The following is a 57,671-nucleotide window of genomic DNA, read 5'->3' as shown; positions in this document are numbered from 1 at the left end:
CCTCCGGGTCGGTCGGCAGGTTCCTCCGGCCCCGGGTGCTCGGGACGGACGGTGCCCGTCCGCGGACCGTTCTCCGCTGCCCGCCCATCGTGCTCACCGTCTTCCCTTCCTGGGCCCGGTCGGCGGGTCCTCGTCCCTGACGGGCATGATCGCGATGCACTCGGCGTCGATCCTGTCGGCGACCTCCGTCAGCGCTTCGACCAGGGCCTGGACCGTCTCCGGTTCGAGGCCGGAGTCCTCGGCCTCGGCCGAGTGCAGCCAATGGGACGCGAGGCGCCGCAGCAGGCCGGTCACCTCGTCGGCCGGGAGCATGAGGGGGCCGCCGGGGACGTGGACGAGGGACACCGACGCGTTCATGGGGATCCTGCCTCCGCGGGTACGGGACGGCCGTCAGGCCGTCGTGTCCGCGGAGCCGGCCTCTTCGGAGGCGTCGGCGCGGACGATGACGACGGGACAGGACGCGTGGACGGCGCACTGCTGGCTGACCGAGCCGAGGAGCAGGCTCGCGAAGCCGCCCCGGCCCCGGCTGCCGACGACGAGCAGCTCGGCGTCGGCCGACGCCTCGATGAGCACCTTGGCGGGGTTGCCCCGGACCACGTGCTGCTCGAGGGGCGGTACCTCGCCGCTCCGGGAGAGCACGGCGCCGAGCTCCTCGGTCAGCGCTTCCACGGCCTGCTTCTCGTCGAAGGCGGCGTCCACGGGCGGCGCGGACCATCCGGTCGCGCCGGGCACGTCGTAGACCCCGACCACCTCCAGGGTCGCCCCGGTCTGCCCCGCCTGCCGGACGGCCCACCGCAGCGCCGCGTACGACGCCGGGGAGCCGTCGACGCCCACGACCACGCGGGGGGTGTCATCGCTGAGGTTCATGATCGTGCCCCTTCTCGCTCACGTTCCCGGCCGGGGCCGAGGGAGCTGGACGGGTCGCGACGGGGGCCGGGCCCCAGAGAGCCGGACGGACGGGTCCCCGGCCCCCGTCTCCTACCCCGTCCCCTACCCGCCGCCGCGTCCCGTACGCGTGGAGGCCGACTCGCGCGGGTGCCGTTGCGCGTGAGTGCCGACCGGGCGGGTAGACGCGGGCCGAAGAGGGGTGGGCCGGCACGGCGACGTGCCGGAGGAGAGGTGTGTCAGCGGAAGGACGTACGGCCATGCTGTTCCTGCTGGGTCTGCTGCTTCTCGGGGCGACCGGCGCCTTCATCGGGCTGCTGATCGCGGAGAACACCGGAGGCCCCGACCACGCCGTCATACTCCTGGACAACCGGATCGCCACCCTGGACGGCCTCGCGATCTTCCTCGCCGGCATGGCGCTGGCCGTGATCGTGGGACTCGCCTGCGCCATGATGGCCGCGGGTGCCGCGCGTGCCCGGCGCCGCCGGGCACTCGTCCGCGGCGCGGCCGCGCCCGCGGGGCAGCGCTACCGCGAGCGGGGCGGCGAGTACGAGGAGCCGGCCGCGGCGCCGACGCCTCAGGACGAGGACGCCGCGGCCGCCCCGGGGCGGCATCCGCGCCGTCACCACTTCCGTTTCGGGCACTGACGGACCGCGGAGGAGGCTCCGGTGGACACGGCCCAGGCGATCGCCCGGCTGCTGCGCGAGCACGGGCAGACCTTCGCCGACGAGGCCGGGATCGCCCTGCGCGACAAGCCCGCCCCGCTGTACCAGCTCCTCGTCCTCACGGTCCTGTGCTCGGTCCGGATCAGGGCCGCCACCGCCACCGCCGCCGCCCGCGAACTGTTCGCGGCCGGGCTGAGGACCCCCGCCGCCATGGCCGGCTCCCGTTGGCAGGAGCGCGTGGACGCGCTGGGGCGGGCGCACTACGTCCGGTACGACGAGAGCACCGCGACCGCGCTCGGCGACGGCGCGACGCTGCTCCTCGACCGCTACGACGGCGATCTGCGGCGCCTGCGCGAGCAGGCCTCCGGCGACCGCGAGGAGCTGCGCCGGCTGCTGCGGGAGGTACCCCGGATCGGCCCGGTGGGCGCGGACGTCTTCTGCCGCGAGGCGCAGGCCGTCTGGCCGGAGCTGCGCCCGTACTTCGACGAACGCTCCCGCACGAGCGCCGCCGCCCTCGGTCTGCCCCACACCCCGGCCGGGCTCGCCCGGCACGTTCCCCCGAAGGACCTGGCCCGCCTGGCGGCCGCCCTCGTAAGGGCGAGCCTGTCCGGCGGGACGACGCGGGAGCCTCGCGCCGCGTGAGGGCCCGCCCGCCGTACGGACGGGCCCGGCACCACGAGATGACCGGAAAGGACCCCGCCATGACCGCCCCGCCCCTCACCCCGCTCGACCCCAGCAGCGACCTCTCCCAGGTCTTCGAGCTCGCTCAGCAGCTGCGGGTGGACTCCGTGCGCGCCAGTACGGCCGTGGGGTCCGGGCACCCCACCTCCAGTCTGTCCGCGGCCGATCTGATGGCGGTCCTGATGACCCGCCATCTCCGCTACGACTGGCAGGCGCCCGGCAACCCGGACAACGACCACCTGGTGTTCTCCAAGGGGCACGCGTCGCCGCTGCTGTACGCGATGTTCAAGGCCGCCGGGGCGATCGGCGACGACGAGCTGATGACCACGTACCGCCGCTTCGGCCACCGCCTCCAGGGCCATCCCACCCCCGAGCTGCCCTGGGTGGACGTGGCGACCGGCTCGCTCGGCCAGGGCATCGGCTACGCCGTGGGGATCGCGCTCGCGGTCCGGGACCTGGAGCGGCGGTCCTCCCGGGTGTGGGTGCTGTGCGGTGACAGCGAGACGGCCGAGGGCTCCGTGTGGGAGGCCCTCGACAAGGCGGGGCACCACCGGCTCGCCAACCTCACCGTGCTGCTCGACGTGAACCGCCTCGGGCAGAGCGGCCCCACCGAGCTGGAGTGGGACACCGGCGCGTACGCCCGCCGGGTGGAGGCGTTCGGGTGCCGGGCGGTCGTGGTCGACGGCCACGACCTCGAAGCGATCGACCGGGCCCTGACCGAGGCCGCCGCCGGTCTCGGCCCCACCGTCGTCGTCGCCAGGACCGTGAAGGGCCGGGGCGTGGCGGAGGTGGCCGACAAGGGCGGCTGGCACGGCAAGGCGCTGCCCGAGGACCTGGCCGGACGCGCCGTCGCCGAACTCGGCGGCGTGCGCGACCTGCGGGTGCGCGGCCCCCGCCCGCCCGCCGGCCCTCCCGCGCGCCCCGGCGCCGGGCAGGCCGCGCCGGTCGAGCTGCCGCGCTACGAGGTGGGCGACGAGGTGGCCACCCGGGTCGCCTTCGGTGCCGCCCTGGCCGCCCTCGGTGCCCGTCCCGAGGTCGTCGCCCTGGACGCCGAGGTCGGCAACTCGACCCACGCCGAGGAGTTCGGGAAGGCCCACCCGGAGCGGTACTTCCAGACGTACATCGCCGAGCAGCAGATGATCGCGGAGGCGGTCGGCATGGCGGTGCGCGGCTTCCGCCCGTACGCCACGACCTTCGCCGCCTTCCTCACCCGCGCCCACGACTTCGTCCGGATGGCCGCCGTCTCGCGGATCACGATGGCCCTGTGCGGGACGCACAGCGGAGTCGAGATCGGCGCGGACGGCCCCTCGCAGATGGGTGTCGAGGACCTCGCCATGATGCGGGCCGTCCTCGGCTCCACCGTGCTGTACCCGAGCGACGCGACCTCCGCGGCCGCCCTGACCGCGGCCATGGCCGACCTGGACGGCATCTCGTACCTGCGCACCACCCGCGGGGCCTACCCGGTCCTCTACGCCGGGGACGAGACCTTCCCGGTGGGCGGGTCGAAGACCCTGCGCCGCACCCCGGACGACCGGGTCACGCTCATCGGCGCCGGTGTCACCCTGCACGAGTGCCTGGCTGCCGCCGAGGACCTGGCTTCCGAGGGCGTACGGGCCCGGGTCGTCGACCTGTACTCGGTGAAGCCCGTCGACGCCGGGACCCTCGCCCGCGCGGCCCGGGAGACCGGCGCCCTCGTCGTCGTCGAGGACCACCATCCCGAGGGCGGCCTCGGGGAGGCCGTCCTGTCGGCGCTCGCCGGGGGCGACGCCCACCCCGCCTTCGCCCATCTCGCCGTCAGGGAGCTGCCCGGCTCCGGCACGACCGAGGAGCTCCTCGACGCGTGCGGCATCTCCCGCACCCACATCGCCCGGGCCGCCCGGGCCCTCGTCGCGCCGTAGCAGGCGTGGGCAGGCGTCGGGCACCGCTGTCCGAAAGTACCCTCTTCCGATGATTTCCGTCGGTTGGCGCGGCTCTGCGTGTTATCGCGTCCACGCGGTCCGCCGTACGCGACCATGACGGACGCCGAAACCCGTCACGATGAGCGGAAGAAGGACCCACGTGCCCGGCAGCGACAGCGAGAACCCGGCGATCCCCTCACCCACCCCCACCGAGACCCGGCCCAAGACCAACGCGGACTGGTGGCCCAACCAGCTGGACCTGCAGGTCCTCCACCAGCACTCGCCCCTCTCCGACCCGATGGGCGAGGACTTCGACTACGCGAAGGAGTTCGCGGGCCTCGACGTCGACGCCCTGAAGCGGGACGTCTTCGAGGTGATGACGAACTCCCAGGACTGGTGGCCCGCCGACTACGGCCACTACGGTCCCCTCTTCATCCGGATGAGCTGGCACGCCGCGGGGACGTACCGCATCGCGGACGGCCGGGGCGGTGGCGGCGCGGGCGCCCAGCGTTTCGCCCCGCTCAACAGCTGGCCGGACAACGCGAGCCTCGACAAGGCGCGCCGGCTGCTTTGGCCGGTCAAGCAGAAGTACGGGCGGAAGATCTCCTGGGCCGACCTGCTGGTCTTCGCGGGCAACTGCGCCATGGAGTCGATGGGGTTCAAGACGTTCGGGTTCGGCTTCGGGCGCCCGGACGTCTGGGAACCCGAGGAGATCTTCTGGGGCCCCGAGGACACCTGGCTGGGGGACGAGCGCTACAGCGGCGACCGTGAGCTCACCGGCCCCTTCGGGGCCGTGCAGATGGGCCTGATCTACGTCAACCCGGAGGGCCCCAACGGCACCCCGGATCCGGTCGCCGCCGCCCGGGACATCCGGGAGACGTTCGCGCGCATGGCGATGAACGACGAGGAGACGGTCGCGCTCATCGTCGGCGGCCACACGTTCGGCAAGTGTCACGGCGCCGTCGACCCGGAGTACGTCGGACCGGAGCCCGAGGCCGCCCCCATGGAGCAGCAGGCCCTCGGCTGGCGGAACACGTACGGCAGCGGCAAGGGCGCCGACGCGCTCACCAGCGGCCTCGAAGGCGCGTGGACCAACGAGCCGACGAAGTGGGACAACGGCTACCTGGACAACCTGTTCCGGTACGAGTGGGAGCTGACGACGAGCCCCGCCGGCGCCCAGCAGTGGACCCCGAAGGACGCGGCGGCGAAGGACACGGTGCCCGACGCGCACGATCCGTCGAAGCGGCACGCCCCGATGATGCTGACGACGGACCTCTCGCTGCGCCTCGACCCGGTCTACGCGCCGATCGCGAAGCGCTTCCACGAGAACCCGGACGAACTCGCTGACGCCTTCGCCAGGGCCTGGTACAAGCTGCTGCACCGCGACATGGGCCCCCTCTCGCGCTACCTCGGGCCGTGGATCCCCGAGCCGCAGCTCTGGCAGGACCCCGTCCCCGCGGTCGACCACCCGCTGGTCGGGGAGGCGGACATCGCCGCGCTCAAGGCCAGGATCGTCGACTCGGGCCTCTCCCTCTCCCAGCTGGTCACCACCGCCTGGGCGTCGGCGGCGTGCTTCCGCGGCACCGACAAGCGCGGCGGCGCCAACGGGGCACGGATCCGGCTCGCGCCGCAGAAGGACTGGGAGGTCAACGACCTGCCCGAGGTGGCGCAGGTGGTCGAGACCCTCGGCGGGATCCGCGAGGACTTCGAGGGCTCGGGCGGCGGGGCGAAGATCTCGCTCGCGGACCTGATCGTCCTCGGCGGGTGCGCGGCCGTCGAGCGGGCCGCGAAGAACGCCGGGTACGACATCGCGGTCCCGTTCACGCCGGGGCGCACGGACGCCTCGCAGGAGCAGACCGACGTGGAGTCGTTCTCGGTGCTCGAACCCCGGGCGGACGGGTTCCGCAACTACCTCCGGGCGGGCGAGAAGCTGTCGCCGGAGACCCTGCTCCTCGACCGCGCCAGCCTGCTGACGCTGACCGCGCCCGAGATGACGGTGCTCGTCGGCGGTATGCGGGTGCTCGGCACCGGGTTCGGAGGGTCGCCGCACGGGGCCTTCACCGACCGGCCGGAGTCGCTGACCAACGACTTCTTCGTCCAGCTCCTCGACATGGGCACGGAGTGGAAGGCGTCGACGTCCGACGAGAACGTCTTCGAGGGCCGCGACCGCGCCACGGGCGAGGTGCGGTGGACCGCCACCCCCGTCGACCTCGTCTTCGGTTCGCACTCCCAGCTGCGGGCGATCGCGGAGGTGTACGCGTCCGCGGACGCGGGAGAGAAGTTCGCGCGCGACTTCGCGGCGGCGTGGGACAAGGTGATGAACCTCGACCGGTTCGACCTGCGCTGAGCCCGCCACACCCGCCCGGCCGGCTCGTCGGGCCGGCCGGGCGGGTGCGTACGGCGGGGGGGCGGACGTCAGGTCGTGAGCAGCCGGTTGAAGAACGAGCGGTACTGACGCAGGGCGGTACGCAGGCTTCCGTGTCGGCGTCCTCGCCTTCGCTCCACCGGCCTTCGAGGTCCTTCTTGCGTCGCCGAAGGCGGCGGCGAGAAGGAAACCTCGACGCGGGTCACGCCTCCCTGGCCTCGCAGCCCGAGGCCGTCGTCGACCTGATCGAGCAGGCCGCGAACGCGACCGCGGGCTGACCGGGTGCCCTCCTTCACCTCACCGACGTCGCCGCCGCACTCCCTCGCGGCGACGTCGGCGGGGACGTCGGCCCCGCCTGTCGGGTGCGACGTCGGCGGGACACGGGCCCCGCCTGTCGGGTGATGTTCGCGCGGGTCGACGGCACCCCGGCCGCCACGCGCGCGCCCCGGGCCAATACTCCGGCCATGAGACCACCCCGCTCCACGCCCGGGGCGCGCCCGGCCACGTCCCGGTCGCGCCGCGCCACGGTCACCGCCGTCGCCGCGCTCCTCGCCCTCAGCGCCCCGGCCGCGGCGGCCGGCGCCCCGACGACCGACGCCCGCCACCACCGGCCCTGCACCGCTTCCCGGCTGCCCGACCGCGGCCCCGCGCGCGACATCCTGCGCATCGCCGAGCAGGCGAAGGCGGACATGGGCCTCAAGTCCGTGATCCTGCGGGTCTCCGCCGACGGACGCGAGGTCGTCACCACCGCGCTCGGCGAGTCGATGACGGGCGTACCGGCCACCCCGGCCATGCACTTCCGCAACGGCAACATCGCGATCAGCTACATGGGCACGGCACTCCTGCGGCTGGTCGACCAGGGCAAGGTCGGCCTCGACGACCCCGTCGCGCCCTGGCTGCCCGGCCTCAAGGACGGCGACCGGATCACGCTGCGCATGCTGGCCGCCTCCACGACCGGTCTCGTCGACTACGTCCGCCTGCCCGCGTTCCAGCAGGCCGTCGGCGCGGACCCCTTCCGCCAGTGGACGGCCGACGAACTCGTGAAGCTGTCGACCAGCCAGGAGCGGTGGTACGAGCCGGGCACCAACTGGAGCTACTCGCACGCCAACTTCCTCCTCCTGGGCGCCGCCCTGGAGAAGATCACCGGAACCCGTCTGGACGTCCTGCTGCAGCGTCAGATCCTGGGCCCGCTCGGACTGCGCGAGACCCGCAACAGCTTCACCCCGGACATCCCCGAGCCGGTCCTGCACGCCTTCTCCAGCGACCGGGGGACGTACGAGGAGTCCACCTTCTGGAACCCCTCGTGGACCACCGCGCCCGGCGCGGTGGAGACCACCGACATCTGTGACCTGGAGCGCTCGGCGGCCGGCATCGGCTCGGGCCGGCTGCTCTCCCGGGCGTCCTACGAGGAGCTCCTGAACCCGGGAACGGTCGGCCTGGGCCACGCCACCGACAAGTGCCCGCCCACGGTCTGCCTCACCCAGACCGAAGCGACCCACGACGGGATGGGCGTGCTCGTCCTGGGCGACTGGGTCGCCCAGCACCCGTTGTTCTTCGGCTACTCCGCGTCCCAGGCGTACCTGCCGTCCGAGCGCCTGTCCATCGCGGTCTCGACCACGAACGGGCCCGACGCCCAGGACAGCCACTCGGCGCATGTGATCGCCCAGCGCATCGCCGCCGCCCTGACCCCGGACCACCCCATTCCCGAATTCGGCTGACCCCGCATCAGACCGCCGCCGAGGACCCGTCCGGGGTGTGCTGAGCCGGAGTGCGCTCGACCTGAGTGCGCCCGGCCGCTCCGGCGGCCTCGGCGGCGGTGTACGAGGAGGCGAAGGTGAAGGCGCGCGGGGAGGGCCCGTCGGCGCGCAGCTCCGCGAGCCGTTCCAGGGCCTCGGCGACGGTCGGGACGTGTCCGGCGGGGACCCACCACAGCACGAGGTGCGCCTCCACGTGCCGCCGGAACCACTCGCGGCGCCTCCGCATCATCTCCAGGTGCCCGCTGCGGTAGGCGAAGTCCCACAGCGCCTCCTGGGACTCCCACACCGACAGGTTGACGATGACGTCCTCCCCCGCCGGCCGCAGGCCGGTCGCATCGGCCTCGCCCTCCTCCACGAGCCGCCACACGAAGCCGGGCGCGCCGTCGGCGGCGGTGTTGACCGGGTCGAGCATCTCGACGAACGGCGCCACGCGCGGGTCGTCCATGGGGTACCGGAGGGTGGCGATGTTGAGCTGGGCGAGGTGGGCGGGGGCGGCATGCGTGGATGCGGTCATGGCCTCATCCCAGCACGCCCCGCTTTTCTATGTCAATGCTCGTTGTTTTTAGAAGCCTCGACCACCACGCAGCACTCCCCCGGTCGGGCGTCCATGCGCGCGCGTACCGGACCGTCCGTACCGAGCAGCCCTTCCAGGAGTGCGAGATTCATGCCGCAGACGAGCGGCGGAAAGCTTTCGGCGACAGCGTGGAAGGGGCAGTTGCGCATGCGGACGACGTCCGCGACAGCCCCCTCGGCGCGTTCCATGTACGGCTCGTAGCCGCGGGCGGCCAGCATCTCCACGGCCTCTTCGAGCCCGCCGCAGACTCCTGCCGCATCTCGCAGGACCTCACCCCGGCGGCGCGCCGCCGCGCAGAGCCCGGCATCGAGCCCGGCCTGCTCGGCGGCCTCGGCGAGGAGCTCGGCGGCCGTGCGGTAGTCGCGGGCGGGCAGCGAGACCGAGCGCTCGCCCCGCGCCCGCATGTAGACCTTGGCGGGGCGGCCCGCGCCCGGCCCCGATCGCCCGGTGAGCCGCCGGCTGCCGCTCTCCAGGAGTCCGGCCTCGGTCAGCTTGTCCAGATGGTGCGCGGCGAGCGTGCGCGCCACCCCGACCCCTTCGGCGGCCTCGTTGCGGCCGACCTCCCGGCCTTGCGCCACCACGTACTCGTACAGACGGCGGCGCACCGGATCCTGCAGCACCGCGATCGCGTCGATGTCCTTCACCAGGCCATTCTAGGAACAACGCGCATAGGAGATAGAAAGTACGCCCCTCAGGGCTGGGACCTGATCACCGCGACGCAGCACAGCGCCGCCAGGGCCAGACTAGCCGCCGCCGGCCCCGCGAAGCCCTCGAAGGCGGTGGCGGGCAGGACGCTGTCGGTCGGCGGGACGGCGCCCTCGGGGTCGAAGACCATCGTGAGGTGCCGGCCGGGCCGGGTGTCGGCGCCACAGGTGCGCCAGGCCTCGGTCCGTACGGGGGTGCCGTCGAGCAGCTGGACCGAGCAGGAGTTCTTGACGTAGTCGCGCCCCTCGTAGCGGTGGACGTGGACCTCGGTGACCACCACCGTACGGCTCACGCCGCGCGCCGCGAGGACGGCGTCCGCGGCGTGACCCGGTATCCACCAGGCGAGGAACCCGCCGAACAGCGCGACGGCGCCCACCAGGGCGCGTCCCGCGTTCGTGGCGAAGAGGTACCCGGCGGAGGCCAGGGCCACCACGATGCCGACGACCGTCCCGATCGTGGCGTAGCCGGTCGACACCCCGGTCACCGCGGCGCCCGCGATGAGGCCGGCGGTCAGCAGGCCCACGACGGCGCCCTCCACCACCAGCCTGCCGGGCGGCCGCCCGGAGAAGTTCGCCGGGCCCCACAGGAACGCCCCGTCGTAGGACATGCTGCTCCGTTCGTAGTTCGGAACTGTGCGATGTGCGATGTGCCAAGTGCCGTGTGCCGTGTGCGGAAGGGGTGCCGCCCGGGGTGCGGGCGCCGGGCGTGCCGGTACCCGCACCCCGGGCGGCTGGAATCATGTCACCATCCGCTCTCCCCGTAGACCGTGGTGAAGCTGGTGCCGGCGCCTCCATCGAAGACGGTCACCAAGGTGACGCCGGCGCCGACGGTGTACACGGGATCACCACTGCTGTTGCGCACGAACGGGTCGCTCCAGTCCGTGGGGAAGGACCATTCGTCCTCGGAGTTCACGGCCACGCTGCCCAGGACGTGCACCCCGAGCAGCGGACCCGCCGCCACGTCGGCGCCGGCGCCGGAGCCCGCGAGCTGGTTGAAGCTGTCCGCGTTGCTCCAGACGACGTCGAGGCTGGCGGAGGCTCCGCTGCCGACCGACGGACCGTGGCTCTCGGTGAAGCCGATGTCGTAGTCGCCGTTGCTGGTCTGGACGACCATGAAGCAGCCCTGCTCGGCGTAGCCCGTGTACATCGCGCCGCCGATTCCGGCACAGATGCCCGTGCTGCCGCCGTCGCGGCCGCCCTGTGTGAAGCCGGTCAGCAGCGTGTGGGCCATGCCGCCGAGGAAGTTCTCCCACGCCGGGATCGGCTTGGGCTGCGGCGCCGGGGGCGCCGCCGGCTCGTCCGTGGACGGGGTGTCGTCCGTGGTCAGCTGCCAGCCGTTGCCCCACTCGCCGGGTCCGGACGGGGTCTCCTCCGTCTCCTGGTTCATCCGCGGGCAGGTGAAGCTGTTGTAGCCCATGCAGTCCGGCTCGTGGCCGTCGAGCTCCACCCGGCCGACCGGGTTGCCGCCGGTGAAGGCGTACCGGTTGCCGGTCACCGGGTCGGCGCCGAGCTTCATGTCGGCGAGGGCGCCGTTGTACATGTCCCGGGTGGTGAAGCGGTTGAGCTCGGGCCGGTAGTCGCGGAAGCCCATGTCGTACGTGCCCGAGGAGACGTCCCACCGCTTGGCGTTGTAGCGGTACGGGTTGAACGCGTCCTTGGCCGGGTCGTCCGGGTCGGGCTTGTCGCGGCCGGTGAACTCGCCCGCCTCGTCCTTGCCGTACGCCGTGTACCCGTACGTCGCCGAGGTGTCGCCGGCCGTCGTGGTGACGGTCTCGACGTCGCCGCGCGTGTTGTAGCCGTACACGCCCAGTTCCTCGGTGCCTCCGGGGTTCCGGAGCTGGGACAGCCGCTCGCCCCACGGCGAGTACTGGTACGAGGCGGTGACCGCGCCGGCGACCTCCTCGCTCAGCACGTCGGACGACAGGCCCAGGTAGTTGAACGTGGTGGTCTTGCCTCCGCCGGTCTTGCCGACCGTCCGGTCGAACGGGTCGAAGGCGTACTGCGTGACGGACTGGCCGCCGCCGCTGGTGAGCCTGGACGTCTCGACCACGTGGTCGAAGCCGTCGTAGGTGTTCCGCTCCACGACCTTGCCGCCGCCGGTGACCGTGGTCAGCCGCCCGAAGGCGTCGTAGTCGTAGCTCGCCATCGCACCGGAGACCGTCGCCGACTGCAGGCGGTCACGGTCGTAGCCGAAGGTGGACGACACGCCCTTGACCGTCTGCGCGACGACGTTGGCGTTGTCGTCGTGGACGTAGGTCTCGGTGGAGGCGGACGTCCCGGTCTTGGTGACCTTCGCGATGCGGTCCACGGGGTCGTAGGTGTAGGAGGCGGCGACGTCGATGTACGTGGACGTCGCGTCCGCGCTCATCTTCCGGCCGGTGTCCAGGGCCGGGTTGCCGTTGGCGTCGTAGCTCAGGGTGTGCTGGGAGACGAGCGTGCCGTTCGCCTTCTTCTCGGTGCGGCTCTTCACGGCCCCGTCGAGGAAGTAGGCGAGGTCGACGGTGTTCGCGTTGGCCTTGGTCTCCTTCAGTTTCTGGCCGCGCGCGGTGTAGGTGTACGAGCTGACCTTCGGGGACGCGTCGGTCGCGGACGTGCCGACCGACACCGACGCGACGAGGTCGCGCAGGTCGTAGGTGTAGCGGGAGAACTGGTCGGGGTGCGTGACCGTCTCCTGCAGGCCGTTGGCGTCGTAGGTGAAGGAGGTTGCCTTCTTCTCCTGGCCGCCCGCCGACTCGGTGACCTTCTGCACCTGGTTGAGACCCGTGTAGGCGACCGTGTACGCGTCGATGCGGGCGCCGGAGGACGTGTCGCCGATCGAGGTCAGATTGGCGTTGGCGTCGTAGCCGTACGTGAAGTCGTTCTTCTCGGTGTCGGTCTCGCCCGTGCTGTTCCGGACGAGCTTGACGCCGTCGGCGAGGACCACGCCTCCGCTGTTCTGGAACAGCTGGAGCTTCGCGGCGCCGCTCTGGGTGAAGGAGTACGAGCCGAGCGGGACCCAGGTGCCGTCACCGGTGCTCTGGTTGATCACCTTGTCCGTGGTGCCGGCCGCGTGGGAGACCGTGTACTTCGCGGTCGTGGCGGCCCCGGTCGCCTTGGGGTACTTCACGTACGCGGTGTAGGTGCCGTCCTTCGGGATGTTCAGGGTCCAGGTGAAGGCGTCCGTGCCCGTACCGGCGGCGTGGACCTGGTGGTCGTAGCCCTGCTGTCCGACGCCGCTCGCCTTCGTCCACGTCCCGGTGGAGGAGGTGTTCTGCGTGTCGGAGTTGTCGACGAGCACCACCGCGCTGCCGACGGGCACGCCGTCGTCCGAACGGGACTTCAGCTTGCCGTCGGGGAAGTACGACCACGTCATCGTGCGGTTCGACGAACCGCCCGCCGAGGTGAGGGTACGCGCGGTCTGCTTGCCCAGTTCGTTGTAGTCGTAGCTGGTGACGATGGACCACGGATCGGTGGACGACTCGACCCAGCCGTTGTCGAAGTACGTGTAGGTGGTGTCGTTGCGGACGGTCTGACCCTCGGACGGCGGTGCCGACACGGTCTTCACCCGGCCGACCTCGTCGTACGTCGTCTCCGTCCAGACCTTCTTGTTGTACCGGGCGTCCGCCGGGTCGTACGGCTGGATCTGCCGCTTCGCCCGGTTCAGCGCGTCGTACGTGGTCTCCACGGTGAAGTCGTCCGCGGCCGCCGTGTCGACGCCCCGGGGGCTCACCACCTTGGTGGCGTTGCCGACCTGGTCGTACTCGTACGTGGTCCTGCGGAACGTGGTCCCCTCGTACGGGACCTTGACCTCCTTCTTCTTCCCGCGCTCGTCGTAGACGACGGTCGTGGTGTTGTTCTCGGCGTCCGTGGTGGAGACGACCAGGCTGTCCTTGTCGTAGGTCTTCCTGGTGGTCTTGCCGGCGGCGTCCGTGACCGACGTCACCCGGTGGTCCAGGTCGTACACGGTCTTGGTGGTGAAGTCCGTGGTGTCGGCGGTGGCGTTCTTCTTCGGGTCCACCACCGTGACCAGGTTGCCGACGTTGTCGTACTCGTAGGACAGCTTGTGACCTGCGGCGTTGACGACGGACGTCAGCTGGTGGACGGCGTCGTACGTCCGGGTCGTGCGGTAGTCGGACGGATCGCCCGCGGTGAGCGTTCCCTTGGGCTCGGTGGTCGAGGTGAGGTTGCCCGCCTTGTCGTACGTGTAGCTCGTCCGGCGCTCGTCCGAGGTGGTGGTGTCCTTGGGCGCCGTCGCCGAGACGACCTGGTCGACGGCGTCGTAGACGGCCGTGGAGACGGCTCCGTTGGGCGCCGTCGACGTGACGATGTTGTCGTTGGCGTCGTAGACCGGGGCGGGTGTGGTGATCAGGCTGCCCTGGTCCTGCTTCTTGGGCACGGTCTTGGTCATCGGGCGGCCGTACACGTCGTACGTCTGTGTGGTCTTCTTGCCCAGCGCGTCGGTGACCTCGCGGACCTGGCCGCGCTCGTCGTAGACGAACCACGACGGGTTGTTCAGGGCATCCGTGATCTTCGTCGGGTAACCGGTGGGCCCGAAGGCGGTGTTGACGGTCGGATTGCCGTTGGCGTCGGTCGCCTTGGTGAGCTGACCGTAGGCGTCGTACTCGTACGAGGTGGTGTAGTCACCCGCCGTCGCGGTGGCGACGCCCTTGGGGTCGGTGACCGTCTTCAGGTTGCCGAAGGCGTCATAGCCGAACTGCCACTTCCGGCCCTCGGCCGAGGTCTTGGTGGCCAGGTCGGCGGAGTAGCCGTCGGCGCGGGTCCGGTACGTGTACTGGGTGGAGTTCGCCGGATAGGTGCCCGGGGCGCACTCGCTCTGGGCCGGCACACCCGCCTTGTTGTTCTCCGCGTCGCGCTGCCAGAGCGGGTAGCCCGTCCTCTGGTCGTAGCAGTAGGCGGTCTTGGCGCCGTTGTTCTCCTCCATGTACGTGACGTTGTTGTCCGCGTCCCAACCCAGCTTGGTGGTCTCGGACTTGGCGTTGACGCTCTGCACCGGTCGGCCGAAGTCGTCGGTGACATAGTCCGTGGCACGGGACTCGGCGTCGGTCACCTTGGTGTCGGTGAACTTGTTGTTGGCGGCGTCCGCCGCGTACGTGAAGCCCGTGGCGCCCTGGAGACGGTCGGTGATCGTCTTCGTCCACCAGTGGTACTTCGGGTCGTCGCCGGTCTGCGGGGCGTAGTAGGCCATGGCGGTGGCGTTGCCGCGCGGGTCGGTGATCTTGACGAGCTTGACGTTCTTGTTGCCCTGGGTGGCGTCGTACTCGAAGCCGAAGACCTTGGGCTGGGTGGAGCCGGCCCCGTCGGTGATCCTGGTGAGCAGACCCTTGTCGGAGTACTCGAAGGCGACCTTGCGGCCCGAGATGTCGGTCATCGACTTGACGTGGTCGATGATCTTCGGGTTGCTGCTGTCGGCCTTGGAGTAGTACTCGATCGTCAGCGACTGCCGAGCGGCGGGGTCGGTGACGTACTTGAGGAACTTGGTCGGCTTGTTGTTCGACTTCCTCTCCTCGTAGGTGTACGTCTGCGTGTTGCCGTTCTTGTCCACGACCGACGTCATGTAGCCGTCGCAGCCGAACACGAACCGGGTCCCGTCGGGACGGGTCATCGTCCACGCGTCCGGAACCGGGTCCTTCAGCGGCGTGCAGTCCAGGCCGGGCTTGGCGGCAAGCTTGTAGTGGACACCGGCCGGCGCCTTCCACGAGCTCGTGGCCGAGTCCCAGCGGAACACGTGGGTCGTGCCGTCGCCGTCGGGAAGACGGATCTCCGTCGGATTCGGCTTCGGGTGGAACTCCAGCGGCGCGCCGAGCCGGATCGGGCCGGCGACCTGGAAGGACCAGCCGTAACCCGAGACCGTGTCGGAGGTGTCGAGGCTGTTGTACGCGAACCGGGCGAAGGTGTTGACGCCGCGGCCGGGGTTGGTGAACGCGTTGTACGACCAGACGCTGTTGCCGGACGACAGGTTGTTCATCACGGTCGAGCCGGCACCGGTGTTCTTGCCCGTGTAGGAGTAGAACTTCTCCATGCCGAGCTGGTTGGACGTCGGATCCTCCACCGCCACGTTCTGGGCGAGGCCCGGGATGCCGGAGCTGCCGGAGACCCAGGCACCGGTCGTCTTGTTGTAGACGTCCCAGGTCAGGACGTAGTCCGTGCGCTTGTTGCCGTTGTCCGAGTTGATCGGCGTCTTCACCGTGGCCTGGAGGTCCACGCTGTCACCCGGCACGACCGTGCCGGACAGCGGCGTCTGGACCTGGTTGCCGCCGTTCGTGACGTCCGTACCGTCCGGCAGGGTCCATCGGTAGGACAGGACGTGATCCGTCGCCGTCCAGTTCGCGGCCGTGGTGTTGGTGAGGGTGAAGTCGACCGTGTAGTCGGTGTTCGGAGTCATGCGCGCGGGGGTCTGCGGCGCGTAGTACGTCGACTCGGTTGTGGAGTCGATGTACGTGACCACGATCCTCGGCGCGAGGCGCGGCTCGGTGCCTTCGGAGGACAGGAACAGGGTGCGTTCCTGTGAGGCGGCCTCGTCGGCCATCTTGATGGCGACGCCCTTCTGGGACGCCGGGGTGGTCACCCAGGACTGGGCGAGCGAGGTGACGTTCCAGTCGTGACGGGCGGGGTCGTTGGTCATCGCCCCGACATCGGACACGGAAGCACCCACGTCACCGCCCTGAGCGGTCCAGTTCGTGGCGGCGTCCGCCTTCACCCAGGTCGCCGACTCGTCGAAGTCACGCGTCAGCGGCCGCAGTTCATAGAGCGCACCGGTGGTGTCCTGGGCGGTCTGCGTGGACCACAGGCGGACGTTCGCGTCGAGGACGCGGGCGGTGGCGGGAATGCCGAGGGCCGGGAACTTCAGCACCGCGCGCGTGTCGCCATAGGTCGACGAATTGTTGCCGACCGACAGCCAGTTCTTCGGACCCGCGTCGTCGATCGTGTCGTGAGCCGTCGTGGGCTGCGCCGAGGAGACCGTGGTGTCCTGAGTCGCGGCGTACACCTTCGTCGTGCGGCCGGCCTTGGGCAGGCGTACGAGCTGGGTGGGCGCGGCGACGACCTGGCCGTCCTTCGTCTTGACCGCGACCATGTAGTAGTAGGCGCGGCCGTACGGGTCGGGGTCATCCGCCTTCGTGGGCGTCGCGGAGGTGTCCGTGAACGACGTCGTGCCCGGCGCGACGGGCGCGACGAGGGTGGCGGCGGAGGGGGTGAAGGTCTGGCTGACGGAGCGGTGGACCTGGTACTCGACGAGGTCGTCACCGGTCCCGACCGGGTCCTTGTCCTGGTACGTGGACCAGTTCAGCTCCGCGCCGGTGTCGTGGATCGTGGTCGGGGCGGAGAGGTCGACGCCCTGACGGCCGAACGTGAGAACAAGGCGCGGGTAGTTGGCGGTCTCGCCGCCGTACCCGAACTCGCTGCCCTCGTAACGCGGCCCGCCCTTGGGACCGTTGACGGACTCGTCACCGGCCTTGATCACGAAACCGTTGTTGACGTTCGCCCCGTCGATCCACGACTGAACCGTCTTGGTCACCGGGAAGGAATGCCAGGTGTTCAGCTCACCGGGCTGCTTGGTGACCACACCACCCTTGGTGAACCGCACCGCATCCGCGATGACCGAGGTCGCGGTCGTGACAGGCCCGTCGCCGAGGACGATCTTGCCGAGCGTGCCCGCCTTGAACGGGTGCGAGCCCAGCGTCTTCCACACACCGGTGGTGCCGGCCTGCTGGTTGACGGTGTAGGCCTTCGTGCCACCGTCGTACGTGACGGTGTACGGCGCGTTCGTCGCACGGTCCGAAGCCGGAACGTAGTGGGTCTCGACCTGGTACGTGCCGTCCTCAGGAAGGCTCGGCTGCCAGGTGTACGTGTCGCCCGCGACCGCGTCCTTGTTGTACAGGTAGTCCTGGTTCACCGCGTACTGCGTGTAGGCGGTGTTCCCGGAGGCCGGCCAGGCACCCACCGCAGCCGTACGACCGGTGTCGCCGTCATCGACGACGACCGCCGTGCCCGACAACTCACCCGTGATCGCGTTGGCGTTGTCCCACGTGGCCTGCGCTTCCGTCCACGCCTGCGTGGCCCGGTGCGCCTCCAGCTGCACCTCGGAATCACCCGTGGTGTGCGTCTGATCGAAATACAGCTTCAGATCAGCCGAGTCCAGCTTCGTCCCCGACGGGATACTGCTGACCGGGAACCGCAGGAGCGCGCGAGAGGAACCCGTGGAGGTGTTACCGACGGACAGACGCCAGTTGTCGTCGTAGTTCGTCGCCGGACCGTCCGACGAGATCATCACGTCCTGCGCCGTCGACGGCGTCGGCGCGATCGAGATCGTCGGGTCGATGGTGACCGGGTACTGCCGCTCGGGAGCGGCCAGCCACTTCGCGTCCGGCGTGACGGTCAGCTCCCAGCCCTTACCCGCCCGGGTCAGCTTCTGCGTCACGTTCCCGCTGTATGCGGAGCCGTACGGAGCCTTCGCGTCCTTCTTCGCGTCCGTCATGAACGCCGCCGGAATGACGAGGACCGGGTCCGCACCCTCACCGAAGAAGGAGACGGAACCGTCCTTGTTCGCCTTCGGCGTCAGACCACCCGCGTCCAGCGTGAACGTGAACGACACCGGACCGGACGGCTTCGCGCCCAGGACGATGTTCTCCTTCACCCGCCCTGGACCGACCACATACGACAGATCCGCACCGGACACCGCGTCCTTGTACGTCACCGTGTCACCCTTGGCCACCGGCGCGAGCTTCCCCGCACCCTCAAGACCCAGAGTCACCGCATGCCCGTCACCGGCCTCGAACCGCAGCAACCTGTCCGCCTCCGAGCCGAACCAACTGCTCGCAGCATTCGTCGTGTTGGAGAACGCGAAGCCCTCGACATCGGACGGAACGACCGTCGGATCGACGTCCTTCCAGGACTTCCCCGACCGGTAACCCGTCGGAACCGCCGACACCTCGGCCTGAACCCGACCGTCCGACAACATCCAGTACCGCGCGTTCGCGGTCCGCTTCCCGGCCAGCTCGGCAACCCGCTTCGCCTTCGGCGCAGCCTTGCCCTTCGGCAACTTCTCACGACTCGGCAGGACCGGGGCGCCGCCCGTACGCGGAGTTTCGGTATCGCTGCCTGCCTCGTCGGAATCCGAGAACCAGCCCTCGAATGCGTCCGCAATACCCCCGCCGTCGCCATTCGAAACTGGTGCCGCGTAGGCGGCTTGTGGCAGCATGGTTCCGGCCACGGCCGAAACCACGAGGCAGGCTATCGCCCGCCCATATCTCACCTTCACGCCATTCCCTTCCTCTGCACCCTCCTCAAGAGGGCGCACTGGCACGCCGGCACGGTTATCCGTCGCCGGTCGTGGTGGAACTGGCCCGACCGGGCCACCTCAGGGCATGCCGAAGAAGACCGTTTCCCGTACACGCGAAATCGGCCCCGCCCGAGGTACGCCGGTCACGGCGTCGGCTTTCTAACCAAGCCGCTGATCTTCCGTCAACCGACTTACCATTCCCGGGCATTTGGCTCAGCCGGGACGCTCGTCGAAGAAATCGCGGAACAGGGGTGATGTCGCCCGACTTCGGGAAATCGGCGTCCCTGAGGGGTGGATGCCGTGGGCGTCTCCCGCCGGCGGAGGAAAAGGTCTCGACCGGTCCGCGCGGCGGACCGAACCAGCCGACTCGTGCGCGATCCCGGCCGACAGCGACATTCGGCCAGCCCACGGCCGTCCCGTCCGATTCGGCGACTTGTCGGGACGCCTACCGGGTATTGCTGCTTAGCATGGCCGTAACACGCGCTCCTCCCGTACCTGGTTCACCGCGGCCCCGCCCGGACCCGGGAGACCGGGCACGGGGCGGAGGCTCGCGGAGCGGGGAACGGGGGCACAGGGGTGGGCAGTTCGCTCACGGAATCGTGGCGGGTACGGGTTCTGGACGCACGGGGCACACCCGTCGGCGCCGGGGTGCTCGTGGCCGGCGGCAGAGTGCTGACCTGCGCGCACGTGGTGGAAGGGGCGCTCGACCCCGAGGACGGGGACCCGCGGGAGGCCGAGCTCACCGTGGACTTCCCCGGCTCCCTCGCACCCGGCGCGCGGCCGGTGCGCGCCGGGGTCGCGCCTCAGGGCTGGGCGCCGCCGGACGAGGAGCGGGCCGACGTCGCGGTGCTCGAACTGCGCGAGGACGCCCCGGCCGACTGCGAGCCCGCCCGACTGCGGCCGTGCGGCCCCGCCCGCGACCGGATCGTCCGCGCCTTCGGGCAGGTCGCCGGCGCGCCCGCGGGGCTGTGGGTGCGGGCCCGCCTGATGGGGTCCGGCGGGCTGAGTCCCGAGTGGATGCAGCTGGAGGCGGCGGGCGAGGCCGGTGACCGGCTGCGGCAGGGCTACAGCGGAGCCGGGGTCGTCGACGGCTCCGGGGACGTGATCGGTCTGGTGGTCGCGGAGGACACCCGCGCTGAGCGCCGTACCGGCTGGATGATCCCGGTCGAGATCGCCGTACGGTACTGCCCGGCTCTCGCGGACGCGGTGGCCGGTCCCGCCGCCCACGACCCCGCCCACGACTCGGTCCCCGCCCACAGCCCCGCCCACGATCACGGCCACGGCCACGACGTCGGCCCCGGCCCGTACGCACCCGACCGCTTCCCCGGCCCGGTGGACGTCTTCCCCCCGCCCTGGCCGTCGAGCGCCGAACGGGAGCTCGCCCGGGTGCTCGTGAAGGTGCGCAGTTTCGCCGATCCGCACCGCCGTGAGCGGGTGCTCCGGGACACCGGCGACGACATAGCCTTCCACGTCGAGCGGACCGGGGTCCTGATGAACGACGCGCGGGCGGTGCTCGGGCTCTGCCTGGAGTACGAGGACGGCATCGACCGGTTCGCGGCGGCGCTGCGCTGGTACGAGTCGGGCTCGCTGCCGATGCGGGAGTTCGACCGCGAGGTCGCCCGCCTGCGGGCGCGGGGCTCCGGCGGTGGGGCCGTGCGATGAGCGGCTCCCACGATCCGTACTGGACGCTGGCCCACGAGATGGTCCGGCTCCGGCGCTCGCCCGCGGACACCACCTCGGCCCGGTCGGCGGCGCTGCGCCGGGTCGCGTCGGAGTGCGGGGCGGACCCGCGTGCTCCCGAGGGCGGCAGTGTGGAGGCGCTCGCCCTGGAGCTGGCCTACTGCGCCGACCATCCGGGCGGTCTCGCCGTCTATCTGGAGGAGTTCTCCCGCGGTCACCAGAAGACGGTCAGTTGGCGGGCGGTGGAGCGGCTGCACCGGCAGCTCTTCCCCTCGGACCTCCTGGAGCCGCACCACCGCCGGTCCCTGTCGGAGCTCCTGGAGTCCTGTGAGCAGGCGCCCCGGCTGCGTTCGCTCGCCCTGCGCGTCCTGCATGACGCCGGCGCCGGCCCGACGTCCCCCGAGGACTGGGGGCCGGACCGGGGCCACGACGACCGGCAGGGCGAGATCGGGGCCCTCCTGGCGGTCTTCGAGGACCTGCCGTACGGCTGGGAGGACGAGCCGCACCCACTGCTCGTCCTCGTCGAGACCGTCGCCGTCCTGGAGGACGCCCCGCTGCGGGCCCGGCTGCACGCCTGGAGCGGGCGGGTCGCCGCCCAGCTGGGCTGCCGCAGCCCCCAGCGGCTGACCCGGCTGCGCGACGAGGTGGCGGCGCGGGCCGGCCGGCCTGTGTGCCCGTACCGGCTGCTCGTGGAGATCACCGCGCGCACCCCCGTGCCCGACCTGTACACCGTGCGGTCCTGGGTGGTGCCGCCGGGCCCGGACGGGGCGCGGCCGTTCGGCGAGCCGGTGCAGTTGTCGACGCGGGCCGCGATGGAGGAGGAGGTCGCGGGCCGCTATCTGTCCTGCGTGCAGCGGCTCGGGGAGCTGAGCGCCGGGATGGTGGTCGAGTTCCTGCTGCCGAGGCCGCTGCTCTGGCTGCCGGTGGACCAGATCATGGCCCGGCCGCCGGACTCGGTGGCCCGGCCGATCGGGGCCGACCACACGGTCGTGGTCCGCAGCCGGGACCGGTGGGCCAAGCCGCACTGGCGGCCGCGGCTCCACGCGCGGTCCGACCTCCTCACCACGGCCCCGGAGACCGCCTTCGAGTCGGCCGCCGTCCGCGTGGTGCAGTACGGCGAGCGGCTGCTGCCGGTGGAGCTGCTCCGGCAGCTGCGCCACGACCACGAGCAGCTCGGCTGGCTGTTCCTCGAACCCCCTTCGTACACCGGTGGCCTGGAGGGAGACGCGGTCAACGTACTGCTGGAGATGGGGATTCCGGTGATCGTGGCGGTGCGGGAGGTGGGCGGCCATCCGGAGGCGGAACGGAAGACACGAAAAGTACTGGCGGGCAGGCTCATGGAACTGCCCGAGCGGGTAAGGATGTTGAGGGGTGAGGTGGGGCCGGACGCGGACGTCTTCGCCGTTCTGGACCTGCATCGCCACATCAGCCTAGTGTGGGACGGTCGTGACGGACTGGAGGGGGCGGACGCCGCGCTGGGGCATCCGTCGACCGGGGGTGGCTTGCCATGAGCGGGACCGTGGACCGCGCGACGGGCGGCGCGAACGGCGCCGCGGGTGCCGAGGGGGCCGACGTGCCTTCCGTGCCCGGCTGGTGGCTCTTCCGGGACACCGGTGAGCACCGTTCGCCCGAGGACGAGGTGCTGCCCAAGATTCCCCCTCCGCCGAGCTGGCGCCGCTTCCGGCCGGAGTCCGAGCGCGGCCCGCTGACCGTGCCGGTGCCCGCGGACGCCCACGACACCCGGCGCAGGCTCGGCAGGCGCCGCGGCGGGACGCTGAACCCGACGGTGCTGCACGTCGTGAACGCCGCGATCCATCTGCGGCGCCCCCTGCTCGTCACCGGCGCGCCCGGCACCGGGAAGTCCACCCTCGCCCACCAGATCGCCTCCGAGCTGGGCCTCGGCGGGGTGCTGTGGTGGCCGGTGGTCAGCCGCACCACGCTCCGCGACGGACTGTACGACTACGACGCCATCGGCCGTGTCCAGGACGCCCCGCAGCCGGGGCGCCGCGCTCCCGCAGGGGACGGCCCGCTGCCCGGCATCGGCCGCTACCTCACGCTCGGCCCCCTGGGGACCGCCCTGCTGCCGTGGCGGCGCCCCCGGGTGCTCCTCATCGACGAGCTCGACAAGAGCGACGTGGACCTGCCCAACGACCTTCTGCACATCTTCGAGGAGGGCGAGTACCGCGTCCCCGAGCTGGATCGGCTCGCCCAGTCGCAGCGCCAGGTGGAGGTGGCCACCGCCGACCACGACCACCGGGTCACCGTGACGGCGGGACACGTGCGCTGCGCCGAGTTCCCCATCGTGGTGATCACCAGCAACGGGGAGCGTGACTTCCCTCCCGCCTTCCGCCGCAGGTGCCTTGAGGTAAGGATGCCCGCGCCGGACGGGCAGCGGCTCGCCGCGATGGTCGCCTCCCACTTCGGCGGGGCGCTCGACGAGCGGACGCGGGATCTGGTGCGGGAGTTCGTGGAGCGGCGCGGCGACAGCTCCGACCTCGCCGTCGACCAGCTGCTCAACACCGTGCACATGCTCACCAACGGCGCCGCCGAGGCGGACGACGCCTCCTGGCGGCAACTGCGCGACGCCCTCTGGCGGAACCTGTCGTCGGACACCTCACCATGACCGGACCCGGGGGCTCCGCAGAGCCCACGGCCCGCGAATGGGCGGAGGCGATCTGGCTCGCCGAGGTGATCGGGCAGGAGGAGGGCCCACCGGGCCTGCTCCGGGAGGCGGACGCCCGTGAGACGGACGACCGGGAGACCACTGCCGGCGGCGCCGGAGACCGAGGCACGGACGGTCAGGACGGGCCCGGCCGCGACGACGCCCGCTCCCCCTCCGACCCTTCCGGCTCCTCCGGTCCTTCCGACTCCACTGGTCCTTCCGACTCCTCCGGCCCTCCGGGTCCCTCCCATGCGACGGGGGAATCGCCCGACGGCGTCGGCACAGCGACCGATGCCGGCGGTACGGCGGCGCAGCGGGCTCAGGGCGCCGGTGCCACCGCTCCGGCCGAGTCCGACGGCCCCCGGCCCGCCCTCCCCCGGGTCTCCCACACGCTCTCCTCCGGCCGGGGCGCCGTCACCGGGGAGGAGCTGCCCGGTGCGCTCCGCGACCCCCGCGCGCTGGCCCGGGCCCTGCGGCCGCTCAACCGGCGGCTGCCCGGAGGCGCCCGGCGGCCGGTGCTCGACGAGGAGGCGACCGCGGTGCGGGCGGCCGAGACCGGCCAGTGGAACCCGGTGCTGACCCGGCCGCCGGACCGCTGGTTCGAGGTGGCCCTCGTCGTGGAGCACAGCGTGTCCATGACGGTGTGGCAGCCGGTGGCCCGCGCGTTCGCCGAACTCCTGCGCATGCAGGGAGCGTTCGCGGACGTCCGGCTCTGGTCGCTGGACACCCGGGACGGCAAGCACGCCGTGCTGCGCTCGGCCGACGGCGGACTGCGGCACAGCCCCGCCGAACTGTTCCATCCGGACGGCCGCCGGATCGTCCTGGTGATGAGCGACTGCGTCGGCGACGCCTGGGCCGGCGGGGCCGTGCCCCGGCTGCTGCACACCTGGGGCAGACGCGCTCCGGTCGCCGTGCTGCAGCCGCTCCCCACCCATCTGTGGGACCTCTGCGACGGCGTCCCGATGGAACTGCGCGTGCGCGCCGACGCGCCGGGCCTTCCCAACTCCCGCCTGGAGCTGTTGCGGTACGGCCGCTGGGAGCGGCCGCGCGACAGCGGCCCGGTCGATCCGCTGCCCGTTCCCGTGCCCGTCCTCGAGCTGGAGCCCCACTGGTTCGCCGGGTGGGCCCGGATGGTGACCGGCGGCGCGCTGCCGTGGGCCGAGACGACCTCGCTCCTCGTGGACGAGCAGGGGCTCACAGCGCACTGCCTGCCGCCGTTCACCTGGGAGGAGCGGCGGCGTCCGGTGCCGCCGGACCTGGCGGTGCGGCGCTTCCTGCAGCACGCCTCTCCGGCCGCGCGGCGGCTCGCGGCCCGGCTCGCCATGGTGCCGCTGCGGCCCGCGGTGGTGGAGGCGGTGCGGCAGGGGCCGACGGCGGTCGGCGGACCGCTGCCGTTCGCGGAGATCCTGCTGGGCGGGCTCCTCTCGTTACGCACCACGGCCGGCCCGGGACGGACCGGCGAGGAGTACGCGTTCGAGTTCCTGGACGGGGTGCGCTCCGGGCTGCTGCGCGGCCTCGGCCGCACCGAGCTGCTCCGTACGCTCCAGGAGACCTCGGCGCTCGCCGGACGCGCGGTCGGGGCGCGGCCGGACCTGGTGAGCACCGTGATCGGCAGCCGGGAGGGGCCGGACGCGGACACGCTCACCGACCTGGACCGCGAGCTCCTCGACGCCGCGGGGCCCGCGCTGAGGGCGCTCGGTCCACCCTATGGTGCGGTTTGGGACCCGGTTCGGGGGTCGACGCCGTTCGGTCCGGTCACCGCCGGGGAAGGGGTGACGGCGGAGGAGCCGACGAGGGATCCGGCGGCGAACCCACCGACGGACGAGGCCCCGTGGACCGGCCCGGGGCTCGCCGCCGGACCCGAGGCCGGGAGCGAGAGGGAGCTCGTGGACGCGATGGACCCCGACCCCGACCGGAACGACCGCACAACGCCCCCGATCGAGAAGGAACCCAGCATGACGTCCCCATCGACGGGAGACGCCGCACCGGGCACCACGACCCCCGGCCCCGGCGACACCGACACCGACAGCAGCGGCAGCGGCAGCGGCAGCGGCAGCGGCAGCGGCAGCGGCAGCGGCACCACGACCGGCTCCAGGGGGGCGGCCCCTTCCGGCCAGTCCCGCTCACCTCGTTCCGTACCCCTGCCCAATCCGCACTTCGCCGGACGCGAATCCGAACTGGCCGAGCTGCACCGGCAGTTGGGGGCGAGCCCGCGGGCCGCCGTCCTCCCGCACGCGCTGCACGGCCTCGGGGGCGTCGGCAAGACCCAGCTCGCCCTGAAGTACGTCCAGTTGCACCGGCAGGAGTACGACCGGGTGTGGTGGATCGACGCCGAGCAGCCGGCCGTGATCCGCGCCCAGCTGACCATGCTGGCGCCGGAACTCGGCCTCGTGCCGGACCCGCAGAGCGACACGGTGGCGCGCGTCCTGGCCGCGCTCGCCGCGGGCACGCCGCACAGCCGCTGGCTGCTCGTGTTCGACAACGCGGGACAGCCCAACGACGTCATCCCCTACCTGCCGTCGCTGATCGGCGACTCCGGGGGGACCGGGCGCATCCTCATCACCTCGCGCCACGCCGGCTGGTCGGACCGGGTGCTCGCGACGAAGGTGGACGTGTTCACCCGTACCGAGAGCCTGGACTTCCTGCGGGCGCGGGCCCCTTGGGCGAGTCCGGAGCAGGCGGACCAGCTCGCCGAACTCCTCGGCGACCTGCCGCTCGCTCTTGAGCAGTGCGCGGCGCTCCAGCGGCAGACCGGCATCGCGGTGCGGGAGTTCCTCCCGATGATCGAGCGGCGACGGGCCGAGGTGCTCGCCGAGGGCGTCGACTCGATCACCCTGCCCGTGGCGGTGGTGTGGCGGGCCTCCATGGAGTCGCTGGCCGAGAACACCCCGGGCGCGCTCGAACTCCTGCGGCTGCTCGCCTTCTTCGGGCCCGAGCCGGTCGCGCTCGACTTCCTGCACGATGCCAGGATGCTGCCGTTGCCGCCGGCGCTCATGCGGCTCGCCCGCGACCCGCTGTCCCGGGGCCGTACCATCCGGGCGATCAACCAGTTCTCGCTGCTCACCGTCGACAACGTGGCCGGCACCGTGCAGATGCACCGGCTGGTCCGGGCGGTGCTCCAGGACGAGCTGTCGGAGCAGGAGCAGAGCGACATGCGGCACCTGGTGCACCAGGTCATCGCCGCGCACGACCCGGGCGACACCCAACGGCCCGAGCACTGGCGGAACTACGCCGACATCCTTCCGCACCTGGAGCCGACGGGGCTGCCGCACTGCGAGGACCGGCACATCCGGGACACCGCGATCAATCTGATCTCCTATCTGCTGGCCCGGGGCGTGCTGCGCGGGGCCGCGCAGCTCGGCGAGCGGATCAGCACGGACTGGCGCTCCTTCCTGGGCGCGGACGACCTCCAGACCCTGTGGGCGACGCGGTACCGGGCGAGCGCGCACTGGCAGCTCGCCGAGTTCTCCACCTCTAGGCCGCTGAGCGAGGAGGTGCTGCGCCGGCTGCGGGAGACGGTGGGCGACGACCACGAGTACACGCTCACGGCCGCCGGCGCGCTCGCCGCCGACCTGCGGACGGCGGGCCGCTTCGCGGACGCCCTGGAGCTGGACGAGGACGCGTACCGGCGCAGCGTCAACGTGTACGGGTCGGAGGACCCGTTCGCCCTGCGGGCCGGGCACAACTATGGCGTGAGCCTGCGCGTCAACGGGCGCTACGGGGAGGCCCTGGCGCTCGACCGGCGCGTCCACCGCGACCGCCGCACGGTCCTCGGCCCCTCCGCGCACTCGACCCTCTTCTCCGTCAACAACGTGGCCCGTGACATGCGCGAGTGCGGTGAGTACGCGGCCGCGCTCGAACTCCAGGAGCAGACGGTCGCGCAGTACCGGGCGCAGTACGGCGACCGGCATCCGCACACCATGCGGGCGATCAAGAACATGTCGGTGACCTGCCGCAAGGCCGGTCGTTTCGACTGGGCGCGGTCCTTGGCCGAGGAGGCGCTCGACCTGTACCTGGCGATCTTCGGGCCGATGCACATCGACTCGCTCGCCGCGTTCGCGAACCTCGCCAACGACCTGCGGCTGACGGGCGACGCCGAGGCCGCCGAGCGGCAGGGCGCGCAGGCCGTGGACCGATACCGGACGGTGCTGGGCACCGAGCACCCGCTGACGTACGTGGCGGCCGTCAACCACGGGGCGGCGCTGCGTGCGGTGGGCAAGTTCCCGCAGGCGCTCCGGCTCGACCAGACGACCGCGCCCGGCCTCGAACAGGCGCTGTACCCGACGCATCCGTGGCCGCTGCTCGCCCACGTCAACCTGGCGACGGGGCTGGCCAGGGCGGGCGAGCACGAGGCGGCCCGAGAGCTCGGCGAGCGGTGTGCCGGAACCCTGGAGGAGCGGTACGGGGACCGGCATCCGGCGACCCTGGCCGCCTTGTGCAACCTGTCGCTCGACCTCGTGTCCTGCGGGGAGGAGGAGCGGGGCGCGGAGCTGCTGGCCTCGGTGGTGCGCCGCTACCACGACACCCTGGGGGCCGAGCACTGGGAGACGCTGTCGGCGGAGGCCGGGCGGCGCGCGGAGTGCGACATCGAGCCGCCACCGCTGTGACGCCGGGGCTCGCGGGGGAGCCTTTACGGGACCGTGCGCCTGTCCTGCTCCTCCCAGGAGGCGAGGACGGTCCGCAGGGCGTCGAGGAGGCGCCGGCCCTCGTCCGTCGTCCAGTCGTCGTGGGCGGTGAGGGTGGCGAGGGCGGTCGCGGCGGTGCGCCGCCAGTGCGCGTACGGCCGCCGGGCGGCGGGATTGCCGAGCCGTAGCTCGGTGCGCCAGTAGCCCGCCGTGACGAGGAAGGCGGATCCGCCGTGGAGCAGCGCGGCCGGCGGGCGGGGCCGGTCGCTCCAGGGCGCGTCGGCCCGGGCGCCGGGCGGGGCGTCGAGCAGCTCGACGAGGTCCATGGCGGCGTAGAGCAGCGAGTGCTGAGCCTCGTGGACGAGGTCCGCGGCGAGCTCGGCCGGATCGTCGACCGGCGAGAGCGCGACCAGTCCGGTCGCGTCGCCGAAGGAGGCGCTGCGCCAGCCGGTTCCGTCCTCGCCGGTGAGCGGCACGAGCACGCGGAGCACTCCCGCGACGGTCGCCGCCCGCTCGGGATGACGCCTCGTCAACAACCGCCAGGCATCGTCGAGTCGGCGCGACCAGGCCACGTACGCGACGGATGTCAGGGGACGGGGCGGCAGAGCCGCGGGACCGCCGAGCCGCAGCGGGTCGAGGGTGTCGAGCCGTACGAGTGACCGGTCGCCGAGGCGTAGCAGCGGCACGGGGAACCAGCCCGTGGCGCCGCCGGACCCGGTCGTCGGGGTGCCGCCGATCGGGACCGGTCGCTCTCCGTCCCGTACGGCCGCGGCGCCGCTCCCGTCGCGCAGGACGGTGGTGGTACGGGGACCTGCGTCTGTGTCCGTGCCCGCATTCGTGCGCATGTCCGTGTGCGACTCCGTGTCCGGGAACAGGACGGCGCCGAGACCGGGCAGGGCCAGCGCCGTGCCGTCCGCGAGCGGCACGCGGATCCGGAAGGGGAGCCCGGCGCGGAGGGCCGCCGCCGCGGCGAATCGGGCGAGTCCGGCGGCGGGTTCGCGGTCGGTGCCGGGCCCGTCCTCGCTCCCGGGGGTACGGGGACGGGCGTGCCGCGCGAGCCAGGCCCCGGCCTCCGGGCCGCCGAGCAGGTCGGCGAAGACCTCCGGGCGGGCGCGGCGGACGTCGGCGAGCAGGGTCATCGCCGCGGCCCAGTGCGGGTCCGCCCGGTGATGCCCGTGGGCGACGCGGAGGAGCAGCAGGTTGCGGTTGCGGCGGGCGGTGCGCAGGGCGGCGAGGACGGCCGGGCCGGGGGTGCCGGCCGCGAGGGAGTCCCAGAGGTCCTGCCGGAAGGCGGTCGGGGACTGGAGGCGGACGCTCATCCGCCGTGCCCCGCGCCCCGGTCGACCGTGGCCAGGTCGTCCGTGGCCCGGCCGTCCGCGCCCTGGTCGCCCGTGGCCGGACCGTCCTTGGCTGGGTCGGCCGCCGCCCGGCCCGCCTTCGCGCCGGTCGCCGGAAGGTCGGCGGCGACGCTCCGTGCGACGTGGCCGATGAAGCGGGCGAGGTCGGGGCAGTACACGGACGGGTTGTCGTGGCCCGCGCCGCCGGACCCCGCGCGATAGCGGTGCGGGTAGTGGCCGCCGCCGCACACGGCGACCAGCGGGCAGGCCCGACAGCCGGCGCAGAGCCCCGCCGGACCGGCCTGGCGGGCTGCGACGCCGGGGTGGTCGAGCAGCGCGTCGAGCGGGTCGTGGTGCACGTCGAGGCCCGTCCGGTCGGCCCCGTCGTAGGTGGTCTTGAGGTGGTCGGAGAGGGTGAGCGAACCGTCGGTGTCGATCACTGCGAGCCTGCTGGGGGCGCCGCCGATGGTCTCGCTGGCGGAGTCGCCGCCGAGCAGCAGGTCGATCACCGACTCGAAGAAGGTGATGCGCGGCGCCCTGCCCGTGCTCCCGTACCAGCGGTCGAAGACGGGGATCAGCCAGTCGGCGTACGGGGTGAGGGCCGGGTCCGGGACCCGGCCGGGCGGGGGGACGGTCCAGTTGCCGAGCGGCAGGATGAGCATGAGGGCGGGCGGATCGTACGAGAGCAGATGGTCGTACGTGGCGAGCGGGTCGGTCGACGGGTCGACCGTGGTGAGGAGTCCGGCCCAGAGCGGACGGTGCTCGGGGCGGGCGAGGAGTTCGAGGGAGGCGGCCACCCGGGCGTGGCTGCCGCGGCCGGCCGGGTCACGGCGGTACCGGTCGTGGACGACGGGCGGGCCGTCCAGGCTCACGCCGATCCGGATGTCCTCGGCGTGGCAGAACCTCAGGACCGTCTCGTCGAGGAGGGTGCCGTTGGTCTGGAGGGCCACTTCGGCGCGGGTGGCGGCCGGCAGCGCGGCCCGCAGTCCACGGACGAACCGCGCGAGGAACTCCGTACCCGCGAGGAGGGGTTCACCGCCGTGCAGGATGACCCGCACGGAGCGGAGGGCGTGACGGCGGGCGTGCTCGGCGATCCGCAGGCAGGCCAGCCGGGCCGTCTCAGGGGCCATGCCGAGCGGCTGCGCCCGCCAGCCCCGGTCGGCGCTCTCGTACACGTAGCAGTAGCGGCAGGCGAGATTGCAGCGGCTGTGCACCTTGACCAGGAACTCCCGGAACGGGAGCGGCGGCCGTGACCGTTCGGACACGGTCACACCGAGGTGTCGTCGGCGGGTACTGCGGACGAGTCGTAGGCCGCGAGCGGCGCCTCCTCGGCCGCGAGCCGGTCGAGGACACGGCGGGCGGCGCGGGCGAGCACGGGGTGGTGCGCGTCGAGGAGTTCCTCCAGCGGAAGCCCCGCGAGATCCGGGAGATCCGGGAGGTCCCCGAGATCCGGGAGGTGCGGGAGGTTCCCGAGATCCGGGAGGTGTGGGAGATCAGGAAGGTACGGAAGGTTCCCGAGATCCGGGAGGTGCGGGAGATCAGGAAGGTACGGAAGGCGCATCGTGCCCGACTCCGCCACCGGGTCCATCGGTTCCGGTGCTCTCTCGGGCGTGACGACGTCCAGACCTCGCTCCCATGGACCGGCCCTCATGCACTCCCCCTGTCGCGCTCGTGTCCCACGGTCGGCCCGCCTGCCTGTGGGCTCCTTCCCGTGTCATGGCCATTCATCGGCATCGCCAAACGGATGGCCGACACTCGATGGCGCGTTCGAGCGGCGCGGTGATGGCGCGGCCCTACCCTCCCCTGGGTCACAATGCTAGGCGACCCAGCCCGAACAGCCAGGGGGATCCGATGAGTTGGAAGCGAACGAGCACCGGCCGCCGCTCCGCGTCCGGTCGCCCCCTGCCACGAGCCGCGGCCCGGCTGTTCCCCGCTCCAGGGGCGTCGAACGACCCGCTGTCCCGCTGGATCGCGCCCGCCCTGCTGATCGGCATGGTGGCGGGTCTCGGTGCGGTGGCGTTGTTCGGACTGCTGCATCTGTGTACCGGGTTACTCCTCGAACACGTCGCCGGATTCCGTCCGTATCTGACCTCCGCCGAGGGCGGCCCCCGGGACCTCGTCCCGTCGGAGCGCCCGTGGGCCGTCCCGCTGGTGGCCGCCGGGGGCGCGCTCCTCGCCACCGCGTTCGCCGTCTGGCTGGCCCCCGAGGCGCGCGGGCACGGGACGGACGCCGCGATCGCCGCCGCGCACCACGATCCGACCGGGATGCGCGGCCGGGTGACCGTGGTGAAGCTCGTCGCGTCGGCGCTGACCATCGGCTCCGGCGGTTCGGGCGGTACGGAGGGGCCCGCCGCGCAGATCTCGGCGGCGTTCGGCTCGGTCATCGCCCGCCGTACCGGCATGTCACGCGAGCAGGCCCGCACGGCCCTGGTGATCGGGCTCGCCTCGGGCGTCGGCGCGATCTTCCAGGCCCCGCTGGGCGGGGCGCTGCTCGGCGCGGAGCTGCTGTACCGCAAGGACATGGACGTCCGGGTGCTGCCCAAGGCGCTCCTCGCGGCCTGCGCGGGCTGGCTGGTCTTCGGCGCGGTCTACGGCTTCGCGCCGGTCCTCGGGCGGCATACGGCGGACGGACCCGGGTTCGGGGCGGGCGACTTCGTCCTGATCGCCGTGACCGGGGTGCTGTGCGGCCTGGCCGGGCGGCTCTACACCACCACGTTCTACGCCGTGCACCTGCGCGCCGAGGCCCGTGTCCGGTCCGTGCCGGCCCGGATCGCGGCGCCGGTGGCCGGTGCCCTGCTCGTGGGCGTCCTCGGCCTCCTCGTGCCCGGTGTGCTCGGCACCGGGTACGGCCTGATGGAGGCGCTCACCGACCGGGATCTCGTCGCCGGGCTTCCCGTACTGCTGCTGCTCGCCATCCCGCTCGCGAAGATCGCGGGCACGGCCCTGACCGTCGGCTCGGGCGGCTCCGGCGGCATCTTCGGCCCCTGCATGGTCGTGGGCGCGGGGACCGGGGCGCTCGCCTGGCGCCTCGGCGAGGCCCTGCACCTGCCGTCGGCGGGACCGCTCCCGTACGTGGTGGTGGGCATGGCCGCGTGCCTGGGGCCCGTGGCCAACGCGCCGCTCGGCGTACTGGTCATGGCGACGGAGATGGTCGCGGACGCGTCCCTCCTGGGACCGGGCATGCTGGCGGTCCTGTGCGCGTCGGCGGTGACGGGACGCACGACGCTGTACCGGAGCCAGCTGGAGTCACGGAAGGACGACGAGACGCCGGAGAACAGGCCGGGGACGACGCCCTTCCTGGACCTGGAACGGGACCTGGATCTGGAGCGGGAACGGGACCTGGAACGAGACCTGGACCTGCACCTGGGTCTGGACCCGGCCCGGAATCCGGCCACGGCCGCTGCGCCCTCGCCGACCCCGGCCCCATCCTCATCCTTATCCCCGTCCCCGTCCCCGTCCCCGTCCCCGTCCTCCGACGAGGAACCCCGGCCGTCACCGGACCCGAAGCCCGGACCCGCGGTCCCGCCGATGGCTCAGCCCTCGCCGTCGGCTCCGGCCTGCGCGTCCGACTGACCCCCGGCGGAGGCGGGCGCGGCCTGTGCGGGCACCACCGGTACAGGCGCCTCCGGGGCGGGCGCGTCCGGTGCAGGCGCCTGCGGGGCGGGCGCGGCCGAGGGCTCTTCCTCCTCCTCGGGCCGCCGACGCTGCTCGCTCCGCTCCCAGACCATCTTGACCTTGAGGTGCCCCTCGACGCCGGTCCGGGCGATCACCGCGCCCGTCTCGACGTTGAACTTGACGCCGAACTCGAGTTCCACGGTCGACGGCGGGGCCGGCAGCGACACCATCCGTTCCAGCGTCCGCCCGGCCATCTGCCGGATCTGGTCGAGCCCTTCCTCGAACCGTCCCGCCGCGACGTCCACCGCCCCGCTCCCGGACCGGTCGCGGCCCCGGGCCCGCACGATCTGCGGGTCCTCGTCCTCGAAGGCCACGTACACCGCGGCGTCCCCGCCCCCGAGTTCGAACCGCGCCAGTTCCTCCGGCATGTCCCCTCCGCCCGCTCCGGACCGGGCCGCGCGCCCGGCGGCGCCAGCCTACGGCGCGGGCCGCCGGCGCCGGGAGTCCTCGTCCGGCCGGCGGCCGCCAGCCGCCCGATGCGCGGCCGACCTATGCGGCCGCCCGGTGCGCGGGCGTCCAGACCACGGCCGACCGGTGCTCGGGCGTCCGGACCACGGTCGGCCGGTGCGCTCGCGGCCCCGTGCTACGTTCGGCTCGTCGGACGACCGGGAGCGTGTGGTGACGGAAGCGACGAAGCCGGACCCGGGTTCACGGCCTCCGCTGCGGAGGCAGCCGCAGCAGGCGCGCAGCCGGGCCCGGGTGGAGGCCATCCTCGCCGCGGCCGACCGGCTCCTCTCCCAGGAGGGGTACGAGGCGCTGACGATGCGGCGGATCGCCGAGGACGCGGGCGTGCCGGTCGGCAGCATCTACCAGTTCTACGCCGACAAGGGCGCCGTGGTGGACGCGCTCGGACGGCGGTATCTGGAGGCCTTCGAGACAGCCATCGGCGCGCTCGTCGAGCGGGCCGTCGAGGGTGAACTGACCGACCTGGTGGGCACGATGGTCGATGTCTACAGCGAGCTGTTCCGGTCCCAGCCGGGCGGTATGGCCCTGTGGGCCGGTCGGCACCTCAGTCCCGAGCTCGCCCGGGCCGACGAGGCGAGCAACACGCTCATCGCGGAGGGCCTGCAGCGCATCGTGGAGCACCTGACGGGCGCGCCGGGCGGTGAGCGGGCGCGCCGGGCGACGCGGATGGTGGTGTGGGCCGCGAACGCCGTGCTGCACGAGGTGTTCAAGGGCGACGGCGAACCGGACCTGGAGACCGTGGACGAGCTGAAGCGGATGCTGAACGGCTACTGGGAGGACCTGCGCGTCCGGCTGGCAGCCGCGGAGGGGTGAATCCGGCCGCGCTCGACCCATAGAACATGAACGAGTGTTCATGTTACGGTGCGGCCCACCTCGGACGGCAAGCCCGCAGTGAAGGCAGGTGCCCGTGACAACCAGCGCCACCGATCCCACCCGACTCCCCCGGCTCCCGGCCGGCTTCGTCTGGGGCGCGTCGACCGCCGCGTACCAGATCGAGGGCGCGGCCGACGAGGACGGCAAGGGCCCGTCGATCTGGGACACCTTCGTACGGCGCCCCGGGGCCGTCCGCGACGGTCACACCGGGGACGTCGCCTGCGACCACTACCACCGGTTCGACGAGGACGTCGCGCTGATGCGCCGGCTCGGGCTCGACGCGTACCGCTTCTCGGTCTCGTGGCCGCGCGTCCTGCCGACCGGTGCGGGCAAGGTCGAGCCGCGCGGCCTCGACTTCTACGACCGGCTGGTCGACGCGCTGCTCGACGCCGGGATCGAGCCCACGCTCACCCTCTTCCACTGGGACCTGCCGCAGGCCCTGGAGGACGAGGGCGGCTGGCTGAACCGCGACACCGCCCACCGGTTCGCCGAGTACGCGGCGGTGACGGCGGACCGGCTCGGTGACCGGGTCAAACGGTGGATCACCCTCAACGAGCCCTTCGTGCACATGTCGTTCGGGTACGGCTTCGGCGTCCATGCCCCGGGCCGCGCCCTCCTCCTCGACGCGCTGCCCGTCGCGCACCACCAGCTGCTCGGTCACGGCCTCGCGACCGCGGCGCTGCGGGCCGCCGTCCCGGACGGACAGGTGCTGATCGCCAACAACTGCACGCCCGTGCGGCTGCGTCCGGACGCCCGGCCGGACGAGGACGGCGCGGCGGCCTCGGCGTACGACATCCTGCACAACCGCCTCTTCAACGACCCCGTCCTCCTGGGCCGTTACCCCGACCTGTCGGCCTACGGAACGTCCGACCCGAGCTGGGGAGGGGTGGTGCGCGACGGCGATCTCTCCACCATCGCCGCGCCGCTGGACGGGCTCGGCGTCAACTACTACAACCCGACCTGGGTGACCGCCCCGGCCGATCCGGCCGCGGGCCTGCCCTTCGATCTGACCGAACCTCAGGAGTCGTACCGGCGCACGGCGTTCGACTGGCCGGTCGTCCCCGACGGGCTCACGGAGCTGCTCACCGGACTCAAGTCCCGCTACGGCCAGGCCCTTCCGCCGGTGTGGATCACCGAGAACGGCTGCTCGGAGCCGGCCGGGCCGAACGACGAGGCACGCATCGAGTACCTCGCCGGACACCTCACGGCGGTCGCGGACGCAGTGGCGCAAGGTGTGGACGTACGCGGCTACTTCACGTGGTCGCTGCTCGACAACTTCGAGTGGGCCGAGGGCTACCACCAGCGTTTCGGTCTGGTCCAGGTCGACTTCGCCACCGGCCGCCGCACGCCCCGGGCGAGCTTCGCGTGGTACCGCCATCTGATCGCCTCACACCGAGCCTGAGCGGCGGAGTCATCATGACCCGGGCCCACACATGGGACGCGGCGGACGGGGCCGACCACGCCGCCGTCTTCGCCGAGCCAACCGTCCCGGTCAAGGCCGGATGGACGGCGAGCCTCTCGCTGGCCACCCTCGCCGTCTTCATGGCCTTCATGACGCCCATCCAGATCCTGCTGCCGCTCCAGCTGGAGCACATCGACCCGCACGACAGGAACACCGCGCTGTCCCTGGTGACCGGCCTCGGCGCGCTCGTCGCGGTCCTCGCCAACCCGCTCGCCGGCGCTTGGTCGGACCGGACCACGGGCCGGTTCGGCCGCCGTCGGCCCTGGATCCTCGGCGGCGCCGTCGCCGGGGCGGCGGGCCTCGCGGTCACCGCCTCCCAGCACACCGTGGCGGGAGTCGCCGTCGGCTGGTGTCTCGCGCAGGCGGGCCTGAACGCGATGCTGGCCGGTGTCACGACCCCGATCGCCGACCGCGTGCCGCTCACCCAGCGCGCGGTGGTCTCCGGCTGGACGGGCCTCATGCAGTCCATCGGCCTGGTCCTCGGCGCGCTGATCACCACGCTCGTCGTCACCGGCGTCGGGTCCGGCTACGTCACCCTCGCCGTGCTCACCGTCGCGCTCGCCCTCCCCTTCGTCCTGCGCCACCCCGAGCCGGCCCTGCCCCGGGAGTTGCGCCCCGCCTTCGACGCCCGCGCCTTCGCCCGCTCGTTCTGGGTGAGCCCCCGGCAGCACCCCGACTTCGGCTGGGCCTGGCTCACCCGGTTCCTGATCAACCTCGGCAACGCGCTGGGCACCCTCTACCTGTTCTACTTCCTGGCCGATGCCGTCCACTACGGCGACCCGGGCACGGGCGTCCTGATCCTGACGGTGATCTACACCTTCTGTGCCGCGCTCACGGCCATCCCCGTGGGCGTGCTGTCCGACCGCGTCGGACGCCGCAAGGGCTTCGTCGTCCTCTGCTCGCTGGTCATGGCCGCCGCCGCCCTGCTGCTCGCGCTGCTCCACACCTGGCCGTCCGCGCTCGCCGCCGCGGCCGTCCTCGGCGCGGGGTACGGCATCTACCTCGCCGTCGACCAGGCCCTGGTCACCCAGGTCCTGCCCGAGGCGGCCGACCGCGCCAAGGACCTCGGGGTCATCAACATCGCCAACTCCGGACCGCAGGTCCTCGCCCCCGCCCTCGCCTCCCCGATCATCGCCCACCTCGGCGGTTACACCGGCCTGTACGCCACCGCGGCCCTGGTCATCCTCGTCGGCGGCCTCCTGGTCGGCCGCATCCGGGGCGTGGCCTGACACGGGCCCCGCGGGCCGGACCACGCCCACCTGGTGAAATTATTCATTCAGGACCTTGATACCTGTTGACCTCTATGCGAGATTCGGCGCACCGCAGTGCCGGTCGACGGCTGCGGTTCGTCCGGAAACACAGGAATCGCTGCGGGGAGAGGTCTCCAACATGCCGGTCCAACACGCCCCCGGGGAACGACTCGCGATGGAGAAGCGCACCATCGAGGTCATTCCCGACGCCGAGCGGCACGGCACGCCGCGCAGCCAGTTCACGCTGTGGTTCGGCGCGAACATGCAGATCACCGCGATCGTCGACGGCGCGCTGTCCGTCGTCTTCGGCGCCGACGCGCTGTGGGCGATACCCGCGCTGCTGATCGGCAACGTCCTCGGCGGCATCGTGATGGCGCTGCACTCCGCGCAGGGCCCGCGGCTCGGCGTACCGCAGATGATCTCCAGCCGGGCGCAGTTCGGCGTCCACGGGGCGGTCCTGCCGCTGCTGCTCGTGATCCTCATGTACCTCGGCTTCGCCGCGACCGGCAGCGTGCTGGCCGGCCAGGCGGTGTCCGAGCTGCTGCACATCGAGAACACCCAGGCCGGCATCCTCGTCTTCGGCGTGCTGACCGCCGTGGTCGCCGTCACCGGCTACCGGCTCATCCACGCCGCCGGCCGCGTCGCCACCGTCGCCGGCGTGCTCGGCCTCGGCTACCTGCTCGTGCGGGTGTTCACGCAGTACGACGTCGGCGCGCACGTCGGGAACAAGGGCTTCGAGGCGGCGACCTTCCTGCTCGCCGTCGGGCTCGGCGCCGGCTGGCAGCTGACCTTCGGCCCGTACGTCGCCGACTACTCGCGCTACCTGCCGCGCGACACCAGCACGCGGGCGACGTTCTGGTCCACGTTCGCCGGTTCCGTCATCGGCTCCCAGTGGGCCATGACGCTCGGCGCGCTCACCGCGGCCGTCGCGGGCAAGGCCTTCCTCACCGACCAGGTGGGCTTCCTCGGCGGCCTGGCCGGCCCCGCGGCCCTCGCCTTCCTCATCTACCTGGTGATCGTCGTCGGCAAGCTGACCGTCAACTGCCTCAACGCCTACGGCGGCTTCATGTCGATCCTCACCACGGTGACGGCGTTCGACGGCCGCTCGCGGATCTCGGCCGCCGCCCGCGCCGCGTACATCGTCGGCTTCACCGCGGTGTCGATCGGCATCGCGCTCGCCGCCAGCGCCGACTTCCTGAACAACTTCAAGAACTTCGTGCTGCTGATCCTGATGGTGTTCACGCCGTGGAGTGCGATCAACCTGGTCGACTACTACCTGGTCTCCCGCGAGCGCGTCGACATCCCCGCCCTGTACGACCCGGAGGGCCGCTACGGTCGCTGGAACGTCACCGCGCTGACCTGCTACGTCGTGGGCGTCGCGGTCCAGATCCCGTTCCTGGCCACCAAGCTGTACACCGGCGCGATCACCAAGAAGCTCGACGGCGCGGACATCTCGTGGATCGTCGGCCTGGTGGTCACCGCGGCCCTGTACTGGCTGTGGGTCCGCCGCACGGCCACCCCGCCCGCCGAGACCATCCACCCGACGCCCGAAGGCGACGACCGGGCAGCGAGTCCGGTCCACTGACCCGCCCTCACTCCACGGGCACGGCATCCTCCCGTTCCTGCCGGACTCGGCGGATGTCGCTGTCGACGCGCCGCCCCTCCTCGACGGCCGCCACAAGCGTCGACAGCCCGTGGTCCGTGAGCCACCGCTCACCGGCCGCGGCTCACAGCCGGAACCAGCGTTCCTCCCCCGGTGCGACGGCGAACCGCCGTCCGCCGGGGAGCACGACGGTGAGCGGGCCCTGCGGTGAGGCCGGGACGCGAACGGCCAACCGCCCGGGCAGCACCCGCACTCGGACGCCTCGATGGCCCTGGAAGCAGAGCGTGAAGCTGAAGCGCGGGATCTCCGCCAGCGGCACCGGCGCCACCCGGAGCCCGTCCGCCCCGGCCTCCAGGCCGGTGATCCCGCGCTCGACGAGGTCGATGGTGCCCGCCATCGCGCCGAGGTGGATGCCCTCGCCGGTCGTGCCGCCCTGGACGTCGGCCACGTCACCGAGCAGCGCCTCCTCGCAGTACCGCCAGGCGTCGGCGCCCTTCTGCCGGGCGAGGACCCAGCCGTGGACGAGGCTGCTGAGCGTGGAACCGTGGCTGGTGCGCCGCAGGTAGTACGCGACGGTGGCGCGCCACATCTCGTCGTCCAGCGCGTAACCGAGCCGGGCGAACAGCCCGTACAGCTCCTCGGGCCGGAAGAGGTAGCCGAGCATGAGGGTGTCGGCCTGCTTCGAGGCCTGGTAGCGGTTGACCGTGTCGCCCTCGGCTTCCAGGATCCGGTCGAGCCTGCGGATGTCGCCGTAACGGCCCTGGTAGGCCTCCCAGTCGAGCTCCGCCAGGTTTCCGTATCCCTCGAACTGGCTGACCACCCCCCGGTGGAAAGGAAGGTGGAGGCGGCGGGAGACGTCCTCCCAGCGGGCGAGCTCCTCGTCGTCGAGCGACAGTTGCTCCCGCAGCTCCGCCCGTCGGGCATCGGGCAGTTCCGCCACCAGGTCGAGACCTCGGGCGAGGACCCAGGCGGCGGTCGCGTTGGTGTAGGCGTTGTCGTCGATCCCCGGCGTCGTGGCGCCCGGATAGGCGTCGTGGTACTCGTCGGGGCCCACGACCCCGCGGATCCGGTAGCGGCGCGCCCCCGGGTCGAAGGCGGCGAGGCCGGCCCAGTGGCGGGCGACCTCCAGCAGGATCTCCGCTCCGGCGGAGTGCAGGAATCCGAGGTCGCCGGTGGTCTGCGCGTACCGCCACACGTTGTACGCGACGGCCGAGCCGACGTGTCGCTGAAGCCGTGAGAAATCGGGGAGCCAGCGCCCGGAACGCGGGTTCAGGTGCAGCTCCTGTGTCTCCTCCCGGCCGGAACTCGCGCTCTGCCAGGGATACATGGCCCCTTCGGCGCCCGCTCGGCGCGCCGCCTCACGGGCGGCCGGGAGTCGTCGGTGCCGGTAGAGGAGCAGAGACTGCGCCACCTCGGGAAAGTGGAGGCTGAGGTAGGGCACGACGAACAGCTCGTCCCAGAAGACGTGGCCCCGGTACGCCTCCCCGTGAAGGCCACGGGCGGGGACGCCCACGTCGAGTTCTTCCGTGTTCGGCGAGAGCGTCTGCAACAGGTGGAAGAGGTGGAGGCGCAGGATGCGGCCCGCTTCCCCGGGAACGTGCGGCTCACCCTGCTCCCACAGTCTTTGCCACGCCGCCCTTTGGGCGGAGAGCAGCGCGGGGAAGGCGGAAGCACGGCCGACGGAGCCGACAGCCGCGGTGAGGGGGTCGGCGGCGGGCCGGTCCAGCGAGGTGTGCAGCGCCAGGGTCTTCACGACCGTCACCGAACTGCGGGGGGCCGCCGGGAGGCGGTAGGTCTGGACGGTGCCGGTCGCCGTGGCGGCCGTGTGGACGGGGCAGGCCGGGTGGGTGACCGTGCGGACGGCCAGGGCGATGCGGACGCCCGGGTCGACCGTACGTGAGGTGAGCCAGGCGACGCCACCGGGCTCGAAGCCGGTCCGGTGGTCGGTGAGGTGACGGCCTTCCAGGTGGCGATAGCGCTCGACGCCGGCGTTGGTCACGGCTCCGTCGAGGACGGACTTCACCTCGACGGTCCCTTTCCAGCCGTAGGCGCGGAACAGGGTGCACTGAGCCGCGAGCCCGGTCTCTCCCATGTGCACGATCCGGATGTGGGTGACGCGCAGTCCGCGCCCGTGGGCGTCCTGGAAGAACAGGCGCCGGGTGAGCCCTCCCCCGCGCAGGTCGAGCTGCACGTCGTAGTGGCGCAGTTCCCCGGAGTCGGGCGTCAGCCAGTCGCCGGGCGGCCCGTCGTCGGGCAGGCAGCGGTAGCGCAGCAGTGTCCAGTTGGGCAGGTTGACGAGATCCTCGTTCTCCACCCGTACGCCCGCGACGACCGAGGTGCGGCGGTCGTAGCAGCCGGCCAGGTAGGTCCCCGGGTAGTGCGTGGCGTCGGCGGTGCACTCGGGCGCCGAACCCCTGGTGGCGAAGCGACCGTTGCCGAGCGTGCAGAGGGCCTCGACCAGCCGCTCCCGTGCGGGGTCGTACCGGTCGTACCGCCAACTCCAGCCCGTGCTCACTCAGACTCACCCCACACCGTACGGACCAGCGTCGCCAGATCGTGAACCACCAGGTCGGCGCCTTGTGCGCGCAGGGCATCGGTGCTGTGCCCGTCCGGGGTGCGGTCGAGTCCGACGACGAGACCGAAGCCGCCCCGGCGTGCCGCGCGGACTCCGGCGAGCGCGTCCTCGACCACCGCGGTGGCGCCCGGGCGGATACCGAGAAGGGCGGCCGCGTGGAGGAAGAGAGCGGGGGCCGGCTTTCCGGCGAGGCCGAGCCGGGCGACGTCCTGGCCGTCCACGACCACGGTGAGGAGCTGGTACAGGCCGGAGGCCCGGAGCAGCGCCCGGGCATGCCGCGATGCCGACACCGCGGCGCGGGGAAGGTGGGCCGCGCGCAGGGCGTCGAGTGCCGGCCCGGCATCCGCGAAGGTCGGAACGCCCTTGGCGCCGAGCAGGCGGACGAACACCTGCTCCTTGCGTGCGGCGACGCCCCAGACCGTGTCACGGCCGGGTGGGTCGCCGGGCGCTCCCGCGGGGAGGGTGATCCCCCGGGCTGCCAGGAGGGCCTGTGCCCCGTCGTAGCGGGACCTCCCGTCGACGAACCGCCGGTACTCGGCGTCGGCGTCGAAGGGAGGCTGCTCCTCACCGTAACGGGATCGCGCGGACAGGCAGGCGTCGAAGGCGACCTTCCACGCGGCGGCGTGGACCGTGGCGGAGTCGAGGAGGACACCGTCGGTGTCGAGGACGACACTGCGGGGCGGTAGGACGGCCCGCGTCCGCCCGTTCACCGTGTGCCCCTCGGCGTCAGGCACACAACCGCCGCATGAGCCGATCGGCCCCCTGTCAGGGTCTGTCCGGCCCCTCCGGCCCGTCGGCACCGGATGCGCGTGCGGAGACCGGCCCCCACGTCGAAGGAGGACTGACCGTGGCCGGGGCAGCCCCGAACCAGGCCCCCGCCGCTCCGCGACCGGCCCTGCGCGGCTACCTGGGCGGCGTGGGGACGGTCACCGGTAGCAAGTTCCTGGTGGAGAGCGATCATGTGCGGATCCTCGTCGACTGCGGACTCTTCCAGGGTTTCGCGGACCTGCGACGGCGCAACCGGGAGCGCTCGCGCGCGACGCCGCCGACATCCGCGACAGCGCCCGGCCGCAGAGGGAGGCCGCGCAACGCCGAGTACGCGCCCGTACGGGCCGAGGTCGCCGACGTGCCGCACTTCTCGGCCCTGCTGGTCCGCTGACCGGGGGCCCTTCGGTCCCCGGGTGTAGCCCGCGCGGCCCTGCCGGGGCGCGCCCGCCCCGAGGGAGTCTGTGGGGGAAGGGCCGGAGGACTCCATGAGCACCCTGAGGACGACACGCACCTTCGCCCGGGAGGAGAGCGACATGACACCCCAGCCGTTCACGGTCGCCGACGTGATGACCAAGAAGGTGGTCGCCGTCCTGCCCGGCGCGGAATTCAAGGAGATCGTCACCGCGATGGAACGGTGGAACGTGAGCGCCGTCCCCGTCGTCGAGGGAGAGGCCCGCGTCGTCGGCATCGTCTCCGAGGGGGACCTGCTCCTCAAGGAGGAGTTCCACGACCACCGCCTCGGGCTCGTCGAGCAGATGCGCCGCCTCGACGCCACCGCGAAGGCCGGCTCCCGCCGTGCCGAGGACCTCATGACCTCGCCCGCCGTCACCGTCACCCCGGAGGCCTCCCTACCCCAGGCCGCCCGCCTCATGGCCGCCCACGGTGTCAAGCGGCTGCCGGTCGTGAACGCGCACGGCACGATCCAGGGGATCGTCAGCCGCTCCGACCTCCTCAAGGTCTTCCTCCGAACGGACGAGGAGCTCGCGGCCGAGGTACGCCGCGACGTGATCGAGCACCTGTTCCCGCTCTCGCGGCAACAGGTGGACGTCCGGGTGGACGCCGGCGTCGTCACCCTGTCCGGCGAAGTCCGCGACGGCTCGCTGATCCCGCTGGCGGCCCGGCTTGCGCGGGCCGTGGAGGGCGTGGTGGACGTACGGAGCGAGCTCACCTCCCGGAAAGCGGCATAGCCGTGTGCTTGGCCCACGCTCGGCCGGACGTCCCCGTGCGGGCCGCCGGACGGCCGCGCATGCTCGAAGCATGTCCCAGGTGACCAGCACCGACCTGTACGAGGTCACGATGGCCCTCTCGTACCTGCGGGAGGACATGCGGGCACCGGCGACGTTCGGCCTCTTCGTGCGCGACCTTCCGCCAGGCCGCGGGTTCCTGGTCGCCGCCGGGCTCGAACCGGCCCTCGACCACCTCTCCCGCTTCCGGGTGGGACGCTCCGACGTCGAGGACTTCGCCTCGGTGCTACGGCGGCCCGTCGAGGACCTCGAACCGCTGCACGGACTCTCCTTCGACGGTGGGGTCCGGGCCGTGCCCGAGGGACGGCTCGTCTTCGCCGGGGAACCCCTCCTGGAGGTCACCGCGCCGCTGCCGCAGGCGCAGCTCGTGGAGACGTACCTGCTGTCGCTGCTCTGCCATCAGACGGCGGTCGCGTCCAAAGCGGCCCGCTGTGTGCTCGCCGCCACGGGGCGGCCCCTGGTGGACTTCTCGCTGCGCCGCACCCACGGGCCCGAGGCCGGCCTGCAGGCGGCGCGCTTGTGCGCCCTGGTCGGCTTCGCCGGCACCAGCAACGTCGCCGCCGCGCTCCGGTACGGCATCCCGGCCGCGGGCACGATGGCCCACTCGTACGTCGAGGCCTTCGCCTCCGAGGAGGAGGCGTTCCGGGCCTTCGCCCGCACCCATCCGGGCCCGGTGACCTTCCTGGTCGACACCTACGACACGGACCACGGGGTGGCGACGGCCGCGCGCGTGCTCGCCGACCTCGCGCTCGGTCCGGGGTGCGCGGTCCGCCTCGACAGCGGCGACCTGGGCGCGCTGGCCCGCCGGGCCCGTGCCGCCCTCGACGCGGCGGGGCTGCGGAACGTGCAGATCATCGCGAGCGGCGGCCTGGACGAGTACGGCGTCGACGGACTCGTACGGGAGGGGGCCCCCATCGACGCGTACGCCGTGGGCACGAAGGTCGGCACGGCCGCCGACGCCCCGTACCTCGACATGGCGTACAAGCTGGTCGAGTACGACGGGCGGCCCGTCATGAAGCTCTCGTCGGCAAAGGTGACGGCGCCCGGTCAGAAGCAGGTCTTCCGGGCCCCGGGCCTCCACGATGTCATCGGCCTCGCGAACGAGGAGCCGCCCGAGGGCACGGAGCCCCTGCTGCGGACCGTGATGCGCAACGGGCTCCGCGCGGAACCGCCCGACACCCTGGCCGCCGCCCGCGCCCGCTTCGAGGCCGATCTCGCCGCGCTGCCCGAGGAGGCCCGGCGCATCGAGCGCCCGGTGGCGCCGGTGCCCACTGCGTCGACGCGGCTGACGGCCCTGACGACCGTCGTCCGGCACCGGATCGAGACACGGCGGAGCAGCGGGAGCTAGGGGCCCGCGTTCCCTGCCGGTCGTGGCACCGCCGTCGTCCCGTACGGCGGTACGGCCCACGGCCCGGTCAGCCGTCGCCGGATCCCCGGCCTCCGCCGCGCCGGAGGCGACCGGACCACACCGGCTCCACCTGCTCCCATTCGCGCTCCCACGCCGCGAGCCTGCGGGTCTGGGACCGCCGTCGTACGAGGAAGAACGTGGCGGCCTCGGCGGCCACGACCGTGCCCGCCGTGACCGTGCCGCCCGCAAGCGAGGTGAGCGCCCGGTCCGCGGCACTGCCCGGGGGCCGAGCGGGGCTGCCGGTGTCGTCGACCGTGATCGTCACGGTGTGCCCCTGGGGCGTCTCGGGAGGGACAGGCACGGTCCCGGACCTGCGGACGCCCGCAGGGTAGTTCCAGACGGCCGGTGCGATCGCGCGCGGCTCCGGACCGAACCGGACGGCGATCTGCGGATCCTTGGAGCGTCCCGTGGTGGTCGCGGACACCTGGTGGCGGTGCGCGCCGAGTGCCCTGTCGGCCCTGACGCCGGCGTTCCACACGGCGCCGGCGGCGATCGCACCGCAGATCACGGCGATCGTGAGGGCGAGGAACAGCGCGGTGCGTCCGAGGCGGAACGGCTCGTGGTGACTCATGGCGCACCTCCGGGTGGAGTGACCCGCCGGGCGGCTCGGCGACCGTCAGGGGGTGGTGCCGAGTTCGGATCCGATGTGGTGGGCCCAGGCCCGGACGCGTTCCGGGTTGCGGAAGTCCCCGCCTTTGCCGTGGCGGACCAGGGATCGGGCGATGGTGCCCGGCGTCTCGGCGGTCACGGCGCCGCCGAAGGTGATGTGCTCGCGTGCGCCGAGCTCCTTCATGCGACGGGCCACACCGGGTACGGGCGGGATGTCACGTTGCTCGGCGGAGCTGTCGACGGGGCCACTGCTGAACAGCCAGACGGGGCGGTGGCGCAGCTGTTCGACATTACGCCGGGCGCATCGTCGCGCTTTGCCGTTCCAGTGGCCGGCGTAGAGCGCGCCGCCGAGGACGACTCCGTCGTAGCTGCTCACGTCGGTGACGGTGTCGGCCGGCAGGACGACCGCCTCGATGCCGTCGGCGCGCAGCGTCCTGCCGATCTCGTCGGCGATCCCCGCGGTCGCGCCGTGCTTGCTGCCGTAGGCGACCAGGACTCGCTTGGGGTCGTGTTCGGCGCTCACCGGGATGAGGTCGTCGTCGACGGTGAGCGCGATGTCGTCGGGGTCCGTTCCCGGCACCTTGTCTCCGGTCATCGTTCTCCTCCTCCTACGCGGGTCCCCGTGTCCCACCCTCCCGCCCGGCCCTCGCACGGCACAGGGCCCAAGGGGGTTGTCCGGGAGGGCCCCATGGGCCGTACCGGGAAGGGACCGACCGGCCCATGGGGGTGCGTGGCGTTCCGCCGGCCGCGTGGCTCGAGATGAGGTCGGGCTGCCGCCGTCAGAGAAAGACGGCGGACACGCGGATGGTGTGCACGGGGCGCCCTGGGCGCGCGTTCATCCCCACGGGAGGTGGGAAGGACCCGGGCCGGTGAGGCAGCGCGTCGCCGGTTGCCTCTGGGCGCTCGGGCGGCCGGGGTGGTGACGCGATGTTCCGGGCGGGACGTCGTCGTGTCTTGCGGGCCATGGTCACTCCACGCGTGTTCTGAGTACGGAAGCGGGCGGCCGGAGGGCGTCCGCAGGTCGGGGGGACGAGCCCGACAGGATGGCTGGAGGCGGCGGCTGATCCGGGTCTGCTGCATCGTGCCCACCTCTCCAGGGACCCGGACAGTGGCCCGGGGGCTTGTCTCGTCCTCCCAGTGTGCAGCCCGGGGCCGGGCCGCCCCAGTGCCGAGGGGGCTAACCGCCCGGTGACTCCCGGTCCGTGCGGGGCCGGGACCGGTCGGCCCCGGAGGAGGTGGCGTCCGTCCCGCCCGCCTCGGACAGGGGAACGGTGATCACGGGGCAGGTGGCGTGGCGCAGCAGTCCGTGGACCGTGGAACCGAGCCGCATGCCGGAGTGCCCTCCCCGGCCGCTGCGGCCGACGACGACGGCCAGGGCCTCCTGAGAGACGCGGATGAGTTCCTCGACGGGGTGCCCGCGCGTGATCACCTGTTCGACGGTGACGTCCGGGTGGCGTGCGGCGCAGTCGGCGACCGACTCGGCAAGCAGCCGCCGGCGGTCGGCCAGGCCCTCGGCCTCGTCGTCGCGGGACATCCGGGGCCGGGGCCACACCCAGACGGCCATGAGCCGTGCCTCGCGCAGGCTCGCTTCCGCCACGGCGAAGGCGACGGCGGCCCGGCAGTCCCTGCTGCCGTCCACGCCGACGACGATCAGCAGCGGGTGGACGGCCGTGTGCTCCGGAGTACGGATCACGACCACGGGACAGTCGGCGCGCGCGGCCAGCGGGACGGCCACCGAGCCCTCGCTGAGGACCTCGGCGGCCCTGCCGAGGCGGCGCGAACCCACCACGACGAGTGCTACACCCCGTGTCCTGTCGCGGAGCACGGTGGCCGGCGGTCCATCGACGAGCTCCGTCGCGGTCCACAGGCCGTCGTGCAGTTCTCGTACGAGGTCCTGTGCGTTCGCGAGCGCCCACTCCGCTCGGATGCGCAGGGAGCTCTGGTGGGCGAGCGCGTCGTACCGGAGCCGGTCGTGGACCGGGGGAACGGCGACGACCAGGCGCAGCCGGACACCTCTGCGCACCGCCTCGGCGGCGGCCCAGACCAGGGCCGGGACGGACACCTCGCGGGGGTCGATGCCGAGGAGTACGTCACTCATGGCTCCTCCTCCCCCGTCACGACGGTGGACGGGACGATCTCCACCGGGCAGTGGGCGTGGTGGATCAGGGCATGGGCGACGCGTCCCAGGGACGGCCCTATGCCCAGCGGGCGGCGGCCGCGACCCATCACGATCAGGTCCGTACGGCTGCTTGCCTCGATGAGGATTCCGGGGGTGCTCGTTCCCGTCTCCACGTGGTGTCCGACGATCAGCTGGGGGTAGAGCGCGCGGATGCTGTCGGCAAGGGTCTTGGTCTCGTGCACGCGCTGCCGGGCGATCGCGTCGAGGTCGTCGAGCATGGTGGCGACACTGCCGACGTGGGTGAGGACGTTCCAGACGCTGACGATCCGCAGGGCAGCCCTGCGGGCGTCGGCCTCGGCGGCGGCGAGGAGCAGACCGTGCACGTCCGTGCTGTCGTGCACGGCGGCGGTCACCGAGCCCGTCTCGGGCCGCTCGCCCTCCCCGCGTACGACGATCACGGGCACCTCGGCCCGGGCGGCCACGCCGAGCCCCACCGAGCCGAGCAGAAGGGCGGTGAAGCCGCCGAGGCCCCTGCTGCCCACGACGATCGTTCCCTGGGTGCCGGCCGATTCCCGCAGTCCGGAGACCGGCTCCTGACGGCTGAGCTCCTTGGTGACGTCGAGGTCGGGAAAACGCTCGTGGAGCGCGCTCGCCGTCTCGGTCAGCAGGTCGCGGCCCGCTTCGCGTACCGCCTGGATCGTCTCGGCGTCGGTCCAGTAGGCGCGCCGGTCGGTGTCGGCGGCGTGGACGAGGCGGAGGGGCCGGCCCCGGCGGGCGGCCTCGGCGGCGGCCCAGAGGGCGGCCGTGCGAGCGGAGGGGGATCCGTCGACTCCCACGACGACGTTGCCGAGCTCCGGCCGGGCGAGGGTCTCGCTGGTCATGGTTCCTCCTCGGCGGTACTCCCCCGGGAATCACACTCCCAGGCTGGCATCGCGGTGGCCGTGCCCGGGATGGGCCGTTCGGACCCGATCGAGACCTGCCCGGCCCCTCCTGCCGACGGGCACCGCCCCTTCGGTTCGAGCTGACGGGCCCGGGGCGGGACCTTGTTCGTCAGGGCTCGGGGAGGGACGGCGTACCGGGAGCGCCTCGGACCAGAACACGCCGTCCTGTCACCCGCCGTGGGGAGAGCAACACGACCGTGTCCCGTTCGTCTCCGGCCCACGGTGTCGAGTACGCGGCGTCCTTGAGCGCCCGGGCCGTTGCCGGATCCGACACCTTCCGTACGGGGCCGACGAAGAGGACGCTCCAGCCCTGACTGAAGGCTTCGTCCACACGGTCCTCCTCGAAGGCGATCTCCGCGCCGGACGTCGCCGCCCGCGCGAGCGGCGCCTCCGCCGCGGTCATGAACAGGATCTCGCTGCCGACGACTTGATAGTTCACGGGGAAGATCTCCGGCCCGTCGTCGCCGGTGACAGCGACGCGGCCGACGCCGTGGTCGTCGAGCATCGCCCAGCATTCCGTTTCGTCGATCTCGTCCATCCGGGCGTGATACCCGGCCAGGGTTCCTCCGGGCGCGAGGTCCGCTGCGTATCCGGTGAGGTCCTGGACGGTCGTCTCCAGTGCGTTCGCGAGCCGGACCAGGAACTCGATCCCGGGCGCGGGCAGTTGCTCTTCCAGGAGAGCGATGTAGCCCGATGTGGATCCGGCCCGCGCGGCCACGTCCTCCCGGGACAGGCCGAGGCGGGTACGCCTGGCCTCGACGCGGCGGCCGAGGTCGCTCATGTGGCGCCGAGCGGTGGCGGGGTTCATCACAGGTCTCCCTCCGAGGGGACGGGATGGTGCTGGGGGACGACGGCGACCGGGCACGAGGCGTGGTGCAGGGCGCGGTGGGCGACCCTGCCCAGCTCCAGGCCGACAAGGCGGTCCCGGCGTCGCACCCCGACGATCAGCAGGTCGGCGGCGGCGGAGCGATCGGTCAGCTCGCGGTGGGCGGGGCCCTCGACCGTGCTTCTGCGCAGCCGTACGTCGGGGTACTCGCCGGCCGTCGCCTCCAGCGCCTTGTCGAGGAGTTCCGCGGCTCGCTGCTCGGAGTACGTGCCGGGCTCACCGCTCAGGAGAAGGTGGTCGACCGGCTCATGGGCGGGTCGTCGCCAGGCGCGTACGACGTCGAGTTCCGCGCCTCGTACGGCTGCCTCGCGAAAGGCGAACCGCACGGCCGGCGCGTCCACGTCGTGGTCGCCGATGCCCAGCAGGATCCGTTGATGGCGCGCTTCCAGGGCCTGCCGGTCCCCACGGACGACGACGACCGGGCCGTGTGCCCGGGCGGCCACGACGAGACCGACGGAGCCGAGCAGGAGGTCGGCAAGGTCTCCCCGTCCGCGGGACCCGACGACGAGGAGCATGGACTCCTGCCCCTCCCTGAGCAGCGCGCCGGACGGGTCCTCGGCGAGGACGTCCGCCGTGAGGGCGAGACCGGGTGCGCGGCGTCGGGCACGTTCCGCCGCGACGCCGACGATGTTCTCGGCGAGGACCTGGCCCGAGGGCCGGTCCATGGTCCGGGCCGGCACGACTCCCTCGTACCGTTCCCACAGGGAGGCGTGCACGATGCGCAGCGGGCGCCCGTGCCGTACGGCTTCGTCGACCGCCCAGTCCAGGGCCGCGAGACTCGCGTCGGAACCGTCGACGCCCACCACCACGGGTGAATCCATCGTCCCCACCGCCTTCCGGATACGAGAGGGCTCATTCCCACGGTCGCACCGAGCGCCGGCGCGCCGATAGGGCCGGTCGGTCCCGGGGCGACGGCCCGCCTGGACCTCACGGCGGGAGGGGCGAGGTCACGAGGGAACACGACGGGAGGAGGGCGTGAGGTCGGCACCGGCGAGGGAGCCCGCACGGGCATCCTCACCCGTTCCGCCGAAGCGCTGGAGACCGCCGACGAGCTCGACACCGTCGTCCTCGACAAGATCGGCACGGTCACGCGGGCAGGCCGGTCCTCACCGACGTGCACCCCGGCGGCAGCCGGAAGGCTTCGGAAACCGTGCACGACAGGGACTGACCACCGGCCCGATCAACCGTCAGTGACATCACGTCCCACCGCTCCGCAGGGCGCTCAGGCGCCTGCGGTACTCCTCCTCGTCGATCTCGCCGCGCGCCAGCCGTTCGCCCAGGATCTGCTCGGCTGCGGCGGGCTCCTGCCGCACACGCCGGCCCGTGGTGCGGTCCAGTGTGCGGAACACCAACACCACGGCGGTGATGAGGAGCTCCCAGAAGAGAACCATTCCAGAACCGTGCGCCGACCCGGCAGGGCGCTGTGGTGCTGTGGTGCTGTGGCGTGATCATGGTGGGCAGCTCCCGGTGGACCGTGGAGCCGGGCGGGCGCCCCGGGGGGCACCCGCGGCCGGCGAGGCGCAGGGGGTGAGGCGTTCAACCGTCCAGGCGGCGCCCTGCGAGCCAGGTGACCATCTCGGGGTCGTGGTGGTCGAAGAAAAGGGAGCTGCCGGTGTCGAGGGTGGCGATGGCCGCCATCTGCTCGTCGGTGAGCCGGAAGTCGAAGACGTCGAAGTTCTCCGCCATGCGCTCGGCACGCACCGACTTGGGGATGGCGACCACGCCGCGCTGGGTGAGCCAGCGCAGCACGACCTGGGCGACGGACTTGCCGTACTGCTTGCCGATCTCGGCGAGCAGGGGGTTGGTGAACAGGTCGTTCTTGCCTTCGGCGAAGCCGCCCCAGGACTGGATCTGCACCCCGTGCTCGCGCATGAGGTCCTGGTAGTCGGCGCGCTGGAAGAACGGGTGGGTCTCGATCTGGTTGACGGCCGGGGTGATCTCGTTGTTGACGATCAGGTCGATCAGCCGGTCGGGGTAGAAGTTGGCGACACCGATCGCCTTGACCACGCCCTCGCGGTTGAGGGCCTCCATGGCGCGCCACTGGCCGTAGACGTCGCCGAAGGGCTGGTGCATCAGGTACAGGTCGAGGTGGTCCAGGCCCAGCTTGGTCAGGGACGTCTCGAACGCGCGGCGGGTGTTGTCCTGGGCGGGGGCGTCCTGGACCCACAGCTTGGTGGTGACGAACAGCTCCTCACGCGGGATGCCGCTGGATTTGATGGCGCGGCCTACGGCTTCCTCGTTGCCGTAGGCGGCAGCGGTGTCCAGCAGGCGGTAGCCGGCGGCCAGGGCCTCGAAGACGGCGCGCTCGGTGTCCTCGGCGGGGATCTGGTAGACGCCGAAGCCGAGGAGCGGCATTTCTACACCGTTGTTCAAGGTCACGTGCTGCATGAGGGGATTCCTTCGCTGTACGGGGTGGGGGCGTGCGATCAGGGGCGGATGAGGGCCTTGAGGACCCGGCGGTCGGCCATGGCCCGGTAGGCATCCGGAGCCCGGTCGAGGGGGAAGGTCTCGTCGAAGACGCGGCCGGGGGTGATGGTGCCGTCCAGGACGTCGGGCAGCAGCTGCTCGATGTAGGCGCGGGCGGGGCTGGCACCGCCGGTCAGGGTGATGTTGCGCATGAACTCGGCGGGGCCGATCGGTCCCTGCTCGTACTGGGGGACGCCCAGGCGGCTGATGGTGCCGCCGTCCAGGACCGCGCCGAGCGCGGTGTCGAGGGCCTGGCGGGTGCCGACGGCCTCGATGACCTTGTCCACGCCGCCGGTCAGCTCGCGGATGAGGGCGATGCCTTCCTCGCCGCGCTCCGCGACCACGTCGGTGGCGCCGAACTCGCGGCCCAGGCCGGTGCGTGCCTCGTGGCGGCCGGCGAGCACGATCCGCTCGGCACCCAGCCGCTTGGCGGCGATCACCGCGCACAGGCCGACCGCGCCGTCGCCGACGACCAGCACCGCGTCGCCGCGGCGGACGCCGGCGGTGACGGCGCCGTGGTGGCCAGTGGTCATTACGTCCGACAGGGCCAGCAAGGAGGGCAGCAGCGCGGAGTCGGCGGCCACCGGCAACTTCACCAGGGTGCCCTCGGCGTACGGGACGCGGACGGCTTCGCCCTGGCCGCCGTCGACGCCGTCGAAGCCGTAGCGGCCGCCGTTGCGGCAGGAGATGTGCAGCCCCTTGGCGCAGTAGTCGCAGGTGTTGTCGCTGTGGGTGAACGGGGCGACGACCAGGTCACCGGTCTTCAGACCGGTCACGTCCGCGCCGGTCTCCTCGACGACGCCGAGGAACTCGTGCCCCATCGGGCGGCCGGTGTCGGTGGTGGGCATCGAGGCGTAGGGCCACAGGTCGCTGCCGCACACACAGGAGGCGACGACGCGCACCACGGCGTCGGTGGGCTGGACGATCTTCGGGTCGGGCCGGTCCTCGACGCGGACGTCACCGGCTCCGTACATCACTGCTGCACGCATAAGGGGTTACCGCTCCAAACGGGGGTCGTGCTGGGGGCTGGGTGTCAGCGTTCGAGCATCCGGGCCTGGGCTTCGGTGTGGGTGTCGCCGGCGGCGGGCGGCAGGCTGCTGAGCTTGTTCAGCTGCTCGGCGGTCAGGGTGACGGTGTCGGCGGCGGCGTTCTCCTCGACCCGGCTGACGCGCTTGGTGCCGGGGATCGGGGCGATGTCGTCGCCCTGGGCGAGCAGCCACGCCAGGGCCACCTGCCCGGGTGTGGCACCGGCCTCGTCGGCCAGGGCCTTGACCTCGTCGGCGAGCGCCAGGTTGCGCTGGAAGTTCTCGCCGGTGAAGCGCGGGTTGTCCCGGCGGAAGTCGTTCTCGTCGAACTGGTCGGTGGAGCGCACGGTGCCGGTCAGAAAGCCGCGGCCCAGCGGGGAGAACGGCACCAGCCCGATGTTCAGCTCCCGCAGGACGGGCAGCACCCGCTCCTCGATACCGCGGGTGAACAGGGAGTACTCGGACTGGACCGCGGTGACCGGCTGGACGGCATGGGCGCGGCGGATCGTGTCCGGACCGGCCTCGGACAGCCCGAAGGCGCGCACCTTGCCCTCGGTGATCAGCTCGCCGACGGCGCCGGCGGTCTCCTCGATCGGTGTGTTCGGATCGACGCGGTGCTGGTAGTACAGGTCGATGTGGTCGGTACCCAGCCGCTTCAGGGAGCCCTCGACCGCAGTGCGGATGTTGGCCGGGGAGGAGTCCAGGTTCCACGCGCCGTCTCCGCCGTGCGAGACCAGGCCGAACTTGGTGGCCAGCACCACCTTGTCCCGGCGGCCCTTCAGCGCCCGCCCGAGCAGCTCCTCGTTGGTGTAGGGGCCGTAGATCTCGGCAGTGTCGATCAGCGTGACGCCCAGCTCAAGGGCACGGTGCACGGTCCGGATCGACTCCGCGTCATCGGTGCCGGAGCCGGTGTAGCCGTGGGACATGCCCATCGCACCCAGCCCGATCCGGGAAACCTCCAGGTCACGCAGCTTGATGTACCGCATCTCGCCCTCTTCCGATCATGGTGTCGCCTGGTCTCTCACTCTTGCCGGCCCGGCAGGCCGTGCCCGCCGAAGTCCGGGCGGGAGCGAAGAGGCCGGCGTCTTCCTCATCCACCTTCGTCCGGATTGCTCGGGCGTGGCAGGGCGGGCTCTTCAGGGGTAATGACAGGGCCCCCCTCCCGTCCGCGGCGCGGCCGCTCACCGGGTGAAACTGGAGTCATGGCATCCCAGAGCGCGCACGGCGAGGGCGCCGAGCTGGGCCGCTTCCTGCGCGCCCGCCGCACCCAGACCAGCCCCGAGCACGTCGGCCTCACCATCGGCACCGGCATCCGCCGCACCCCCGGCCTGCGCCGCGAGGAGCTGGCCACCCTCGCCGGCATCAGCATCGACTACTACGTGCGCCTGGAACGCGGCAAGGAGACCCGCCCCAGCCCCGCCGTCCTCGACTCCCTCGCCCGCGCCCTGCACATGGACGACCAGGAACGCCAGCACCTGCGTGAACTCGCCGCACGAGCCGCCCGCTACGCCCCCGAACCGCCGCCGGCCCCGAGCCGCACCGTCCGCCCCCACCTGAAGCTGCTGCTGGAGTCACTGCGCCCGAACCCCGCCTATGTCATCAGCCGCAGCATGGACATGCTGGCCTGGAACCCCGGCGGCCTCGCCCTGTACGCGGGCCTGGAGGACTGGCCCGCCAAACACCGCAACCTGGCCCGCTACCTCTTCCTCCACCCGGCTGCGCGAGATCTATTCCCAGACTGGGACCGTCAGATCACCGCGTGCGTCGCCCGCCTGCGTGCCGTCGCCGGCACCGCCCCCGACGCCCCCGACCTGACCAACCTCGTCGGCGAGCTCCTCCTCAAGAGCCCCGACTTCGCCCGGCTGTGGGAACGCTACGAGGTCACCGGCCGTAAGCCCGCACAGAAGACCTTCCACCACCCCCGAGTCGGCACCCTCACGCTCACCTCCCAGTCCATGCAGCTGGAAGGAACTCCCGGCCAGCGCATCGGCGCCTACACCGCCGAACCCGGCACACCCGACCACGACGCCATGCTCCTGCTCGACATGACCGCGCCCGCAGCCGCGCCCCACCAGGAAGTCCCGCTCGCATCGCCCTGACCGCTGTTCTCGCCAACGGTTCTTTCCCGAGCGACGCCAAACGACGTCGAGCGTCACCCCTGTCCGCGCTGCCGGGCCGGACTCGGCTCGCCGTGCCGCTCGCGCTCCAAGGCGGTCGCCGGCACCAACCACACCGGCCGCTTCACCAAGATGTCCGGGCCCGCCAAGCCTCTGTACGTTTCCACCCCCGCCGACCGTGGGCCCTGAACACGAGGACTTGACAGGGAACACGACCAACTGGATCTGGACCGTGCGGCGCCAGACCACCCCCGCTCCCGGCGGCCTCGTGGACAAGGGGACGACGGGCAAGCGGGCCCGCCAAGTCCCCATCATCGAGGAGATCCGCCCCCTCGTCGCGCAGCGCATCCTGGCCGCCGGCCCTGATCCCGACGCCCGCATGTTCACCGGACCCCGAGGCGGCCGCATCTCCACCGCGGTCTTGCGCGACGCGACCCACTGGGACGACGTCGTCCCGAAACTCGGCTACGAGCACCTGCGCCGCCACGACCTCCGGCACACCGGACTCACATGGTTCGCGGGGATGGGACTGTCCGTCTTCACGCGCGGCGCCGCCCTGATCCGGGGCGCCGCGCCCCGCGCGGCGGATGCCCTGCCGCCGGCGGTCCGGTGCTGCGCGTCCGTGCCGTACGGGGTGGCGCCATCCAGGCCTTCGACGTGCGGGGGCTGGTCGCCGAGGCGGCGCGGCACGACTGCGTGCTCGGCGTGACCCGGCTGATCGGGGACTTCGTACCGCCCGGCACGGTGCTCGTCGAGGTGTACGGGGCACGTCCCGACCGGATCCCGTCCGGGTGACCGGCCTCATCGCCCTAGGGGCGGAGCGCACGATCGAGCAGGATCCCGCCTTCGCGCTGAGGGTCCTCGTCGACATCGCCATCAGAGCGCTCTCCCCCGCGGTGAACGACCCCACGACCGCCGTGCAGGTGATCAACTACATGGAGTGGTTCCTGCACACGGTCGGCGAGCGGCACCTTCCCGGTCGTTACGTCCTGGCCGATGGAGACGGGGCCGCCCGGCTCGTACTGCCGGGACGCGACTGGGAGGGCTACCTCCAGCTCGCCGTCTGCGAGATCCGGGACCACGGAGGCTCGTCCGTCCAGATCTGCCGTAGGCTCCGCGCCGTGCTCGAAGGGCTGCTCGAAGCCCTCTCGCCGGGGCAACACCCTTCGGCGCGTGCCGAGATGAGCCTGCTGGGGCAGGCGGTCGAGCGGGAGTTCGCAGACCCGGACCGGCGGTCGATCGCGCAGCAGGCCGACGTCCAGGGCATCGGCGGAGTGCGCCGACCCTGACACCGTCCGCCGGAGCCCTGGCGCGGGGGTGACCGGGGCCCCGGCCTCCGTGCGCGGGAAGGCCCGGCCGTAAGCTCGGGACATGGTGGGTGCGCAGGCGGACGGGGCCGGGCGAGGGCCGGGCCGGCCCCGGGAGGAACGGGTCACCGGAGCGGTTCTCCGCGCGGTCGTGGACATGGTCCACGAGCAGGGGATCGGGGCGGTGACGATGGACGCCGTCGCGGCCCGGGCCGGGGTGAGCAAACCTGCCATCTACCGCCGGTGGCCCACCAAACAGGATCTGATCATCGCCGCCGCGGAGACCCGCATCGGCACCCTGTCGGTGCCGGATCTGGGCGACTTCCGGGCGGAGCTCCGCTTCGTGCTCACCACCCGGCTGGAGGCCTACCGCTTGCCGGGGACGGACCGGCTGATCGCGGGCCTCATCGGCGCGGCGGCCGAGACGGGGGCGGTGCGCGGCCAGTACGCGGCGTACACCGAGCGCATCACGAGCGAGACGAGGCGCATCCTCGAACGTGGCATCGAGCGCGGCGACGTGAGCCCGGACACCGATGTCCGGGCCGCCGCCACGCTGGTGGCCGCCCCGCTGCTCTTCCGGCTGATCGGCGAACAGGAGATGCCCGACACCCGCTTCGTCGTCGCCCTGGTCGACCTCGTGGCCCGGGCCGTCGGCCCCGTGGGCTGACGACTTCCGCGGCGGCTGTCCGCGGCGTCGATTTTTCGTGTGTCCAGGCTCTTGCCTCACCCCACCCCAATAACGATACTCCCAGTAACGAATTTCGCCTCGTTCACGGAGGACTCATGGACAGCGCCGTCGCCACTCCCGCCCCCGCGCTCGACAAGCCGCTGATGCACTACGGGAAGCGCACGCTCGACCGCCTCGCCCCCGACGCGGCCCAGCCCGACTACCGGCTCCTGGACCTCTCCCCCCTCACCCCACACATCGGCGCCGAGATCGAAGGCGTCGACCTCTCGCGCCCGATCGGCGATGAGCTCGCGGAGGAGATCAGGCAGGCCCTGCTGGAGTGGAAGGTCATCTTCTTCCGGGACCAGCACGCCTTCGACCCGCGGTCCCAGCTCGCGTTCTCCGCCCTGTGGGGCGAGCCCGAGCCGAACCCCTTCTTCCCGAAGGGCGACAGCGTCGGAGTCTCCCGGCTCGCCAAGGACGCCATGGCCGTCGGCACCGAGAACATCTGGCACAGCGACCACTCGTTCATGGCCGCGCCGGCACTCGGCTCCGTACTGCGCGCCGTCGAGGTGCCGGCCGCCGGCGGCGACACCATGTGGGCCGACATGGCAGCGGCCTACGACAACCTCACCGACTCCATGAAGGCCCGGATCGCAGGGCTCACCGCCGAGCACGACTGGCTGCCCAGCTGGGGCTCGCTCATGACCGAGGCGCAGATCGCCGCGCACCGTGCGAACCTGCCCGCGGTCGAGCACCCCGTGGTCGTCCGGCATCCGCGCACCGGCCGCGAGCTGCTGTACGTCAACGAGCCCTTCACCACCCGGATCGCCGGCCTGTCGGACGCCGAGAGCCGCGAACTGCTCGACGAGCTCGTGCTGCAGGCCCGCATCCCCGAGTACCAGGTCCGCTTCCGCTGGCAGCCCGGCTCCGTCGCGGTCTGGGACAACATCGCCACGCAGCACTACGCGATCAGCGACTACTTCCCGCAGCGCCGGGTCATGGAGCGCATCGCCATCGCCGGCGTCCCGCTCTGCTGAACCAGCCCCCTCCCCCCTCCCCGACCAGTCTCCGCGGAGCCCCTGTGACCGACACCGACGT

Annotated in this window: 46 protein-coding genes and 1 pseudogene (1 of these 47 cut by a window edge); 26 read left to right on the top strand and 21 right to left on the bottom strand. The window is 72.4% G+C overall.

What is annotated here, in order from left to right; translation table 11 throughout:
* Window positions 1-93: 93 nt before the first annotated feature.
* Together ACN9M0_RS31500 and ACN9M0_RS31495 are read right to left on the bottom strand one after the other, a co-directional pair.
* Window positions 94-357: a DUF6213 family protein gene (locus ACN9M0_RS31500; protein WP_366041880.1), complete on the bottom strand. Its 264-nt coding sequence runs from the start codon at window positions 355-357 to the stop codon at window positions 94-96.
* Window positions 358-390: 33 nt separating this feature from the next.
* The gene (locus ACN9M0_RS31495; protein ID WP_366041879.1) at window positions 391-867 is read right to left on the bottom strand and encodes a universal stress protein; all 477 of its coding nucleotides are present in this window, start codon (window positions 865-867) and stop codon (window positions 391-393) included.
* Between the two features lie 278 nt (window positions 868-1,145).
* Between ACN9M0_RS31495 and ACN9M0_RS31490 the strand changes: the two genes are divergently transcribed.
* The 5 genes from ACN9M0_RS31490 to ACN9M0_RS31470 all read left to right on the top strand — a co-directional run bounded on the left by ACN9M0_RS31490 (window position 1,146) and on the right by ACN9M0_RS31470 (window position 8,212).
* On the top strand, window positions 1,146-1,532 hold the full coding sequence (locus ACN9M0_RS31490; protein WP_366041878.1) for a hypothetical protein: 387 nt from the start codon (window positions 1,146-1,148) through the stop codon (window positions 1,530-1,532).
* A gap of 21 nt (window positions 1,533-1,553) precedes the next feature.
* A complete protein-coding gene (locus ACN9M0_RS31485) occupies window positions 1,554-2,192 on the top strand; it encodes an endonuclease (RefSeq protein WP_426404609.1) in 639 nt (212 codons plus the stop codon).
* Window positions 2,193-2,251: 59 nt separating this feature from the next.
* The gene (locus tag ACN9M0_RS31480) at window positions 2,252-4,129 is read left to right on the top strand and encodes a transketolase (protein WP_426404608.1); all 1,878 of its coding nucleotides are present in this window, start codon (window positions 2,252-2,254) and stop codon (window positions 4,127-4,129) included.
* A gap of 160 nt (window positions 4,130-4,289) precedes the next feature.
* Window positions 4,290-6,476 carry a catalase/peroxidase HPI gene (gene katG / locus ACN9M0_RS31475; protein ID WP_366041874.1) on the top strand — a complete coding sequence of 729 codons (2,187 nt, stop codon included), beginning with the start codon at window positions 4,290-4,292 and terminating at the stop codon, window positions 6,474-6,476.
* Window positions 6,477-6,958: 482 nt separating this feature from the next.
* A complete protein-coding gene (locus tag ACN9M0_RS31470; RefSeq protein ID WP_366041873.1) occupies window positions 6,959-8,212 on the top strand; it encodes a serine hydrolase domain-containing protein in 1,254 nt (417 codons plus the stop codon).
* Window positions 8,213-8,219: 7 nt separating this feature from the next.
* Here ACN9M0_RS31470 and ACN9M0_RS31465 read toward each other — a convergent pair whose 3' ends face one another.
* The 4 genes from ACN9M0_RS31465 to ACN9M0_RS31450 all read right to left on the bottom strand — a co-directional run bounded on the left by ACN9M0_RS31465 (window position 8,220) and on the right by ACN9M0_RS31450 (window position 18,566).
* On the bottom strand, window positions 8,220-8,765 hold the full coding sequence (locus ACN9M0_RS31465; RefSeq protein WP_366041872.1) for a DUF3291 domain-containing protein: 546 nt from the start codon (window positions 8,763-8,765) through the stop codon (window positions 8,220-8,222).
* 32 nt (window positions 8,766-8,797) lie between these two features.
* Entirely contained in the window at window positions 8,798-9,469 is a 672-nt protein-coding gene (locus ACN9M0_RS31460) for a helix-turn-helix transcriptional regulator (RefSeq protein ID WP_426404607.1), read from the bottom strand.
* Window positions 9,470-9,516: 47 nt separating this feature from the next.
* Window positions 9,517-10,137, bottom strand: coding sequence for a hypothetical protein (locus tag ACN9M0_RS31455; RefSeq protein ID WP_366041868.1), 621 nt, complete (start codon window positions 10,135-10,137; stop codon window positions 9,517-9,519).
* A 134-nt stretch (window positions 10,138-10,271) separates the two neighbouring features.
* Window positions 10,272-18,566 carry a DNRLRE domain-containing protein gene (locus tag ACN9M0_RS31450; protein ID WP_426404606.1) on the bottom strand — a complete coding sequence of 2,765 codons (8,295 nt, stop codon included), beginning with the start codon at window positions 18,564-18,566 and terminating at the stop codon, window positions 10,272-10,274.
* 816 nt (window positions 18,567-19,382) lie between these two features.
* Here ACN9M0_RS31450 and ACN9M0_RS31445 point away from each other — a divergent pair.
* From ACN9M0_RS31445 to fxsT, 4 genes are read left to right on the top strand one after another with little or no spacing between them, the layout of a single operon-like run.
* Window positions 19,383-20,468 (top strand): effector-associated domain 2-containing protein, encoded by a 1,086-nt coding sequence (locus ACN9M0_RS31445; protein ID WP_426404605.1) that lies wholly within the window; start codon window positions 19,383-19,385, stop codon window positions 20,466-20,468.
* Window positions 20,465-21,997, top strand: a complete 1,533-nt coding sequence (locus tag ACN9M0_RS31440) for a hypothetical protein (protein ID WP_366037682.1) — start codon at window positions 20,465-20,467, stop codon at window positions 21,995-21,997. Before ACN9M0_RS31445 ends, ACN9M0_RS31440 begins: the two co-directional genes overlap by 4 nt.
* The gene (locus ACN9M0_RS31435) at window positions 21,994-23,109 is read left to right on the top strand and encodes an AAA family ATPase (protein WP_366037681.1); all 1,116 of its coding nucleotides are present in this window, start codon (window positions 21,994-21,996) and stop codon (window positions 23,107-23,109) included. The genes ACN9M0_RS31440 and ACN9M0_RS31435 overlap by 4 nt, the downstream gene beginning before the upstream one ends.
* Window positions 23,106-27,755 (top strand): FxSxx-COOH system tetratricopeptide repeat protein, encoded by a 4,650-nt coding sequence (gene fxsT, locus ACN9M0_RS31430; RefSeq protein ID WP_426404604.1) that lies wholly within the window; start codon window positions 23,106-23,108, stop codon window positions 27,753-27,755. Before ACN9M0_RS31435 ends, fxsT begins: the two co-directional genes overlap by 4 nt.
* A 23-nt stretch (window positions 27,756-27,778) precedes the next feature.
* Here the strand turns inward: fxsT and ACN9M0_RS31425 are convergent, their stop codons facing one another.
* Window positions 27,779-29,092 carry an aKG-HExxH-type peptide beta-hydroxylase gene (locus ACN9M0_RS31425; protein WP_366037679.1) on the bottom strand — a complete coding sequence of 438 codons (1,314 nt, stop codon included), beginning with the start codon at window positions 29,090-29,092 and terminating at the stop codon, window positions 27,779-27,781.
* On the bottom strand, window positions 29,089-30,375 hold the full coding sequence (locus ACN9M0_RS31420; protein WP_426404603.1) for an FxsB family cyclophane-forming radical SAM/SPASM peptide maturase: 1,287 nt from the start codon (window positions 30,373-30,375) through the stop codon (window positions 29,089-29,091). Before ACN9M0_RS31420 ends, ACN9M0_RS31425 begins: the two co-directional genes overlap by 4 nt.
* Between ACN9M0_RS31420 and ACN9M0_RS31415 the strand changes: the two genes are divergently transcribed.
* Both ACN9M0_RS31415 and ACN9M0_RS31410 read left to right on the top strand, forming a co-directional pair.
* Window positions 30,360-30,893 carry a hypothetical protein gene (locus tag ACN9M0_RS31415; protein ID WP_426404602.1) on the top strand — a complete coding sequence of 178 codons (534 nt, stop codon included), beginning with the start codon at window positions 30,360-30,362 and terminating at the stop codon, window positions 30,891-30,893. The two genes, ACN9M0_RS31420 and ACN9M0_RS31415, sit on opposite strands and share 16 nt — an antisense overlap.
* Window positions 30,894-30,961: 68 nt before the next feature.
* Window positions 30,962-32,683, top strand: coding sequence for a chloride channel protein (locus ACN9M0_RS31410; RefSeq protein ID WP_426404601.1), 1,722 nt, complete (start codon window positions 30,962-30,964; stop codon window positions 32,681-32,683).
* Here ACN9M0_RS31410 and ACN9M0_RS31405 read toward each other — a convergent pair.
* A complete protein-coding gene (locus ACN9M0_RS31405; RefSeq protein ID WP_426404600.1) occupies window positions 32,644-33,153 on the bottom strand; it encodes a CU044_2847 family protein in 510 nt (169 codons plus the stop codon). The two genes, ACN9M0_RS31410 and ACN9M0_RS31405, sit on opposite strands and share 40 nt — an antisense overlap.
* A gap of 250 nt (window positions 33,154-33,403) precedes the next feature.
* Between ACN9M0_RS31405 and ACN9M0_RS31400 the strand changes: the two genes are divergently transcribed.
* From ACN9M0_RS31400 to ACN9M0_RS31385, 4 genes are all read left to right on the top strand, one after another.
* Window positions 33,404-34,063, top strand: a complete 660-nt coding sequence (locus ACN9M0_RS31400; RefSeq protein WP_366037674.1) for a TetR/AcrR family transcriptional regulator — start codon at window positions 33,404-33,406, stop codon at window positions 34,061-34,063.
* Window positions 34,064-34,151: 88 nt separating this feature from the next.
* Window positions 34,152-35,525, top strand: a complete 1,374-nt coding sequence (locus ACN9M0_RS31395) for a GH1 family beta-glucosidase (RefSeq protein ID WP_426404599.1) — start codon at window positions 34,152-34,154, stop codon at window positions 35,523-35,525.
* A 14-nt stretch (window positions 35,526-35,539) separates the two neighbouring features.
* Window positions 35,540-36,814 (top strand): MFS transporter, encoded by a 1,275-nt coding sequence (locus ACN9M0_RS31390; RefSeq protein ID WP_426404598.1) that lies wholly within the window; start codon window positions 35,540-35,542, stop codon window positions 36,812-36,814.
* A 160-nt stretch (window positions 36,815-36,974) separates the two neighbouring features.
* A complete protein-coding gene (locus ACN9M0_RS31385; protein WP_366037671.1) occupies window positions 36,975-38,420 on the top strand; it encodes a purine-cytosine permease family protein in 1,446 nt (481 codons plus the stop codon).
* Between the two features lie 142 nt (window positions 38,421-38,562).
* Here ACN9M0_RS31385 and ACN9M0_RS31380 read toward each other — a convergent pair whose 3' ends face one another.
* Together ACN9M0_RS31380 and ACN9M0_RS31375 are read right to left on the bottom strand one after the other, a co-directional pair.
* Complete coding sequence (locus ACN9M0_RS31380) at window positions 38,563-40,953, bottom strand: glycoside hydrolase family 65 protein (RefSeq protein WP_426404597.1); 2,391 nt, start codon at window positions 40,951-40,953, stop codon at window positions 38,563-38,565.
* Entirely contained in the window at window positions 40,950-41,723 is a 774-nt protein-coding gene (locus ACN9M0_RS31375; protein WP_426404596.1) for an HAD family hydrolase, read from the bottom strand. The genes ACN9M0_RS31380 and ACN9M0_RS31375 overlap by 4 nt, the downstream gene beginning before the upstream one ends.
* Before the next feature lie 137 nt (window positions 41,724-41,860).
* On the opposite strand from ACN9M0_RS31375, the gene ACN9M0_RS31370 reads away from it, so the two are divergent.
* The 3 genes from ACN9M0_RS31370 to ACN9M0_RS31360 all read left to right on the top strand — a co-directional run bounded on the left by ACN9M0_RS31370 (window position 41,861) and on the right by ACN9M0_RS31360 (window position 44,373).
* Complete coding sequence (locus ACN9M0_RS31370; RefSeq protein WP_426404595.1) at window positions 41,861-42,172, top strand: hypothetical protein; 312 nt, start codon at window positions 41,861-41,863, stop codon at window positions 42,170-42,172.
* 142 nt (window positions 42,173-42,314) lie between these two features.
* A complete protein-coding gene (locus tag ACN9M0_RS31365; protein WP_366037689.1) occupies window positions 42,315-42,968 on the top strand; it encodes a CBS domain-containing protein in 654 nt (217 codons plus the stop codon).
* A gap of 70 nt (window positions 42,969-43,038) precedes the next feature.
* Entirely contained in the window at window positions 43,039-44,373 is a 1,335-nt protein-coding gene (locus ACN9M0_RS31360) for a nicotinate phosphoribosyltransferase (protein WP_366037668.1), read from the top strand.
* A gap of 67 nt (window positions 44,374-44,440) precedes the next feature.
* On the opposite strand, the gene ACN9M0_RS31355 is transcribed toward ACN9M0_RS31360, so the two are convergent.
* The 10 genes from ACN9M0_RS31355 to ACN9M0_RS31310 all read right to left on the bottom strand — a co-directional run bounded on the left by ACN9M0_RS31355 (window position 44,441) and on the right by ACN9M0_RS31310 (window position 53,465).
* Complete coding sequence (locus ACN9M0_RS31355; RefSeq protein WP_366037667.1) at window positions 44,441-45,004, bottom strand: Rv1733c family protein; 564 nt, start codon at window positions 45,002-45,004, stop codon at window positions 44,441-44,443.
* Between the two features lie 45 nt (window positions 45,005-45,049).
* Window positions 45,050-45,637, bottom strand: coding sequence for a flavodoxin domain-containing protein (locus ACN9M0_RS31350; RefSeq protein ID WP_366037666.1), 588 nt, complete (start codon window positions 45,635-45,637; stop codon window positions 45,050-45,052).
* 582 nt (window positions 45,638-46,219) lie between these two features.
* A complete protein-coding gene (locus ACN9M0_RS31345) occupies window positions 46,220-47,140 on the bottom strand; it encodes a universal stress protein (protein WP_366037665.1) in 921 nt (306 codons plus the stop codon).
* Window positions 47,137-48,042, bottom strand: a complete 906-nt coding sequence (locus ACN9M0_RS31340; RefSeq protein ID WP_366037664.1) for a universal stress protein — start codon at window positions 48,040-48,042, stop codon at window positions 47,137-47,139. The genes ACN9M0_RS31345 and ACN9M0_RS31340 overlap by 4 nt, the downstream gene beginning before the upstream one ends.
* A gap of 169 nt (window positions 48,043-48,211) precedes the next feature.
* The gene (locus ACN9M0_RS31335; RefSeq protein WP_366037663.1) at window positions 48,212-48,910 is read right to left on the bottom strand and encodes a helix-turn-helix domain-containing protein; all 699 of its coding nucleotides are present in this window, start codon (window positions 48,908-48,910) and stop codon (window positions 48,212-48,214) included.
* Window positions 48,910-49,809, bottom strand: coding sequence for a universal stress protein (locus tag ACN9M0_RS31330; protein WP_426404594.1), 900 nt, complete (start codon window positions 49,807-49,809; stop codon window positions 48,910-48,912). The genes ACN9M0_RS31335 and ACN9M0_RS31330 overlap by 1 nt, the downstream gene beginning before the upstream one ends.
* Before the next feature lie 375 nt (window positions 49,810-50,184).
* On the bottom strand, window positions 50,185-50,379 hold the full coding sequence (locus ACN9M0_RS31325; protein WP_366037661.1) for an SHOCT domain-containing protein: 195 nt from the start codon (window positions 50,377-50,379) through the stop codon (window positions 50,185-50,187).
* A gap of 145 nt (window positions 50,380-50,524) precedes the next feature.
* Window positions 50,525-51,376, bottom strand: coding sequence for an aldo/keto reductase (locus tag ACN9M0_RS31320; RefSeq protein WP_399696902.1), 852 nt, complete (start codon window positions 51,374-51,376; stop codon window positions 50,525-50,527).
* Window positions 51,377-51,414: 38 nt separating this feature from the next.
* Window positions 51,415-52,443, bottom strand: a complete 1,029-nt coding sequence (locus tag ACN9M0_RS31315; RefSeq protein WP_426404593.1) for an alcohol dehydrogenase catalytic domain-containing protein — start codon at window positions 52,441-52,443, stop codon at window positions 51,415-51,417.
* A gap of 44 nt (window positions 52,444-52,487) precedes the next feature.
* Entirely contained in the window at window positions 52,488-53,465 is a 978-nt protein-coding gene (locus ACN9M0_RS31310) for an aldo/keto reductase (RefSeq protein ID WP_366037659.1), read from the bottom strand.
* 216 nt (window positions 53,466-53,681) lie between these two features.
* Here ACN9M0_RS31310 and ACN9M0_RS31305 point away from each other — a divergent pair, with 216 nt between their 5' ends.
* From ACN9M0_RS31305 to ACN9M0_RS31270, 8 genes and pseudogenes are all read left to right on the top strand, one after another.
* A complete protein-coding gene (locus ACN9M0_RS31305; RefSeq protein WP_426404592.1) occupies window positions 53,682-54,578 on the top strand; it encodes a helix-turn-helix transcriptional regulator in 897 nt (298 codons plus the stop codon).
* A gap of 3 nt (window positions 54,579-54,581) precedes the next feature.
* Window positions 54,582-54,785, top strand: coding sequence for a zinc finger domain-containing protein (locus ACN9M0_RS31300; RefSeq protein ID WP_426405355.1), 204 nt, complete (start codon window positions 54,582-54,584; stop codon window positions 54,783-54,785).
* A gap of 19 nt (window positions 54,786-54,804) precedes the next feature.
* A pseudogene (locus tag ACN9M0_RS31295) lies at window positions 54,805-55,134 on the top strand (site-specific integrase); the annotation flags it as partial.
* The gene (locus ACN9M0_RS31290) at window positions 55,107-55,391 is read left to right on the top strand and encodes a DUF2254 family protein (RefSeq protein WP_426404591.1); all 285 of its coding nucleotides are present in this window, start codon (window positions 55,107-55,109) and stop codon (window positions 55,389-55,391) included. The pseudogene ACN9M0_RS31295 and the gene ACN9M0_RS31290, both read left to right, overlap by 28 nt.
* Window positions 55,388-55,885, top strand: coding sequence for a DUF2254 family protein (locus ACN9M0_RS31285; protein ID WP_426404590.1), 498 nt, complete (start codon window positions 55,388-55,390; stop codon window positions 55,883-55,885). Before ACN9M0_RS31290 ends, ACN9M0_RS31285 begins: the two co-directional genes overlap by 4 nt.
* An 82-nt stretch (window positions 55,886-55,967) precedes the next feature.
* Window positions 55,968-56,570, top strand: a complete 603-nt coding sequence (locus ACN9M0_RS31280) for a TetR/AcrR family transcriptional regulator (RefSeq protein ID WP_426404589.1) — start codon at window positions 55,968-55,970, stop codon at window positions 56,568-56,570.
* Between the two features lie 116 nt (window positions 56,571-56,686).
* Window positions 56,687-57,610, top strand: coding sequence for a TauD/TfdA dioxygenase family protein (locus tag ACN9M0_RS31275; RefSeq protein WP_366037655.1), 924 nt, complete (start codon window positions 56,687-56,689; stop codon window positions 57,608-57,610).
* 44 nt (window positions 57,611-57,654) lie between these two features.
* On the top strand, window positions 57,655-57,671 hold the start of the coding sequence (locus tag ACN9M0_RS31270; RefSeq protein WP_426404588.1) for an MFS transporter. Its footprint extends 1,327 nt past the window's final position; the window shows 17 of its 1,344 coding nt (coding positions 1-17); it begins with the start codon at window positions 57,655-57,657; the stop codon falls past the right edge of the window.

This window comes from Streptomyces sp. R-07 (genome assembly GCF_049913175.1).
Taxonomy (GTDB): Bacteria; Actinomycetota; Actinomycetes; order Streptomycetales; family Streptomycetaceae; genus Streptomyces.
The sequence above is the reverse complement of the archived record's forward strand: the minus strand, read 5'-3'. Positions and strand labels throughout refer to the sequence as shown.

Coding starts and splice junctions, on each gene's coding strand:
- ACN9M0_RS31500 (WP_366041880.1), bottom strand. CDS start 357: ATGAACGCGTCGGTGTCCCTCGTCCACGTCCCCGGCGGCCCCCTCATG.
- ACN9M0_RS31495 (WP_366041879.1), bottom strand. CDS start 867: ATGAACCTCAGCGATGACACCCCCCGCGTGGTCGTGGGCGTCGACGGC.
- ACN9M0_RS31490 (WP_366041878.1), top strand. CDS start 1,146: ATGCTGTTCCTGCTGGGTCTGCTGCTTCTCGGGGCGACCGGCGCCTTC.
- ACN9M0_RS31480 (WP_426404608.1), top strand. CDS start 2,252: ATGACCGCCCCGCCCCTCACCCCGCTCGACCCCAGCAGCGACCTCTCC.
- ACN9M0_RS31470 (WP_366041873.1), top strand. CDS start 6,959: ATGAGACCACCCCGCTCCACGCCCGGGGCGCGCCCGGCCACGTCCCGG.
- ACN9M0_RS31465 (WP_366041872.1), bottom strand. CDS start 8,765: ATGACCGCATCCACGCATGCCGCCCCCGCCCACCTCGCCCAGCTCAAC.
- ACN9M0_RS31455 (WP_366041868.1), bottom strand. CDS start 10,137: ATGTCCTACGACGGGGCGTTCCTGTGGGGCCCGGCGAACTTCTCCGGG.
- ACN9M0_RS31440 (WP_366037682.1), top strand. CDS start 20,465: ATGAGCGGCTCCCACGATCCGTACTGGACGCTGGCCCACGAGATGGTC.
- ACN9M0_RS31435 (WP_366037681.1), top strand. CDS start 21,994: ATGAGCGGGACCGTGGACCGCGCGACGGGCGGCGCGAACGGCGCCGCG.
- fxsT (WP_426404604.1), top strand. CDS start 23,106: ATGACCGGACCCGGGGGCTCCGCAGAGCCCACGGCCCGCGAATGGGCG.
- ACN9M0_RS31425 (WP_366037679.1), bottom strand. CDS start 29,092: ATGAGCGTCCGCCTCCAGTCCCCGACCGCCTTCCGGCAGGACCTCTGG.
- ACN9M0_RS31410 (WP_426404601.1), top strand. CDS start 30,962: ATGAGTTGGAAGCGAACGAGCACCGGCCGCCGCTCCGCGTCCGGTCGC.
- ACN9M0_RS31405 (WP_426404600.1), bottom strand. CDS start 33,153: ATGCCGGAGGAACTGGCGCGGTTCGAACTCGGGGGCGGGGACGCCGCG.
- ACN9M0_RS31390 (WP_426404598.1), top strand. CDS start 35,540: ATGACCCGGGCCCACACATGGGACGCGGCGGACGGGGCCGACCACGCC.
- ACN9M0_RS31385 (WP_366037671.1), top strand. CDS start 36,975: ATGCCGGTCCAACACGCCCCCGGGGAACGACTCGCGATGGAGAAGCGC.
- ACN9M0_RS31365 (WP_366037689.1), top strand. CDS start 42,315: ATGACACCCCAGCCGTTCACGGTCGCCGACGTGATGACCAAGAAGGTG.
- ACN9M0_RS31360 (WP_366037668.1), top strand. CDS start 43,039: ATGTCCCAGGTGACCAGCACCGACCTGTACGAGGTCACGATGGCCCTC.
- ACN9M0_RS31355 (WP_366037667.1), bottom strand. CDS start 45,004: ATGAGTCACCACGAGCCGTTCCGCCTCGGACGCACCGCGCTGTTCCTC.
- ACN9M0_RS31350 (WP_366037666.1), bottom strand. CDS start 45,637: ATGACCGGAGACAAGGTGCCGGGAACGGACCCCGACGACATCGCGCTC.
- ACN9M0_RS31345 (WP_366037665.1), bottom strand. CDS start 47,140: ATGAGTGACGTACTCCTCGGCATCGACCCCCGCGAGGTGTCCGTCCCG.
- ACN9M0_RS31340 (WP_366037664.1), bottom strand. CDS start 48,042: ATGACCAGCGAGACCCTCGCCCGGCCGGAGCTCGGCAACGTCGTCGTG.
- ACN9M0_RS31335 (WP_366037663.1), bottom strand. CDS start 48,910: ATGAACCCCGCCACCGCTCGGCGCCACATGAGCGACCTCGGCCGCCGC.
- ACN9M0_RS31330 (WP_426404594.1), bottom strand. CDS start 49,809: ATGGATTCACCCGTGGTGGTGGGCGTCGACGGTTCCGACGCGAGTCTC.
- ACN9M0_RS31325 (WP_366037661.1), bottom strand. CDS start 50,379: ATGGTTCTCTTCTGGGAGCTCCTCATCACCGCCGTGGTGTTGGTGTTC.
- ACN9M0_RS31320 (WP_399696902.1), bottom strand. CDS start 51,376: ATGCAGCACGTGACCTTGAACAACGGTGTAGAAATGCCGCTCCTCGGC.
- ACN9M0_RS31315 (WP_426404593.1), bottom strand. CDS start 52,443: ATGCGTGCAGCAGTGATGTACGGAGCCGGTGACGTCCGCGTCGAGGAC.
- ACN9M0_RS31310 (WP_366037659.1), bottom strand. CDS start 53,465: ATGCGGTACATCAAGCTGCGTGACCTGGAGGTTTCCCGGATCGGGCTG.
- ACN9M0_RS31305 (WP_426404592.1), top strand. CDS start 53,682: ATGGCATCCCAGAGCGCGCACGGCGAGGGCGCCGAGCTGGGCCGCTTC.
- ACN9M0_RS31290 (WP_426404591.1), top strand. CDS start 55,107: ATGGTTCGCGGGGATGGGACTGTCCGTCTTCACGCGCGGCGCCGCCCT.
- ACN9M0_RS31280 (WP_426404589.1), top strand. CDS start 55,968: ATGGTGGGTGCGCAGGCGGACGGGGCCGGGCGAGGGCCGGGCCGGCCC.
- ACN9M0_RS31275 (WP_366037655.1), top strand. CDS start 56,687: ATGGACAGCGCCGTCGCCACTCCCGCCCCCGCGCTCGACAAGCCGCTG.